50 protein-coding genes (1 of these 50 cut by a window edge) are annotated in these 55,939 nt (G+C 75.9%); 32 read left to right on the forward strand and 18 right to left on the reverse strand.

Annotation, left to right across the window (positions count from 1 at the left end; genetic code table 11):
• Positions 1-236: 236 nt before the first annotated feature.
• The 4 genes from ACIQUQ_RS19900 (at position 237) to ACIQUQ_RS19915 (ending at position 4,697) form a co-directional block, all read left to right on the forward strand.
• Positions 237-977: an HAD family hydrolase gene (locus ACIQUQ_RS19900; RefSeq protein WP_403977433.1), complete on the forward strand. Its 741-nt coding sequence runs from the start codon at positions 237-239 to the stop codon at positions 975-977.
• 111 nt (positions 978-1,088) lie between these two features.
• Positions 1,089-1,955 (forward strand): calcium-binding protein, encoded by an 867-nt coding sequence (locus ACIQUQ_RS19905; RefSeq protein WP_403977435.1) that lies wholly within the window; start codon positions 1,089-1,091, stop codon positions 1,953-1,955.
• Between the two features lie 229 nt (positions 1,956-2,184).
• Entirely contained in the window at positions 2,185-3,480 is a 1,296-nt protein-coding gene (locus ACIQUQ_RS19910; protein ID WP_403977437.1) for an MFS transporter, read from the forward strand.
• Positions 3,481-3,506: 26 nt separating this feature from the next.
• A complete protein-coding gene (locus ACIQUQ_RS19915; protein WP_403977439.1) occupies positions 3,507-4,697 on the forward strand; it encodes an anhydro-N-acetylmuramic acid kinase in 1,191 nt (396 codons plus the stop codon).
• Between the two features lie 21 nt (positions 4,698-4,718).
• Here ACIQUQ_RS19915 and ACIQUQ_RS19920 read toward each other — a convergent pair whose 3' ends face one another.
• Complete coding sequence (locus tag ACIQUQ_RS19920) at positions 4,719-5,489, reverse strand: SDR family NAD(P)-dependent oxidoreductase (RefSeq protein ID WP_403977441.1); 771 nt, start codon at positions 5,487-5,489, stop codon at positions 4,719-4,721.
• Between the two features lie 261 nt (positions 5,490-5,750).
• On the opposite strand from ACIQUQ_RS19920, the gene ACIQUQ_RS19925 reads away from it, so the two are divergent.
• From ACIQUQ_RS19925 to ACIQUQ_RS19955, 7 genes are all read left to right on the forward strand, one after another.
• A complete protein-coding gene (locus tag ACIQUQ_RS19925) occupies positions 5,751-6,416 on the forward strand; it encodes a class I SAM-dependent methyltransferase (protein ID WP_403977443.1) in 666 nt (221 codons plus the stop codon).
• Positions 6,417-6,495: 79 nt separating this feature from the next.
• Positions 6,496-7,089 carry a hypothetical protein gene (locus ACIQUQ_RS19930; RefSeq protein ID WP_403977445.1) on the forward strand — a complete coding sequence of 198 codons (594 nt, stop codon included), beginning with the start codon at positions 6,496-6,498 and terminating at the stop codon, positions 7,087-7,089.
• Positions 7,090-7,213: 124 nt separating this feature from the next.
• A complete protein-coding gene (locus ACIQUQ_RS19935) occupies positions 7,214-7,639 on the forward strand; it encodes an MmpS family transport accessory protein (RefSeq protein ID WP_403977447.1) in 426 nt (141 codons plus the stop codon).
• Between the two features lie 69 nt (positions 7,640-7,708).
• Positions 7,709-8,281 carry a GNAT family N-acetyltransferase gene (locus ACIQUQ_RS19940; protein WP_403977449.1) on the forward strand — a complete coding sequence of 191 codons (573 nt, stop codon included), beginning with the start codon at positions 7,709-7,711 and terminating at the stop codon, positions 8,279-8,281.
• Between the two features lie 60 nt (positions 8,282-8,341).
• Positions 8,342-8,590: a hypothetical protein gene (locus tag ACIQUQ_RS19945; protein WP_403977451.1), complete on the forward strand. Its 249-nt coding sequence runs from the start codon at positions 8,342-8,344 to the stop codon at positions 8,588-8,590.
• Between the two features lie 167 nt (positions 8,591-8,757).
• Positions 8,758-9,219 carry a GNAT family N-acetyltransferase gene (locus ACIQUQ_RS19950; RefSeq protein WP_403977842.1) on the forward strand — a complete coding sequence of 154 codons (462 nt, stop codon included), beginning with the start codon at positions 8,758-8,760 and terminating at the stop codon, positions 9,217-9,219.
• A gap of 196 nt (positions 9,220-9,415) precedes the next feature.
• Complete coding sequence (locus ACIQUQ_RS19955) at positions 9,416-9,826, forward strand: VOC family protein (protein WP_403977453.1); 411 nt, start codon at positions 9,416-9,418, stop codon at positions 9,824-9,826.
• Positions 9,827-9,881: 55 nt separating this feature from the next.
• Here ACIQUQ_RS19955 and ACIQUQ_RS19960 read toward each other — a convergent pair whose 3' ends face one another.
• Both ACIQUQ_RS19960 and ACIQUQ_RS19965 read right to left on the reverse strand, forming a co-directional pair.
• Positions 9,882-11,990 (reverse strand): SpoIIE family protein phosphatase, encoded by a 2,109-nt coding sequence (locus ACIQUQ_RS19960; protein WP_403977845.1) that lies wholly within the window; start codon positions 11,988-11,990, stop codon positions 9,882-9,884.
• A 354-nt stretch (positions 11,991-12,344) separates the two neighbouring features.
• Positions 12,345-12,953: a DinB family protein gene (locus ACIQUQ_RS19965; RefSeq protein ID WP_403977455.1), complete on the reverse strand. Its 609-nt coding sequence runs from the start codon at positions 12,951-12,953 to the stop codon at positions 12,345-12,347.
• Between the two features lie 122 nt (positions 12,954-13,075).
• Here ACIQUQ_RS19965 and ACIQUQ_RS19970 point away from each other — a divergent pair, with 122 nt between their 5' ends.
• Positions 13,076-13,945: an oxygenase MpaB family protein gene (locus ACIQUQ_RS19970; protein ID WP_403977847.1), complete on the forward strand. Its 870-nt coding sequence runs from the start codon at positions 13,076-13,078 to the stop codon at positions 13,943-13,945.
• Positions 13,946-13,958: 13 nt separating this feature from the next.
• Here the strand turns inward: ACIQUQ_RS19970 and ACIQUQ_RS19975 are convergent, their stop codons facing one another.
• The 3 genes from ACIQUQ_RS19975 to ACIQUQ_RS19985 form a co-directional block, all read right to left on the reverse strand.
• The gene (locus ACIQUQ_RS19975) at positions 13,959-14,828 is read right to left on the reverse strand and encodes a DUF1206 domain-containing protein (protein WP_403977457.1); all 870 of its coding nucleotides are present in this window, start codon (positions 14,826-14,828) and stop codon (positions 13,959-13,961) included.
• 246 nt (positions 14,829-15,074) lie between these two features.
• Positions 15,075-16,256 carry a tryptophan 2,3-dioxygenase family protein gene (locus tag ACIQUQ_RS19980; RefSeq protein WP_403977459.1) on the reverse strand — a complete coding sequence of 394 codons (1,182 nt, stop codon included), beginning with the start codon at positions 16,254-16,256 and terminating at the stop codon, positions 15,075-15,077.
• Positions 16,257-16,436: 180 nt separating this feature from the next.
• Positions 16,437-18,410: a GTP-binding protein gene (locus ACIQUQ_RS19985; RefSeq protein ID WP_403977461.1), complete on the reverse strand. Its 1,974-nt coding sequence runs from the start codon at positions 18,408-18,410 to the stop codon at positions 16,437-16,439.
• A 317-nt stretch (positions 18,411-18,727) separates the two neighbouring features.
• Here ACIQUQ_RS19985 and ACIQUQ_RS19990 point away from each other — a divergent pair, with 317 nt between their 5' ends.
• Positions 18,728-19,105, forward strand: coding sequence for a hypothetical protein (locus ACIQUQ_RS19990; protein ID WP_403977463.1), 378 nt, complete (start codon positions 18,728-18,730; stop codon positions 19,103-19,105).
• A 146-nt stretch (positions 19,106-19,251) separates the two neighbouring features.
• Here the strand turns inward: ACIQUQ_RS19990 and ACIQUQ_RS19995 are convergent, their stop codons facing one another.
• A complete protein-coding gene (locus ACIQUQ_RS19995) occupies positions 19,252-20,823 on the reverse strand; it encodes a S8 family peptidase (protein WP_403977465.1) in 1,572 nt (523 codons plus the stop codon).
• Positions 20,824-21,009: 186 nt separating this feature from the next.
• Positions 21,010-21,759, reverse strand: coding sequence for an ABC transporter ATP-binding protein (locus ACIQUQ_RS20000; RefSeq protein WP_403977467.1), 750 nt, complete (start codon positions 21,757-21,759; stop codon positions 21,010-21,012).
• A 226-nt stretch (positions 21,760-21,985) separates the two neighbouring features.
• Between ACIQUQ_RS20000 and ACIQUQ_RS20005 the strand changes: the two genes are divergently transcribed.
• From ACIQUQ_RS20005 to ACIQUQ_RS20020, 4 genes are all read left to right on the forward strand, one after another.
• A complete protein-coding gene (locus tag ACIQUQ_RS20005) occupies positions 21,986-25,507 on the forward strand; it encodes an FtsX-like permease family protein (protein WP_403977469.1) in 3,522 nt (1,173 codons plus the stop codon).
• Between the two features lies 1 nt (position 25,508).
• The gene (locus ACIQUQ_RS20010; RefSeq protein ID WP_403977471.1) at positions 25,509-28,652 is read left to right on the forward strand and encodes an FtsX-like permease family protein; all 3,144 of its coding nucleotides are present in this window, start codon (positions 25,509-25,511) and stop codon (positions 28,650-28,652) included.
• Positions 28,649-29,623 carry an ABC transporter ATP-binding protein gene (locus ACIQUQ_RS20015; protein WP_403977473.1) on the forward strand — a complete coding sequence of 325 codons (975 nt, stop codon included), beginning with the start codon at positions 28,649-28,651 and terminating at the stop codon, positions 29,621-29,623. Before ACIQUQ_RS20010 ends, ACIQUQ_RS20015 begins: the two co-directional genes overlap by 4 nt.
• A gap of 239 nt (positions 29,624-29,862) precedes the next feature.
• The gene (locus ACIQUQ_RS20020) at positions 29,863-31,083 is read left to right on the forward strand and encodes a monooxygenase (protein ID WP_403977475.1); all 1,221 of its coding nucleotides are present in this window, start codon (positions 29,863-29,865) and stop codon (positions 31,081-31,083) included.
• Positions 31,084-31,095: 12 nt separating this feature from the next.
• Here the strand turns inward: ACIQUQ_RS20020 and ACIQUQ_RS20025 are convergent, their stop codons facing one another.
• Positions 31,096-32,043, reverse strand: coding sequence for an AraC family transcriptional regulator (locus ACIQUQ_RS20025; protein WP_403977477.1), 948 nt, complete (start codon positions 32,041-32,043; stop codon positions 31,096-31,098).
• 95 nt (positions 32,044-32,138) lie between these two features.
• Between ACIQUQ_RS20025 and ACIQUQ_RS20030 the strand changes: the two genes are divergently transcribed.
• The 5 genes from ACIQUQ_RS20030 (at position 32,139) to ACIQUQ_RS20050 (ending at position 35,386) form a co-directional block, all read left to right on the forward strand.
• Positions 32,139-32,903 (forward strand): SDR family oxidoreductase, encoded by a 765-nt coding sequence (locus ACIQUQ_RS20030; RefSeq protein WP_403977479.1) that lies wholly within the window; start codon positions 32,139-32,141, stop codon positions 32,901-32,903.
• A gap of 166 nt (positions 32,904-33,069) precedes the next feature.
• Positions 33,070-33,285 carry a hypothetical protein gene (locus tag ACIQUQ_RS20035; protein ID WP_403977481.1) on the forward strand — a complete coding sequence of 72 codons (216 nt, stop codon included), beginning with the start codon at positions 33,070-33,072 and terminating at the stop codon, positions 33,283-33,285.
• Between the two features lie 49 nt (positions 33,286-33,334).
• On the forward strand, positions 33,335-33,622 hold the full coding sequence (locus tag ACIQUQ_RS20040; protein WP_403977483.1) for a WhiB family transcriptional regulator: 288 nt from the start codon (positions 33,335-33,337) through the stop codon (positions 33,620-33,622).
• Between the two features lie 167 nt (positions 33,623-33,789).
• Positions 33,790-34,209, forward strand: coding sequence for a hypothetical protein (locus ACIQUQ_RS20045; protein WP_403977485.1), 420 nt, complete (start codon positions 33,790-33,792; stop codon positions 34,207-34,209).
• A gap of 139 nt (positions 34,210-34,348) precedes the next feature.
• Entirely contained in the window at positions 34,349-35,386 is a 1,038-nt protein-coding gene (locus ACIQUQ_RS20050) for a PucR family transcriptional regulator (RefSeq protein ID WP_403977487.1), read from the forward strand.
• A gap of 151 nt (positions 35,387-35,537) precedes the next feature.
• Here the strand turns inward: ACIQUQ_RS20050 and ACIQUQ_RS20055 are convergent, their stop codons facing one another.
• Positions 35,538-36,281 (reverse strand): ricin-type beta-trefoil lectin domain protein, encoded by a 744-nt coding sequence (locus ACIQUQ_RS20055; protein WP_403977489.1) that lies wholly within the window; start codon positions 36,279-36,281, stop codon positions 35,538-35,540.
• Positions 36,282-36,466: 185 nt separating this feature from the next.
• On the opposite strand from ACIQUQ_RS20055, the gene ACIQUQ_RS20060 reads away from it, so the two are divergent.
• Positions 36,467-38,305: a hypothetical protein gene (locus tag ACIQUQ_RS20060; RefSeq protein ID WP_403977491.1), complete on the forward strand. Its 1,839-nt coding sequence runs from the start codon at positions 36,467-36,469 to the stop codon at positions 38,303-38,305.
• A gap of 142 nt (positions 38,306-38,447) precedes the next feature.
• Here ACIQUQ_RS20060 and ACIQUQ_RS20065 read toward each other — a convergent pair whose 3' ends face one another.
• Positions 38,448-39,317: an NAD(P)-dependent oxidoreductase gene (locus tag ACIQUQ_RS20065; RefSeq protein WP_403977493.1), complete on the reverse strand. Its 870-nt coding sequence runs from the start codon at positions 39,315-39,317 to the stop codon at positions 38,448-38,450.
• Positions 39,318-39,451: 134 nt separating this feature from the next.
• Positions 39,452-39,973: a hypothetical protein gene (locus ACIQUQ_RS20070; protein ID WP_403977495.1), complete on the reverse strand. Its 522-nt coding sequence runs from the start codon at positions 39,971-39,973 to the stop codon at positions 39,452-39,454.
• Between the two features lie 447 nt (positions 39,974-40,420).
• On the opposite strand from ACIQUQ_RS20070, the gene ACIQUQ_RS20075 reads away from it, so the two are divergent.
• Both ACIQUQ_RS20075 and ACIQUQ_RS20080 read left to right on the forward strand, forming a co-directional pair.
• Positions 40,421-41,785, forward strand: a complete 1,365-nt coding sequence (locus tag ACIQUQ_RS20075) for a flavin-dependent oxidoreductase (protein WP_403977497.1) — start codon at positions 40,421-40,423, stop codon at positions 41,783-41,785.
• Positions 41,758-42,765, forward strand: coding sequence for a hypothetical protein (locus ACIQUQ_RS20080; RefSeq protein ID WP_403977499.1), 1,008 nt, complete (start codon positions 41,758-41,760; stop codon positions 42,763-42,765). The genes ACIQUQ_RS20075 and ACIQUQ_RS20080 overlap by 28 nt, the downstream gene beginning before the upstream one ends.
• A gap of 25 nt (positions 42,766-42,790) precedes the next feature.
• On the opposite strand, the gene ACIQUQ_RS20085 is transcribed toward ACIQUQ_RS20080, so the two are convergent.
• On the reverse strand, positions 42,791-43,303 hold the full coding sequence (locus ACIQUQ_RS20085) for a hypothetical protein (RefSeq protein ID WP_403977501.1): 513 nt from the start codon (positions 43,301-43,303) through the stop codon (positions 42,791-42,793).
• Positions 43,304-43,536: 233 nt separating this feature from the next.
• On the opposite strand from ACIQUQ_RS20085, the gene ACIQUQ_RS20090 reads away from it, so the two are divergent.
• Positions 43,537-44,076, forward strand: a complete 540-nt coding sequence (locus tag ACIQUQ_RS20090; RefSeq protein WP_403977503.1) for a hypothetical protein — start codon at positions 43,537-43,539, stop codon at positions 44,074-44,076.
• Positions 44,077-44,121: 45 nt separating this feature from the next.
• Here the strand turns inward: ACIQUQ_RS20090 and ACIQUQ_RS20095 are convergent, their stop codons facing one another.
• Complete coding sequence (locus ACIQUQ_RS20095) at positions 44,122-44,514, reverse strand: SH3 domain-containing protein (RefSeq protein WP_403977505.1); 393 nt, start codon at positions 44,512-44,514, stop codon at positions 44,122-44,124.
• Between the two features lie 166 nt (positions 44,515-44,680).
• Complete coding sequence (locus tag ACIQUQ_RS20100; protein WP_403977507.1) at positions 44,681-45,640, reverse strand: GlxA family transcriptional regulator; 960 nt, start codon at positions 45,638-45,640, stop codon at positions 44,681-44,683.
• A 98-nt stretch (positions 45,641-45,738) separates the two neighbouring features.
• On the opposite strand from ACIQUQ_RS20100, the gene ACIQUQ_RS20105 reads away from it, so the two are divergent.
• Positions 45,739-46,257 carry a PaaI family thioesterase gene (locus ACIQUQ_RS20105; protein WP_403977509.1) on the forward strand — a complete coding sequence of 173 codons (519 nt, stop codon included), beginning with the start codon at positions 45,739-45,741 and terminating at the stop codon, positions 46,255-46,257.
• A gap of 105 nt (positions 46,258-46,362) precedes the next feature.
• Here ACIQUQ_RS20105 and ACIQUQ_RS20110 read toward each other — a convergent pair whose 3' ends face one another.
• The gene (locus tag ACIQUQ_RS20110) at positions 46,363-47,751 is read right to left on the reverse strand and encodes a PLP-dependent aminotransferase family protein (RefSeq protein WP_403977511.1); all 1,389 of its coding nucleotides are present in this window, start codon (positions 47,749-47,751) and stop codon (positions 46,363-46,365) included.
• Between the two features lie 209 nt (positions 47,752-47,960).
• Between ACIQUQ_RS20110 and ACIQUQ_RS20115 the strand changes: the two genes are divergently transcribed.
• On the forward strand, positions 47,961-49,262 hold the full coding sequence (locus tag ACIQUQ_RS20115) for an MFS transporter (RefSeq protein ID WP_403977513.1): 1,302 nt from the start codon (positions 47,961-47,963) through the stop codon (positions 49,260-49,262).
• 9 nt (positions 49,263-49,271) lie between these two features.
• On the opposite strand, the gene ACIQUQ_RS20120 is transcribed toward ACIQUQ_RS20115, so the two are convergent.
• Entirely contained in the window at positions 49,272-50,381 is a 1,110-nt protein-coding gene (locus tag ACIQUQ_RS20120; protein ID WP_403977515.1) for an alpha/beta hydrolase, read from the reverse strand.
• A gap of 237 nt (positions 50,382-50,618) precedes the next feature.
• Between ACIQUQ_RS20120 and ACIQUQ_RS20125 the strand changes: the two genes are divergently transcribed.
• The 3 genes from ACIQUQ_RS20125 to ACIQUQ_RS20135 all read left to right on the forward strand — a co-directional run bounded on the left by ACIQUQ_RS20125 (position 50,619) and on the right by ACIQUQ_RS20135 (position 53,941).
• Complete coding sequence (locus ACIQUQ_RS20125) at positions 50,619-51,866, forward strand: serine hydrolase domain-containing protein (RefSeq protein WP_403977517.1); 1,248 nt, start codon at positions 50,619-50,621, stop codon at positions 51,864-51,866.
• Positions 51,867-51,986: 120 nt separating this feature from the next.
• The gene (locus ACIQUQ_RS20130) at positions 51,987-53,210 is read left to right on the forward strand and encodes a serine hydrolase domain-containing protein (protein ID WP_403977519.1); all 1,224 of its coding nucleotides are present in this window, start codon (positions 51,987-51,989) and stop codon (positions 53,208-53,210) included.
• A gap of 152 nt (positions 53,211-53,362) precedes the next feature.
• A complete protein-coding gene (locus ACIQUQ_RS20135) occupies positions 53,363-53,941 on the forward strand; it encodes a sugar O-acetyltransferase (protein ID WP_403977521.1) in 579 nt (192 codons plus the stop codon).
• On the opposite strand, the gene ACIQUQ_RS20140 is transcribed toward ACIQUQ_RS20135, so the two are convergent.
• Positions 53,853-54,611, reverse strand: coding sequence for a DUF4386 domain-containing protein (locus tag ACIQUQ_RS20140; protein WP_403977523.1), 759 nt, complete (start codon positions 54,609-54,611; stop codon positions 53,853-53,855). The two genes, ACIQUQ_RS20135 and ACIQUQ_RS20140, sit on opposite strands and share 89 nt — an antisense overlap.
• A 146-nt stretch (positions 54,612-54,757) precedes the next feature.
• Here ACIQUQ_RS20140 and ACIQUQ_RS20145 point away from each other — a divergent pair, with 146 nt between their 5' ends.
• A protein-coding gene (locus ACIQUQ_RS20145) for an ATP-binding protein (protein ID WP_403977525.1) crosses the window boundary here: on the forward strand, positions 54,758-55,939 show its 5' portion. The gene runs 1,752 nt beyond the window's last position; the window shows 1,182 of its 2,934 coding nt (coding positions 1-1,182); its start codon is at positions 54,758-54,760; its stop codon lies off the right edge, out of view.

Below are 55,939 nucleotides of genomic sequence, written 5' to 3' on the forward strand. Positions count from 1 at the left end.
TGGCCTTCGGCCACCCCAGGCCCGGGCCTGCCTCCGGACCAGCCTGCCACGACGCCTCAAGCACCTCCCCCACACACCACACGACCCACCAGGGCAGCCAAGGGGGAGTTGCCTGGAGTGTTCGTTCGGGAGCAGGGGCATGCACTCGGCAGCGGCGGGCAGGCGCAGGGTGGGGGTCTGCGGGGCGGGTGTGTTGGCGTGCGCCGCGCCCATGTTCGCGAGCTGGAGTTGAGATCATGACCAGCACCACCGACCGTACGAGGAGTTCCGTGTCCGGTGCGCCGGGCAGACCGCGTGCCGCTCTGTTCGATCTGGACGGCACCCTCGTCGACACCAACTACCTGCACACCCTGACCTGGTGGCAGGCCTTGCACCAGCACGGCCACGAGGTTCCGATGGCCGAGATCCACCGGGCCGTCGGCATGGGGGGCGACAAGCTTCTCGACCATCTTCTCGGGGCTCGGCACGACCACCGGCAGGACCAGGCACTCGACGACGCGCACCATGCTCTTTACGCCACCTGGTTCGATGCGCTGCCCGTTCTCGAGGGGGCGTCCGACCTGCTGCGCGCCGTTGCCGCCCGGGGCATGCGGATCGTCCTCGCGAGTTCTGCGTCGGCGGACGAGGTGGCGGCCATCAGGAGGGCGCTCGGCGTCGACGACGTGGTGCACGCTGCCACTTCCGCCGACGACGTGGACGCCACCAAGCCCGCCCCTGATCTGGTGGAACGGGCGTTGGAGCTGGCCGGCGCGGCGCCGGAGGAGGCGGTGTTCGTCGGTGACACCGTCTGGGACGTGAAGGCCGCGGCCCGCGCCGGTGTGCGTTGCATCGGTCTGCTCACCGGCGGGGTGTCGGACGCGGAGCTGACGGCGGCAGGGCCGGTCACCGTGTACCGGGGGCCCGGGGAACTGCTGAGAGGGCTTGATTCGAGTCCGTTCGGCGTTGACCGGGCTGCGGGGTCGGCACAGGGCCAATAGGGGGCAAAAGGTGGATATGGGTGCGAATCTCGTTGAGTGGGGAGGCGGTGCGTTCTAGGGTCCACAGCGATCCCGGGGCCGACTGGCGGCCCGGCGAGACCGGAGGCTGCCATGAACCGCCGCACATCCCTGACGGTGGCGACGGCCGTCGTCCTGCTGGCCCTCGCCGTGCCCGGTTCGGCCTCCGGAGCAGAGGAGGACCTCTGCTTCGGACGGGCGGTCACGCTGACGGGCTCGGGGACGATCACCGGCACCGCGGGTGACGACGTGATCATCGGATCTGCCGGTGCGGACGTCGTTGACGGCGGCGCCGGGAACGACCTGATCTGCGGACTCGGTGGCGACGACACCCTCGCCGGCGGCCTCGGCAACGACCAGGTCGACGGCGGCGAGGGCGGCGACCTGGTACGCGGCGACCTGATCTCCACCCGGACCCCGGTGGAGGGCGGCGGGAACGACATCGTCTTCGGCGGGCCGGGCAACGACCGGGTCGGCGGCGACAGCATCGCGTTCGGTGCGAGTGCCTCCGGCGGTGGGAACGACATCGTGTACGGCGGCGACGGCGACGACCACATGGTCGGCGACAGCCGGGGCGGCATCGACGCCTCGGGTGGTGGCAACGACATCCTCGACGGCGGTGCCGGGGACGATCAGATGACCGGCGACTCCTCGGCCGAGTCCCGGGCCACGGGCAGCGGGAACGACGTGCTCGTGGGCGGTCCCGGCAAAGACGACCTCATTGGGGACAGCAATTCCGGGCACGTCGCGCACGGACGCAACGAGCCGGACACCGGCACCCCTGCCCCGCGCCCGCCGCGTCCTGCCCCGAGTGCGGCCACGCCCGTGGCGGCGGCCCCCGTGGCGGCCGAGGGCGGCAACGACGTGCTCGACGGCGGTGCCGACGCCGCCGACACCTGCGACGGCAAGGACGGCGGCGACATCGCCCTCGCCTGTGAGACGGCCGCGAACATCCCGTAAGGACCTCGGCGGTCGGTGTCGCCGGCGCCCCCGCGGGTAGGCGCGTCCACATGGACGTGCCGGTCCTCATCGGACGCATTCTGTTCGCGCTGCGTCGCCCACTCCGGCCACGAACTCGGCCTCACGCTCACCGGCCCGGCGACGACCCTCGGCTGAGCCCGGTGCGTCCCCCGGGTGGATCCGGACCGCCGGCGGATAGGTCTGGGGCCGGGGCGGGAAGCCAGCCTGGGTGACGACCTCCGCGCTGCCGCCCGCCCCGCCCGCCACCGGCCGGTCCGTGGGGCGGCGGGCGCTGGTCGCGGGGGGCGCGGGCAACTTCGTCGAGTGGTACGAGTTCGGCGTCTACGGATACTTCGCCCCCGTCCTGGCCGCCGCGTTCTTCCCGGCCGCGGGCGGGGGCGGCTCCGGCCCGTTGGTCGCCACGTACGCGGCCTTTGCGCTGGCCTTCTTCTTCCGTCCCCTCGGCGCGCTGCTCCTGGGCCGGCTGGGCGACCGCGCCGGGCGGCGGCCCGCGCTCGTCACCGCCGTCGCGCTGATGACGCTCGCCACCACCGCCATCGGCCTGCTGCCCACCCACGCGGCCGCGGGCGTCGCGGCGCCCGTCGCGCTCACCGCCCTGCGGGTGCTCCAGGGGATCTCCGCGGGCGGCGAGTTCGGCGGAGCGGTGTCCGTGCTGACGGAGTTCGCCCCGCCGCGCCGCCGCGGCCGGTACGGGTCCTGGCAGTCCTGCACGGTGGCCCTGGGACTGCTGGCCGGCGCGGGCACGGCGGCCGCGCTCGCCACCGCCCTGCCCGAGGCCGCCCTCTACGCGTGGGGGTGGCGCGTCGCCTTCCTGCTCGCCCTGCCCCTCGGGCTGGCCACCCTGGTGCTGCGGCTACGGCTCCCGGAGACCCCGGAGTTCCGCCCGGACCCGTGCGCGTCGCCGGACCGGCGGCTGCCGGCGCGCGACGTGCTGCTCGGTGCCGGGCGGATCGTCGGCTGGTCGGGGGCGGGGTACGCCTTCCTCGTCGTGCTCCCCTCCCACCTCCAGACCGCGCTCGGCGCCTCGTTCCGGGACGCGCTGCTCGCCACGGTCCTGGCCAACACCGCCTTCGCCGCCGCGATCGTGCCCGCCGGCGCCCTGAGCGACCGGCTCGGTCGGCGGGCCGTGCTGCTGACCGGGACCGTGCTGGTCATCGTGCTGGCCGTACCGCTGTTCGCCGTCCTCCGCGACCCCGGACAGTCCGCCGCCGCCAAGGCCGCGGCCGTGCTGCTGGCCGGCGCCCTCGTCGGGCTGCTGGCCGGCCCGGGCCCGGCCATGCTGGCCGAGATGTTCCCGGCCCGGGTGCGCTGCACCGGACTCGGTACGGCGTACGCGCTCGCCAACGCCCTGTTCGCCGGCTGCGCGGGACTGGTCATCACCAGGACCGCCGAGTGGACCGGCCGGACCGACGTGCCCGCCCTGTACGCGGCCGGAGCCTGTGCCCTCAGCCTGCCCGCCCTCTGCACGCTGGGCCGCGACGACCACCGGCGGCCGCTGCGATGAGTCCCCCTGCCACCCCGGGAGCCCCCGTGCGCGTGATCGGCATGATGTCCGGCACCTCCTGCGACGCGATCGACGCCGCCGCCGCGGAACTCGTCGCCGAGGACGGCGTCCTGCGCCTCACCCCGCTCGGGATGGTCAGCCGCCCGTACCCGCCCGGCCTCCAGGACCTCCTGCTCCGGGCACTCGCGCCCGACGGCGCCGTGACGATGGGCGAGGTGTGCCGACTGGACACGCTCATCGGCCGGGCCTTCGCCGAGACGGCCGTCCTCGCCGACCGCGAACTGTGCGCCGGCACCGCCGACCTCGTGGCCTCGCACGGCCAGACCGTGCACCACTGGGCGGAGGACGGCCGCGTGCACGGCACCCTCCAACTCGGTCAGCCCGCCTGGATCGCCGAGGCCACCGGCCGCCCGGTCGTCGCCGACTTCCGCCCCCGCGACATCGCGGCCGGCGGCCAGGGCGCGCCCCTGGTCAGCCTGGTGGACCTGCTGTGGCTCCGGGGGCGGCCGGGCGCACCCGTGGCGCTGAACGTCGGCGGCATCGCCAACCTCACGGCACTCCCGCCCGGTGCCCCGCCCGTGGCCTTCGACACCGGCCCCGGCAACACGCTGATCGACACGGCCGTACGTGAGCTGACCGGCGGGCGCCTCGGCCACGACGTGGACGGCCGGATCGCGGCGGCGGGGGAGTGCGACGAGCGGCTCCTCGACGTGCTGCTCGCCGAGCCGTACTACCGTCTGCCGCCGCCCAAGACGACGGGCCGGGAGCTGTTCCACGGCGGTCACCTGCGCGCCGCCTTGGCCGCGGCCGGGCTCCCGGGGCCGTCCCCGGACGTCGTCGCCACCCTCACCCTGCTCACCGCCAGGACCGTCGCCCGGGCGGTGCACCCGCTCGGCGCCACCGAGGTGATCCTCTCGGGCGGCGGGTCCCGCAACCCGGTGCTCACCGACCGGCTCCGCCGCGAACTGGGCGCCACCGCCCTCCGCACGTCCGACGAACTCGGCCTCCCCGCCCAGGCGAAGGAGGCCTACGCCTTCGCCGTACTCGGCTTCCTCACCCTCCAGGGGCTGCCGGGCAACGCACCGCCCTGCACGGGCGCGTCGGGCCCCCGGGTCCTGGGCTCCCTCACTCCGGGCCGCCACCCGCTCCGCCTGCCGCCCGCGGCACGGACGGAGCCCCGCGCCCTCGTCATCGCCCCGGGCGGCAGGGCCCCTTGAGGGCCCGGTCCGTTACCCGGCCTACTGGGCCAGGTACCCGCCGTCCACCGGCAGGACCGCCCCGGTGACGAACGACGCTGCGTCCGAGGCCAGGAAGGCGATGGCCCGGGCGACCTCGTCCGGCTCGCCGAGGCGTCCGGCCGGGTGCATGGCGACCACGTGCTCGAGGTACTCGGGGCCGCCTGGCTCGTCGTCCAGCCGCTGCACCCGCTCGGTGCGGATCGTGCCGGGCGCGACCGCGTTGACCCGGATGCCGCGCGCCGCCCACTCGACGGCCAGGTGCTTCGTCAGGCCCGTGGCGACGAACTTCGCGGGCCCGTAGGCGGCCTGCCGCGCCTGACCGGCCAGTCCGGACACGGACGACACGCAGACCACCGCGCCGCCCGAACCCTGCTCCGCCATCTGGGCGATGGCGTACTTGCAGGTGAGGAACATGCCCCGGCCGTCGACCGCCATGACCCGGTCCCAGTCCTCGGCGCTGGTCTCCAGGACGTCCGAGAGCGGGATGATCCCGGCGTTCGCCACCAGTACGTCCAGCCGCCCGTGCTCCCGTACCGCGGTGCCGACCATCCGCTCGGCGTCCGCGACGTCCGACACGTCCCCGACGACCACCACCGGCGCGTGGACCGCGCCCGCGGAGTCCCGCCGCAGCGACTCCAGGCCCTCGGCGTCCACGTCGGAGGCCGTGACCCGGGCCCCCATCCGCGCGAACAGCCCGGCCGTGGCCCGGCCGATGCCACTGGCCGCGCCGGTGACCAGACACGACGCACCGGCGAGACGGAACAGCTCCACCACACACCACCCTCCACACCCCCCGGACGCCCCTGCCGGCACGGCAACGACGGCCGGAGCGCCGGGGTTACCCCGGCCGCCGCGCGCTGACCGGCACGGGTGCCGGACGGCCTCCGTTGGGGTGGGCCGGCGGTGCGGCCCGGTTCGGACGGGCGCGGGGTGTGGTAGGTGCTGGGCCGTCAGATGGTGCAGCGGTGCAGCGGTGCAGCGGTGCAGCGGTGCAGCGGTGCAGCGGTGTCGCGAGAGTGCGGGGAGTGCGCGGTGGACGAGCAGGGTGCGATGTCGGCGGCCGAGGTGTTCGACGGGCTGGGCGGCGAGTACGAGCGGGCCTTCGCCCGGCTGCCCGGGCAGGACGCGGCACTGGACTGGCTGGTGGACCGGCTGCCGGCCGGGGCCGCCGTGCTGGACGTCGGTTCCGGCACCGGGCGGCCCGTCGCCGCCGTCCTCGCCGGGGCCGGCTGCCGCGTGACCGGCATCGACGTCTCACCGGCCATGGTGGGCCTCGCCCGCACCCAGGTGCCGGGCGCCACCTTCGAGCTGGCCGACGTCCGCACGTACCGGCCGGAACGGCGGTTCGACGCCGTCTGCGCCTTCTTCCCGCTGCTCGTCATGTCGTACGAGGACGTGACCTCCTCCCTCGAACGCATCGCCTCCTGGATCGAACCCGGCGGTTACCTGCTGTTCGCCACCGTCCCCGGCGACCTGCGCGACGCGCCGATCACCTGGATGGGCCGGCAGATGAACGTCAGCAGCCTCACCGCCGAGGACTACCTCGCCCGGATGGAGAGCCTCGGCCTGACCGTGCTGCACCAGCACACCGCCGTCTTCCAGCCCGACAGCCCGGTCGCCGGACCCGAGGAGCACCTGTTCGTCCACGCGCACCGCCCCGGCTCCGGCACCCCGCAGGACGCCGAGCGCCGTCCGTGACCGCGGTGTGCTGGGCCATTGGGGTGGTCGTCGCGGACCGCGCGTAACGCGCCCCGCTGCGCACGGCGTTGGGCTGATCATGCGAACCCTCATCACCGCGGCCCTGGCCGCCGCGAGCACAGCGCTGCTCCTCGCCCCGGCCGCCCCCACCCCCGCCCACGCGGCGGACCTCGACAGCGGCCTGTACGGGGAGTGCTGGGACGCGAAGGGCAGCTGGCCGTGCACCGTCCTGGTGGCCGTCGCCGGCAGCGAGCGGCGGTTCGGGCCGGCACACCAGGAGGGCGACGTCTACGTCAACTGCACCCGGCAGACGGTGGAACGCCAGCGCTCGCTGAGCGGTACGCGGCCCGGGCGCGCCGACTTCGCCGCGGGCAAGGCGGCCAACGGGACACGCAGGCCCACCCGCTTCACCTGGAGCGAGTACACGGACCGGTCCCTCAACGAGCAGGTCAGGCCGGGCGAGGCGTCCTGGGTCGAGGTGGAGCACGCGAGCGAGTCCGGCACGGCCACCTTCACCGTCACCGACGGCGACGGGCGCGCCCAGACCCTCACCGGGACCTTCGACGGCCCTGCCCGGGGCCTGCCGGACCGCGTCTACCAGCGCACCGGCCCGCTGACGGACGCCGAGCGCGCGCGGTGCCACGCCGGCCGGCCCACCGGGGCGGTCCGCTGACCGGCTTCGCCGCCATGAACGAGGCGCTCGCCGCCCGGGTGGCCTGCGGCAACCCGGCTTGACTTTACGGATCTTTTGCGATTGCGTACGCGTGTCGTCTTGATCGCTCCCTAAGGAACACCCCGTGCTCAGCTCCAGGTCCGCCCGTACCGCCCTCGCCGCCGTCGCCCTCCTGGCCGGCGTGACCGCCTGCTCCGCCTCCGAGGCCACCAGCCAGGTCGACAAGGCGATCGACAAGGCGGTCGACGAGACCTACGAGGTGACGTACGAGGTCACCGGCAAGGGCGTGGAGTACATCGAGTTCGCGGGCGGCGGCGGCACGGCCACCGCGCCGAAGATGGAGACCGTCAAGGGCGCCGCGCTCCCGTGGAAGAAGACGGTCACGCTGCGCGGCATCATGCCCGCCTCGGTCATGCCCGTCGCGGCCGACGTCACCGGTGCCCAGGTCGCGTGCAAGATCACCTACAAGGGCAAGGTGATCGCCGAGCAGACCGCGCAGGGCCTCGCGACCGCCGGCGCCTGCGTCGCGGTGTCTCCGATCGCAAACTGACCGTTCCCGCACAGGGGCGTCCGTCCACCCTGCCACCCGCCCCGGCGCGGGGCGTGGCAGGGTGGGCGCATGAGCATCGAAGTGCGCCCGGCGACGGTCTTCGAGGACGTCCGGACCCTGGTCGGGCCGAAGTCACCGGACGCCAACGTCTGCTGGTGCCTCAGCTACCGCATCCCCGCCAAGCTCAACAACGAGCTGCGGGGCCCGGCCCGCGGCGAGCACGTCGCCGGACTGTGCCGCGCCGACCCGCCTCCCGGCGTGATCGCCTACGACGGCGACGAGCCGGTCGGCTGGGCCGCCGTCGCCCCGCGCTCCGTCACCTCCTTCGACCGCAGCCGCAAGATCCCGCACGTCGACGACCTGCCCGTCTGGTCGCTCTGGTGCATCCGCGTCCGCCCCGGCCACCGCAAGCAGGGCATCTCGCACGCCCTCATCGCCGGCGCCGTCGCGTTCGCCCGCGACCACGGCGCCCCTGCCGTCGAGGCGTACCCCCTCGACAACGGCGAGGCGAAGGTCGACCTCACCATGGCCTACGCCGGACTGCGGCGGAACTTCGAGCGCGCCGGCTTCACCCACGCCGCCGACACCACCTCGGTCCTGGCCGGCCACCCCCGCGTCGTCATGCGCCTCGACCTCCGGTGACGCGGCGTGACGCCCGCCCCTCGGGGTGCGGGCCGGCCGGGTGGGCCCGACGCTGGTGCCATGAGTGCGAAGCAGCGTGTGGTGGTCTACCCGCCCGAGGAAGGCGGCGGGCGCCGGGTACGGGTCAACGGCGGGCTGCTCGGTCCGGTGTACGGGACCGAGGACCTCATCCTCCTCCTGGAGCGGTCGGGCCTGCACCGGGACGACATCTACCTGGAGGACCCGCTCCTCGTCGACTGGCGCGGGGGCGGCCCCGACGTGTGGGCCGCAGAGCCGCCCCCGGTACCTGGCCACGCCACGGGCTCGTGACCCGGCGAGGGCCCCGGCGCGGATGCACCGGGGCCCTCGCCCCCCACCGGACCCGTTCCGGCTCTCCCGGTCCCGGTGGCCCGGCCTAGACTCCGGCCGTGGACGACAGCACGAACGGCATACGGATCCGGCCCGGCGGCCCGGACGACGCCCCCGCCATCCTTGACATGCTCGACGGGGCGGTGGCCTGGATGAACGCCCGGGGCAACACCGAGCAGTGGGGCACCACCCCGTACTCCCAGAAGCCCGGCGGCCCGGCCAGGGTCCTGCGGTACACCACCGAGAACACCCCGTACGTCGCGGAACGGGACGGCACCCCGGTCGGCGCCCTCGTGCTGGACTCCGGCCCCAGCCCCCAGATGCCGATCCCGCCGGCCGGCGAACCCGAGCGGTACGTCCGGCTGTTGGTCACCGACCGCAGCCAGGCGGGCCGGGGCATCGGCACCGCCCTGCTGGCCCGTGCCGCCGAAGAGACCCGCCGGGCCGGGGTGGACCTGCTGCGCGTCGACTGCTGGGCGGGCGGCGGGGGCGAACTGGTCGCCTGGTACCGGCGCAACGGCTTCATCCCCACCGAGTCCTTCGACTCCGACGGCTGGCCGGGCCAGGTGCTGGCCCGGCGGGTGGGCTGAGGCGGGAGCCGGCCGGGCCGCACCGCGCTCGTCCGGCCCGGCTGAGGCTCACGGTCCGGCCGGCCCCACCGTGCGGTCCGGCCGGCCCCACCGCGCGGTCCGGCCGGACCGGAGCGCGGGCCACCGGAACGACACGCCCGCGCACCGGCCGGGGCGGAGGAGCGGGGCGCGGCCGGCCCCGCCTAGCCTGAGCCGCATGGACATCAGCATCAACACCACCTCCCTCCCGCACCTCGACCCGGACGCGTCCCTGGTCTTCTACCGCGACGTGCTCGGGTTCGAGGTCCGGGGCGACGTCGGCCAGGGCACGATGCGCTGGATCACGGTCGGCCCCGCCGACCAGCCTGGCGTCAGCATCCTGCTGACGCCGCCCGCCGCCGACCCCGGGATCACCGAGGTCGAGCGCCGCACCATCTCGGAGATGATGGCCAAGGGCACCTTCGGCTGGATCCTGCTGGCCACCCGCGACCTGGACGCCACCTTCGCGAAGGTCAAGGACGCCGACGCCGAGGTGGTCCAGGAGCCGACCGAGCAGCCGTACGGCGTGCGCGACTGCGCCTTCCGCGACCCGGCGGGCAACCTCATCCGCATCCAGGAAGTGCGCTGAGCCCTTCCGCGCCGACCGGCCCCGGGCACCCGGCGGTACGGAGGGCGGCCGGCGGTCAGTCCCCGCCCGTGGGGGTCGCCCGCATCAGCAACAGGGCGATGTCGTCGGTGTGGTGGCCGCCGGGACGGGCGTGCCCCAGGAGCATGTCGAGCAGCCCGTCGAGGTCCTCGCCGTCGTGCGCCGCGAGCATCCCGGCGAGCTCCGCGGTGACCCGGTCGAGGTCGGTCCCCGGGGACTCGACCAGCCCGTCCGTGTAGAAGGCGAGCGTGGTGCCCGGGGCGAGGTCCAGCACCGTGACCGGGTACGAGAAGCCCGGGGCGATCCCGAGCAGCGGGCCGGGGTCGAGGTCCACCACGGAGGCGGCCCGGCCCGGCCGGGTGAGCAGCGGCGGCGGGTGCCCCGCACCGGCCAGCCGCACCTCGTGGCGGGCCAGGTCGATGTGCCCGTACAAGCAGGACACCAGCAGGTCGGTCTCCAGGTCGGCCAGTACGCGGTCGACCCGGGCCAGCACCTCGTCCGGCGGGTCTCCCGCCGTGGCGTGGATCGCGGTGCGCACCTGCCCCATCAGCGCCGCGGCGGCCACGTTGTGCCCCTGTACGTCGCCGATGACCGCCGCCGCTGCGTCCGGCCCGAGCCGGATCAGGTCGTAGAAGTCGCCGCCCACGTCCATGCCGTGACTGGCGGGCAGGTAGCGCGCGGCGGCCGCCAGTCCCGGGAGGTCGGGCAGACTGCGCGGCAGCAGCGCCTGCTGGAGGCCGCGGGCCAGGTCGTGCGTGGCGTCGTACAGCCGGGCCCGGTCCAGGGCCTGGGCGACCAGACCGGCCAGTGAGGTGAGCGCGGCGCGTTCGTCGGCGCTGAAGGCGTGTGGCCGCTCGTACGAGAGGATGCAGGCGCCGACGGGCCGGCCCGAGACGATCAGCGGCAGGAAGGCCCACGCCTGCTTGCCGCTGAGCTGCGGGGCGGTCGGGTAACGGCGGGCCATCTCGCGCGCGTCGGTGAAGAACGACGGGGTGCCCGTGGCCAGTACGTGTCCCGCGGGGGTGAGGAGCGTGTCCAGGGGCAGGCCGTCGAGGCGGTCGATGGTCTCGCGGTCGTAGCCGTGGTGTCCGGTGATCTTCAGACGTCCGGCGTCGGCGGCCGACAGCACCAGTCCGTCCGCGCCGAACGCGGGCAGGACCTGGTCGGCGACCAGGTCCACCACGTCGCGGACGGCCAGTGCCTCGGTCAGGGCCGATGCCAGGTGCACCAGTTGGTACAGCCGGCCCGCCTGGGAGCCGCCGGGCGACGCGGGCGCCGGCCCCGCCGCCGTCCCCGCGCTTCCGGCGGGCGGGGGTGCGCCGGGCCGGGGCCCCGGTTCCGGTTCGTGGCCGCGGGTGATCCGTACGCTGATCCCGCTCGCGTCCGGGTAGAGCTGGAAGCGCAGCCAGGTCTCGGGCGGCCGGCGGGCGCTGAAGGCCACCGGGTCCCGGCTGATCACCGCGGTCCGGTAGTGGTCCTCGACGACCGCGTCGTCCAGCCACGGCAGGGAGTGCCAGGGCCGGGTGCCGAGCAGCCGGCCGGCGCCGCGGCCCAGCAGTTCTTCCGCCTGCCGGCTCAGGAAGGTGATCCGGCCCTCCAGGTCCAGGCCCAGGGCCCCTTCGGGCAGGCGCTCGGTGTAGTCGGCGGCGGCCTGCAGGGACTGGCCGCCGGCCGGTCGGAGCGCCGTACCGGCCGGCACCCGGCGGGGGGTCTCCGGCACTGCCGGTGGCGGCACCGCGCCGTCCAGGAACCTGGCCACCCGCCGCGCGGCCTGGGTGATGTGGCTCTGTTCGCGCCGGCTGGCCGTCGCCGGGTGGCTGGCCGGCCACAGCAGGAGCAGCGCACCCCAGCACCGGTTCCGGCCGGGCAGCGGGGCTGCGGCGAGCGCGAACCGGTACGGGAGACGGGCGGCGGCACGTGGATAGCCGCGGGCCATCTCGTCCTGGGAACCCACCCACACCAGCCGGTCCTCGCGCACCGCCTCGGCCACCGGGACCGGCGCGTCCACCGGCAGCCGGCGCCAGGGCCACGCCACCTCCGAGGGCACCCCGCACACCACCGCGAGCCCCAGCTCCCCGCCCGCCCCGTCCAGCAGGTACACCCCGCCCGCGGAGGCCCCCGTCCGGTGCACGGTGTCGGCGAGCAACTCGTCGAACGCCCCGTCCGCGACCGCCCCTCCGCGCGACGCCTCGTCGCCCGGCGTCCGGCCGGCCGGGGCACCCGGCTCCGGCGGGGGCGGGGCGGGGAGGGGCGAAGGCGGCCCGGGCTCGTCCGGCCGGTGCGGCGCAGGGACGTTCACCGTGCGCCTCCGGGGGTTCGGGGCCGGGGCCGGGCCCGGGTCCGGGTTCGGGGTGGCCCCGTCGTCGTACTGCGCGCCGCACGGCTCATCGCTCGCTCCCGGGCGCTCGGTAGCCCTGTTCCCCGTGCGCCTGCCCCGGGCCGCCCGGCCCATGCCGCCCCGGCTGCGATTCCCGGGCCGGACTCCTGCCGGGAACCGGCGTCACGCGCGCCCGTCGGCCTCCCGCGCCGCCCGCTCCAGACGGGCCCGGTACTCCTTCCACCAGGCCGCGTCGTCCGACGGGAGGCCGGTGTTCCCCTCGTTCATGCCGACCGCGCCGTCCGTCAGCTCGCGGATGACGTCCGCGTGACCGGCGTGCCGGTGGGTGTCGGCGATCACCCGCACCACGGCGTGGTGCAGCGTGACCTCGTCCCGCCCCTCCGGCCACCACGGCACCCGGCCGACCGTGTCCAGCGGCAGCGCCTCCAGCGTGGCGTCCGCGTGCGCCCATGCACGCCGGTACAGGCCCACGACGTCCTCGCGGGACTCCGCGGCCGTGGCCCACATGTCCGCGTTGGCCTCCGCGCCCTCCTCGACCCACGGCAGCGACTCGCCCGACGGCCGTCCGAACGTGTCGCCCAGGTACCCCAGTTCCACGCTGGCCGCGTGCTTCACCATGCCCAGCAGGTTGGTCCCGGTCGGCGTCATCGGCCGCCGGACCTCGTACTCGGACAGCCCTTCCAGTTTCCACAGCAGGGCGTCCCTGGCGGACTGGAGGTAGAAGTGCAGGTCGGCCTTGGGGCCCGGGGACTCCGGAGTCGTCGAGGTCATGGGCCCAGTCTTTCCCGCCCGGGGTCCCGGTTCCACCGGTTTCCCGGAGCGCCGCGGCCGCGCGGGGGCTTCCCGGCACCGGCCGCCCGCGCGACACTTGAACCGTGAACCGGTCGGCCGCACTGCACCGGCTGGCGCCGCCGCGGGCGCGGGACCGCCTGGGCGACGCCCTCTTCCGGCGTGTCGCCGGCCCCTCGGGACCGGAGAACCGGCAGCGCATCCACGGCACGCCCGGCCCGCGCTGGTTCGGACCCGACGAGCCGATCCGCCGCGTGCACGGCGACGCCTCCATGTTCGTGGGAGGTCTGAGCGCGCTGCTCCTGCAGTCGCTGCACCCCCTCGCGATGGCCGCGGTGGCGGCCCACTCCGGCTACCGCGGCGACCCCTGGGGCCGGCTGCAGCGCACCAGCACCTTCCTCGCCTACACCACCTACGGGACCGCCGAGGACGCACAGCGCGCGGTGGACGGCGTACGGGCGGTCCACGAGCGGGTCCGCGGCCGCACCCCGGACGGGGAACCGTACCGGGCCGGCGACCCCCACCTGCTGGAATGGGTGCACATCGCCGAGGTGGACAGCTTCCTGCGGGCTCACCGGCGGTACGGCGCCCGGCCCCTGGACCCGGCCGAGTGCGACGCGTACGTGGCGGCCGCCGGCCGGGTGGGGGAGGCGCTGGGCGTCGTACGCCCGCCCCGTACGACGGCCGAGCTGGCCCGCCGCCTCGACGCGTACCGGCCGGAGCTCCGCGGTACCGACGAGGCCCGTGCAGCGGCCCGCTTCATCCTGCTCAGGCCGCCGCTGCCGTGGCCGGTGCGCGTCCCGTACGGGATGCTCGCCGCGGCTGCGGTGGCCCTGCTCCCGCCGTGGGCCCGCGCGCCCCTCGGCCTGCCCCTGCTGCCGCGGGCCGAGCGGTGGTGCGTACGGCCGGCCGGCGCGGCGGTCACGGCCACCATCCGCTGGGCCATGAGCCCGCCGCCCCCGTCCGCCGGCTGACCGCCGGGGGAGCTCACACCCGCCGCCAGACGGCCATGGCCCAGGAGAACACGCCGAACAGCAGCAGTCCGGCGGCCACCGCGACCAGCAGCCAGGGCCCGGCCGGGGTCTCGGCGAAGGCGCGCAGGGTGTCGTCGACGCCCCTGGCCTTCGCCGGGTCGTAGTCGGCCGCCGCGTACACCAGGAAGCCGCCCGCGGCCGTGAAGACGGCACCGCGGGCGAGGCCGCCCACGACCCCGATCGTGTCCACGAGCGTGCGCGCCCACTGGGGAAGGGCCGCCGTGTCCATCTCCTTGCGGAACGTGCGCATCGCGGCCTGCACCGCGATCACGATGCCCCCGATCGCGATGCCGCAGCCGACCGCCCCGACGAGCCAGGGGCCCGCGGGAGCGTCCATCACCCGCGCCGTGAGGTCCCGGGACTGCTCGTCGCCGGAACGGTTCTCCTTGCGGCCGGCGGCGAAGGCGAGCACGGAATAGGCCAGCACCCCGTAGAACACCGCCCGCGCGGCCGACGCTGCCCGCTTGGTGGCCTTGCGCCCGTCCGGCCCGGTGGCCCCGAACACCGCCTCCGACAGCCGCCACAGGGCCATCGCGACCAGCCCGATCCCGATGGCCCACACCAGTACGGCGCCGTAGGAGCGGTCGGCCAGCGTGGCCAGCGCGCCCGACCGGTCGGCCTCCTCGCCGGTGTCCCCGAAGGCCACCTGCAGCGCCAGCAGGCCCACCAGGACGTACAGCACCCCGCGCGTGGCCAGCCCGGTGCGCGCGGCCACCACGATCGCCCGGCGCGTCTCGCGTCTGGCGCGCCCGCGGTGGCCGGGGCCTTCGGTGCCGGTCCGGCCGGAGTCGCGTCGGGTCGCCGGTTCGCCGTACGAGGACATGGGCCGAGCCCCTTCCCGGGCCCGTCCGTCCCGCCGCCCGGTGCGGCGGGGGTACGGGCACCTGCTCCTTGCGGCCGCCGGTGGCTGTCCGTGACCGCGCCGGCGGGCCGCTCAGGTCCGCGCCTTCCCCGCCCGCGCCGCCTGATGTGCGGCCGGCCGGATCCGGGTCGGTGCCGCGTGGCCCCGGCGAGGCCGGGCCCGGTGCGGGCGGCCCGGTCCGGCCGGGCCCGGTCCGACCCGGTCGGTTCAGGTGACGCGCCGGGCCGCGGGCCGTTCGGCGAGCTGCCGGAAGAGCCGGTTGCCCAGGCACTCGGTCAAGTACGGGACCCCGTCGGTGTAGCCCGAGCCGGGCGCGTCCCCGAGCATGCGGGCCGCGAGGCTCCGGTGGGTGGCCTTCCAGCGCTGGTGCCGGTCCTCCAGGCGGGCCAGGGCCGCGTGCAGGAGGTCCCGCTCCGCGTGTCCGACCGGGGTCCGGCGGCGCAGGTCCAGGTAGGCCCGTGCCACGGTGTCGTGACCGGCGTCCTCGGCCTCGGCCCGTACGGCCGGGACGCCCGCGAACGCGGCCGAGCACAGGCGCTCGCCGGACGGCAGCCCGCACAGCACCTCGAACCGCTTGTACTGCTCGGACTGGATGGCGCTGGCGCCCTGGGTGTACCGGCGGAACGCCGCGAAGTGGTCCGGCCGCATGGTGGCCACGAGCCGGAACAGGGCCGCCGCCCGGTCGACCGAGCCGGCCGCCCGGTCCACGTGCCCGGCCGCGGCCCCGGGCCGGTCGTCGCGGAGCGCGGCGATCGCCGCCCGGACGTCCGCCACGACCGCGGTGAAGAGCATCTCGTGGGCCTGGAGGGCGCGGATGAAGAAGAACTCGTCGTGCAGGACGTACACCGGCTGGACGGTCAGGTCGAACCAGCGGCCGGCGGCGGTGGCGGGGGGCCGGGGGAGGAGGTCGGCGACCTCGCCCGCGTCCCGGCCGCCGAGGTCGTCCGAGACGAACCGCAGGGCGTGGCGCAGCCGCTTGCGCGTGGTGTCGGGGCCGGGCGGATCGGGGTCCGCCCCGCCGCCCCCCGCGCGGCCGGAACCCGGGCCGCCGGGCTCACGTACCCGCGACTCGTACCGCACGACGTCGGCTATCAGCAGCGTCGCCATGTGGCTCGGGTCCAACGGCCCGTCCGGGTCGTCCAGGACCAGTTCCAGCAGGGGGAGCGAGAGGTAGGTCCGGTTCGCGTAGCGCCCTTCGTGCTTGTCGAGCAGGCAGTCGAGGAAGGTGCGCAGGTACGGCAGCCGGTCCGTGGCGTGGCCGGACCTGAGGGCGCCCAGGCTCCGGAGCACGGGCTCCGGCAGGAAGTGCTTCCCGGTCCGGCGCACCTCGTCCGTGACCCGGCGGGCCAGCAGGTATCCGTCCCGGCACGCGGGCAGCTCCATGGTCATCTCTCGTCGCCTCCTCGGCGTGGGCCTCACCGTCGGGGTGGGGCGGGGGACTCCCAGTAGGCGGGGCCGGGGCGGGACGCGTCACGTCGCGGACATTCGTGTCTTGACAGGCGGGGCGGCAGCGGCAAGCGCCGCCGCGGCCCCGCCCGCGTCCTTCCCGCCCCGTGTCCCCGACCCGCCTCAGATCCGCCGGTGGGCGTGGAGCAGGTACTCCTCGCGGTGCAGCGGGTTGCCGTCCGTGCGGGGGCGGCTGCGCGGGGCCGCGGCCGGGGCGTAGCGGTCGAAGGCCGACTCCAGGACGCCCTCGCCGCCCGTGAGCCCGGGCAGCTCCCGCTCCAGTCCGTGCACCCGGTCCGCCGGTACGCGGCCCTCCAGCACGTACGCGTCACCCTCCGCCGCCGGCGTGCCCGGAACGGCACCGGCCCGCGCGAGGGCGAGGGCCACCGCGGGGTAGGCGGCCTGCGGGAACTCCAGCCGGAAGCGGTGCACCGGCTCGTGGACCACCGTGCCGGCCCGGGCCAGGGCGGCCATCAGCACCAGCGGGGTCAGCGCACGGAACGCGCCCGCGGTGCTGCGGATGCTGCAGAAGCCCGAGTGCGTCATGGTGACCGTGCAGTCCGGCACCTGCCAGCCGTACAGGCCCTGGCCGAGCGTGGCGTGCACGGTCTCCTCGACCGCCCGCATGAAGGACAGCGGCAGCGAGCCGAGTTCGACTGCGCGGCGGAACACCACGCCGCCGCCCGGCGGCCCCGGCTCGACGCGCAGCCCGACGGTCGCCAGGAACGGGTTGCCGTCGTGATCGAGCACCTCGTGGGCGGCGCCCGTGCCGGTCACGCGCTCCACGCAGATCGGGGTCGTCTCCTCGAAGCGGACCGCCAGCCCGAACTCCTCGGCGAGGGTGGTCTGGAGCACCTCCTTCTGCACCTCGCCGTAGAGCGACACCGAGAGCCGGCCGCCCGCGGGGTCCTGGCGCAGGCCGATCAGCGGATCCTGCTCGGCGAGCCGGCCGAGTGCCAGGTGCAGCTCGCCCTCGGCGGAGGGTCCGGCGGGCACCACCACGGTCTCCAGGGAGGGCGGCGCGAAGACCCGCCCGTACGGCCGGTCCTGCGGCTCACGGCCCACGGGATCGCCGATCCGGACCCCGGGCAGGCCGCGCAGCACCGCGATCTCCCCGGCCCGGGCCGCGGCCCGGCGGTCGAGCGTGCCGCCGGCGAAGACGGCCAGTCCGGTGACCCGTCCCTCGCCGTCACCCACCCGCACCTGCTGCCGCACGGCGAGCGTGCCGGAGAACAGCCGGGCGTACGCGAGCTTCTCCCCGCGCTCGCCCCGCTCCACCTTGAACACCCGGCCCGACAGCGGCCCGTCGGCGTCGGGGCGCACGGCGGGCAGGAGTTCGCGCACCGCGTCGACCAGCTCCGGCACGCCGGCGCCGGTCACGGCCGAGCCGACGTACACCGGATGGACCCGGCCGGCCCGGGTCGCACCGGCCAGCGCGCGGCGCAGCCGCCCGGGCGTCACGGAACGCTCGTCGGTCAGGTAGGCGCCGAGCAGGTCGTCGTCGTGGGCGGTGAGCACGTCCAGCAGCCGCCGGGCGAAGCGCGGTTCGTCAGTGGCGAAGGCCGCGGTCCGCGCCTCCTTCGTGCCGAGGCCGTCGACGACCCGGCCCATGGGGACGACGGGCACGCCGAGCCGGCGCTCGATCTCGCCGACCACGCGGACGTCGTCCGCGCCGCGCCGGTCGGCCTTGTTGACGAAGACGAGGGTGGGAATGCCGAGGCGCTTGAGGGTCCGCATCAGGACGCGCGTCTGCGGCTGGACGCCCTCCACCGCGGAGACCACGAGGACGGCGCCGTCGAGGACGCCGAGCACCCGCTCGACCTCGGCGATGAAATCGGGGTGCCCGGGCGTGTCGACGAGGTTGACGGAGACCGCGTGGGCGCCGGAGCCCAGCCGGAAGTTCTCGACCGCCGACCGGATGGTGATGCCGCGGCGGCGTTCGAGTTCCAGACTGTCGGTGCGGGTACTGCCCGCGTCGACGCTGCCGATCTCGTCGATGACCCCGGCGGCGTACAGCAGCCGTTCGGTCAGGCTCGTCTTACCGGCGTCGACGTGCGCCAGGATCCCCAGGTTCAGCGTGCGTTGCGTTGACTGCACTGAGCGTCGTGTCCTTCGGGTTGATGACCGTTCCTTCCGTGGGGGACGTCGACGTTCCGCGCATCGCAGGCTGCTCCTTGCTCGTGGGTGTGGTGCCCGAGGAGGGTGGCAGGGCGACCGGGGGAGGGGCAACGCATTTATCCCGTCGCGCGCCGGTGCCGGGGGCGACGGTGGAACGCGGACGGTGGAGGAACCGGACACACCGGGCGAGCCCCGGGAACCCGGCGAACCCCCGGTCCCACCCGCCTGACGCGGCGGCGCGAGACGGGGTACGGCAGGGGATGGCCGTATCCGGCAGACGTTGCCACGATGGGCCGATGACGGATTCGGCTGCGGGCGCACGGCCCCGCCGACGGCGGCGCGGCCTCGTCGCGCTCGTCGTCCTGACGGTGCTGCTGCTGACGCCTCCCTGGGCGCTGCTGATGTTCTACCTCGTGTACGACGGCCTCGCCCAGCCGAGTCCCGCCGGCTGGACCTCCGACCCCGAGGCCACGGGGTCGTTGCTCATCGCAGCGGCCGTGGTTCTCGGACTGCCGACGGGCGGCGCCGCGACCGGCTGGGCCGTTGCCGGCCGCCTCCGCCGGGACCGGCACCTCGCGGCGGCCGCCGGCACCCTGACCGGCACGCTCCTCCTCTGGGCCGCCGCCGTCGTGTACCTCTGCTTCGCCCTGCGCAGCGCCTCGTGGTGGTTCTGAGCGCGCGCCGTGGACCGGACTTCCCGCGGGCGGCGCGGGGCGGCGCGGGCAACAGGGCACGGCCGGCGGCCACGCATGCCGGTGCCCCGGCCCCGCGGGAGGCGGGACCGGGGCACCGGGTGTGTCGTCGGCGGGTGGAGCCTCGGTCAGAAGCGGAGGGTCCAGCTGTTGATGTAGCCCGAGTTGCTCGACCACGGGTCGTGGGCCCGCAGCTTCCACTTGCCGTTGGCCGCCTCGGCCGAGGCGTTCACCGTCCAGATGCCGCCCACGTCCGGCATGTCCCACGTCGTGTCCGTGAGGCTGATCGGGTAGACCGTCCCGTCGGGGGCGATCAGGTCGACCGACAGGAACCCGTAGGCCGGGAACTTGACGGAGACCGCGACCTCCAGGTTGCTCGGCGCGTTGCCCGAGACCCCGGTGACCGTGACGGAGCTGGTCGCCGGCTGGTTGCCGGTGATGGTGTAGTTGTTGCTGTTGGTGAACCGCGGCCCCGCCGGCTTCAGCGGCGTCGAGCCCACGTACAGCAGGCGGTTGTACGAGCCCGTGCCCCGGTCCCAGATCTGCCCGGTGGTGGAGCTGTCCTTGAGGGCCCTCGAGACGGTGGCCGGGCTGGCGGTGCGGTGGGCCGAGAGGTACAGCGCCGCGGCGCCCGCGACGTGCGGGGTCGCCATCGACGTGCCCGAGAGGGTCGTCGAGGAGCTGTTGTCCCACCAGACGGCCGAGGTGATGTTCGTGCCCGGTGCGAACACGTCCACCAGCGGACCGTAGTTGGAGAAGTCCGAACGCCGGTCGTCGCTCTGCGTGGAGCCCACGGTGATCGCGGTGCCCACGCGGGCCGGCGAGTGCTGCGAGGCGTCCTCGTTGTCGTTGCCCGCCGCGACGGCGTACGTGATGCCCTTCGAGATCGAGTTCCGCACGGCCGTGTCGAGCGCGGAGTTCGGGCTGCCGCCCAGGCTCATGTTGGCCACGGCCGGCTTGACGGCCTTGCGCGTCACCCAGTCGATGCCCGCGACCACCTGCGAGACGGTCCCGCGGCCGTTGGCGTCGAGCACCCGGACGGAGACGATCTTGGCCTTCTTGGCGACGCCGAAGGTGGTGCCGGCCACGGTGCCGGCCACGTGCGTGCCGTGGCCCTGCTCGTCGTCGGCCGGCGTGCCGGGCTCGACGGCGTCGTACCCGGACCGGGCGCGTCCGCCGAAGTCCTGGTGGCCGAAGTTGACGCCGGTGTCGATGACGTACACCGTCACGCCCGTGCCCGCGCTGGTCGGGTACGTGTACTTCTGGTTCTGGCCCGGCTTGCGGCGGCGGTCGAGCCGGTCCAGCCCCCACGAGGGCGGCGTCGGTTGCGTGGTGTCGGCCTTCACCGCGGCGTCCTGGACGACCTCGGCCACGGCCGGGTCGGCGGCCAGCCGCCTGGCCTGCTGCTCGGTCATCTCCGCCGCGTAGCCGTTGAGCGCCGCGTCGTACGTGCGGCGGATCTTGCCGGAGTACCGCTCGACGACCGAACGCCCGGCGGGCGACTGTGACTTCGCCTTGGTCTGGTTGAGGATGACGATGTACTTGCCCGGGATGGTGCCCGGCGCTCCGGCGTTGGCCACCGTGCCCTCGGGCGGCGGCGCGGCCTCCGCGGATGCGGCGGTGACACCCCCGAGCAGCGTGGCCGCGGCGACCGCCAGTACGGTCAGCCGATGACGGCGTGTCTGATTTCTGGCATGCATGATTCACTCCCCCCTGGGACCCCCTGCCGGTCCCGTCCCGCAAGACTGTCTCGTCAGCCCCTTCCGGGCAAGGGCGCATCTCGCGTGTCGGGACATCAATTCGCGCCCCCCTGGCGGAAGTTGGCGTAACGCCACTGATTCGGCAGCACGTGCGCACGCCACCGGGGCGGGGCTTCGGCCGCGCCGCTACTGCGCCGCGATGCAGCCGTCGCGGAGTTCCAGGACGCGGTCCGCGAGGTCCAGGAGCTGGGGGTCGTGGGTGGCCACCAGAGCCGTCACGCCCTCGCTGCGGACCACCGAGCGCAGCAGTTCCATGATCGTCAGGCCGGTGGCCGCGTCCAGCTGGCCCGTGGGTTCGTCGGCGATGAGGAGGGAGGGGCGGTTCGCCAGGGCGCGGGCGATCGCGACCCGCTGCTGCTGGCCTCCGGAGAGTTCCGTGGGCCGCTGGTCGGCGTGGTCGGCCAGGCCCACCAGGGCCAGCAGCAGCGCCACCCGCTCGTCCCGCTCGCGCGGGTCCGTACGGCGCAGCCGCAGCGGCACCCCGACGTTCTCCGCCGCCGTGAGGATCGGGATCAGCCCGAAGTTCTGGAAGACGAAGCCGATCCGGTCGCGCCGCAGCTCCAGCAGCTCCTCCGCGCCCAGCCCGTCCAGTGCGGTCCCGTCGATGACGACCCGGCCCCGGTCCGGGCCGTCCAGCCCGCCCACCAGGTTGAGCAGCGTCGTCTTGCCGGCCCCGGAACGGCCCTTGAGGGCCACCAGCTCACCGCGCCGGACCTCGAACGTCGCGCCGGCCAGGGCGTGTACGGCCGCCGGGCCGCTGCCGTACGAGCGGTGCAGGTCCGTCACCGCCACCATGGGGTGGCCGGCCCCGGCGTCCTCGCCGTCCGTGCCCGCACCGTCCACGGCCACCTGTGTACCGCCGCTCCGCTCCGCCATCGGTCCGCCCCCGTGCATCCCCGTACGTGATCGTTCCGGCCCAGTATGGGCAGGTGGAACTTGTCCGGGCAATGACGGAGCGGGACGCAACTCCTGTCGAAGCGGGAGCGTTCGGCGCCCATTCCTGGGCCATTCCCGGACGATTCCCATTTGCTTCAACATCATTTTTTGATAGAAAACCGAACGAGCCGGCACCCAGGACCGTCGGCCGGGGGGCGGGTGTTCAGTGACGGCGTTCATCTTGCTGCGCGCACGCGCGCACCGGCTGCTGCTGGCCTGCGCCCTGCTCGCCGTCCTCCTCACCACCGCGGTCCTCGCCGCGCTCGCCGCCTTCTCCGCCTCCGTCGGGGACGCCGCCCTGCGCGGGACGCTGCGGGGGCCGGCCGCGGCCTCCGGGGCCCTCGTGGTGAGCGCGGACGTACCCCCCGAGCGCCGCGCCGCCGCTGACGCGGCCGTGCTGCGCGCGGCCCACCGCACCTTCGACGGGCTGCCGGTGACGGTGCGCAGGCTGACCGCCTCGGGTCCGTACGAACTCCCGCGCGCCCTCCAGCCGGCCACCGCCCGCTCCGGCAACCCGGACCTCACCCACTTCGCCGCCCTCGACCCGACCCGGATCCGGCTCACCGCCGGCACGCTCCCGGGCAAGGCCCCTGCCACGTCCGCGTCCCCGGCCGGCCCGGCCGCGTCCGCGTCCCCGGCCACCCCGGCCGCGTCCGCGGCCACCCCCGCCGAGGTCCCCGCCGCCCTGCCCCAGGCCGCCGCCCGGCGCCTCGGCATCGCCCCCGGCGCCCGGCTGCGCCTCGTCGACCGCCTGACCGGCACCCCGCTCACCGTCCGGATCACCGGCACCTACCAGGCCCGCGACACCGGGGACCCGTACTGGCAGCTCGATCCCCTGGCCGGACGCGCCGTCCGCACCGGGGTGTTCACCACGTACGGCCCCCTGCTCGCCGACCCCTCGCTGCTCGCCTCGGGCCGCACCTCCACCGGAACCTCCGGCTGGCTGGCCACCGCCGACCCCGGCACCCTCACCACCGGCCGGATCGACGCCCTCCGCGCCGCGGCGACCAGCGGACCGGAAGCCCTGCGCGCGGAGCCCGGGTTCACGGCCGGCGCCACCGTCCGCACCGCCCTGCCCGCCGTCCTGGCGCAGACCTCGCGGGCCCTGGTCGTCGCCCGTTCCACCCTGCTGATCGTCGCCCTGCAGCTCGTACTGCTCGCCGGGTACGCCCTGCTGCTCGTGGCCCGGCTGCTCAGCGCCCAGCGCTCCGGCGAGACCGGCCTGCTGCGCGCCCGAGGCGCCTCACGGGCGCGCGTCGCGGCCCTGGCCACCGCCGAGGCCCTGCTCCTCGCCGTGCCCGCCGCCCTGCTGGCCCCGCTGCTGGCCGGCCCGCTCACCCACCTGATCAGCGGGTACGCGGGGACCGGCGACGGCACCGGGTTCCGGACCGCACCGCCCGCCGGGGTGTGGGCGGTGGCCGCGGCGGTCGCGCTGTGCTGCGCGGCGGCCGTCGTCTCGCCCGCGCTGACCGCCGCCGCGGACGGCACCGTACGCCTCCGCCGCGGCCGGGAGGGCGCGCTGCCCGCACCCGTGCGGGCGGGCGCCGACCTCGGCCTCGTGCTGGTCGCGGGCGTGGCCTACTGGCAGCTGGACCGGCGCACCGGCGCCGCGGGCCCGTCCGCCGCCGCGGACTCCGGTCTCGGCGTCGACCCGCTGCTCGTCGCCGCACCCGCGCTCGCACTGCTCGCCGGCACCGTCCTGACCCTCCGTCTCCTCCCGCCCCTGGCCCGGCTGGCCGAACGCCGGGCCGCCAGGTCCCGCGGCCTCGGGCCCGCGCTGGCCGGCTGGCACCTGGCCCGCAGGCCGCTGCGCGGGGCCGGGCCGGTGCTGCTGCTGGTCCTCGCGACGGCCATGGGCACCCTCGCCGTCGGCCAGGGTGCCTCCTGGGACCGCTCGCAGCGCGACCAGGCCGACTACGCCACCGGTGCCTCCGTACGCGTCCTCGACGCCCGCCCCGGCGGCCCCGGCCAGGCCGGCCTCTACGCGCAGTGGCCCGGCGTACGGCAGGCCTCGCCCGCCCACCGCACCTCCGTGGACCTCTCGGGCGGCCGCACCGCCACGGTGCTCGCCCTCGGCCTCGGCGACGCCGCGGAACGGCTGCTGCTCCGCCGCGACCTCGCCGACGAGCCGGCCACGGCCCTGCTGCGCGCGCTCTCCCCGAACCGGCACGCCGGCGGAGGGCCCACCGCGGCCGGCGGCGAACCCGCGCCCGCCCCCGACCCGGGCATCCACCTCCCCGACGACGCCCGCGCCCTCACGCTCGACCTGCGCCTGACTGCCACCCGCAAGGGCCCGAACCGGCCCGGCACGGCCCACCCGACCCCACCGGAGGCACAGGTCCCGCCGCCGGTCCTCACCGTGCTGGCCGAAGACCGCTTCGGCCTGCCGTACGAGCTCACCGCGGGCCCGGTACCCACGGACGCGCGCGCCCGCCAGCTCACCGTCGACCTCGACCGCACCGGCTCCGGCGCCCACCACGCCCCCGCCGGCCCCCTCCGCCTGACCGGCCTCCAGCTGCGCGGCACCCCGCCGGCCACCGCGTCCGAGGCCCACCGCCTGGAGATCACCGCCCTGCACACCCGCGCCCCGGACGGCACCCGCAGCGCCCTCACCCCGCCCGCCGCGGTGCACTGGCAGGGCGTCATGACCGGCACCCGGGACGGCGACCAGCGCCCGGCCCAGCGGCTCGCGACCGCCACCGGCCTGCCGCTCGCCCTGGCGTACGACACGGGCACGGCGGCGGACTCGGACGACGCGTACGCGGTCCGCTACCGCACGGCCCGCTCCACCCCAGCCGGCTCCGCCGGCTCGGCCACGGCCGGCTCGGCCACGGCTGGGCCCTCCACGGCCGGCTCCGCCACGGGCACCCGGCCCGTCCCCGCCATCGCCACCGACGCCTTCCTCGACGCCGCGGCCGCGCGCCCTGGCGACAGCGTCGACGTCACCCTGGCCGGCGAGCGGCTGACCGTACGGCTGGTGCGGGCGGTACGCCAACTCCCCACCACCGGAGGCCCGGCCGGTGACACCGGAACCTCGGCCGCCACGGGCGGCGCCCTCCTGCTGGACCTGCGCACCGTCAACCGTGCGCTGACGGAACGGGGGAGCGGGACCCTCGCGCCCACCGAGTGGTGGCTGAGCACCCGCCCCGGCGAGGCGGCCGGCGTGGCCGCCGCCCTGCGCGCCCGCCCCGACGCCGGCTCCGCCGACGAGGTGCTGGTACGCGACGAACGCACCGCCGCCCTCCTCGACGACCCGCTCGGCCGGGGCCCCCGCGCCGCACTGCTCGCCGTCACCGTCGCGGCCGCCGCCCTCGCCGCCGTGGGCTTCGCGGTCAGCGCGGCCGGATCCCTCCGGGAACAGGCCGCCGAACTGGCCGTGCTCCGGGCCCTGGGCGCTTCCCGCCGCAGGCTCGCCGCCCTCTCCGCCGCCGAACACGGCCTGCTCGTCCTGGTGGGCGTACTGGCAGGGCTCGGCATCGGCGTCCTGCTCACCCGGGCCGCCGTACCGCTCCTCGTACTGACCGCGCGAGCCGAACGGCCCCTGCCGCCGGTCCTCGTCGAACTGCCCTGGACCCACCTGGGCCTGCTGCTCGCCGGTGTGGCCGCCGTACCGCTGCTCACCGCGGCCGCACTCGCACTCCGCCACGCCGGCCCCGCGCCCTCGCTGCGCGACCAGGGGGACAGCTGACATGACCCACCCCACCACCAACGGCCCCACCGGCAACGGTCCGGCCACCGATGGTCCGGCCATGCACGGCCCGGCTTCCGACGGCCCGGCGGCCGCCGGGCACACTTCCGCCGGCTCCACCGCGGACGGTGGGGTGGTCGGTGGCTGTGCTGCCACCAGCGCTGCCGCGGACGGTGGGGCGGTCGGCGGTTCTGCCTCCACTGCCCCCGCCGAAGGCGGCCCGGCTGCCACCGGTCCCACTGCCAGCGGCGCGGCCGCCGAAGGCCCCGACGCCATCGCGAGCGGTCCGGCTGCAAACGGGCCCGCCACCCGTCCCCGGCACGTCCGCACCCCCGCGCCCTGGGTGCGGACCCGGCTGCGGACCGCCCGGCCGGCCGCACTGGCCCTCGGGCTGCTCGTGCTCGTCACCGCCTTCCTGGCCGCGGCCCTCCCGCGTGCCGTGGACGCGTACGAGACCGGGGCCCTGCGGTACGCCGTCCGCCACGCCCCCGCCGCCGGGACCGTCCTCGAACTCTCCGCCCCCCAGCCCGGCCTCGGACTGCCGGAATCCGCCCGGGAGCAGGCCCTGCGCCCCGCTCCGCTGGCCGCCGTCCACTCGCGCGCCGCGGCCGCGTTGCCGGCCCCGCTCCGGGCGGACCCCGAGCAGTCCGCGTACGGCGTCCGCACCACGGATCCGCTGGTCGCCACCGATCCGTGGCTGCCGCGCCCCGACGCCGTCCCGCCCCGCTTCACGCTGGCCGCGCAGTCCGGCCTCGCCGCGCACGCCACCGTGCGCACCGGTCGCCTGCCGGCCGCCGCGGCTCCGGTGACGTCCGGCACCCGCCGGCTCGAGGCTGCGGTCACCACGGACACCGCCGCCGCCCTGCGCCTGCGCACCGGCTCCGTGGTGCACCTCATGGCCGGCTCCTCCGGCGACGACCTGGTCACGGTCACGGTCACCGGCACCGTCGAGCCGCGCACCCCCGAGGGCTCCTACTGGTCCGCCACCCCGCTCCTGCGCACCGCCGGCCTCGCCGCCGAGAAGAAGGGCGGCACCCCCGCGTACCACTGGCAGGCCGCCCTCCTCCTGCACCCGGACGCCGCGCCCGCACTGCTCGGCACCCAGGCCAAGCCCGAGCGGTACTGGCAGTTCGCGCCCGCCACGGACGGTCTCACCACCCGTGACACCCCGGCCGCCCTCCGCCGCATCGCCTCCCTCGAAGGCGGGCCCGACCTGCTGCGGCTGCGCACCGTCGCAGGGGACACCGCAGCGCTCGGCACCGGCCTGGAAACCGTGCTCGAAAGCCACCTCACCGCCCGCGAGGCCATCGCCGGCATCGTCGCCCTGGCCGCCGTCGGCACCGCGGCCGTCGCGGCGGTGGTCCTGGCCATGGCGGGCAGCCTGACGGCCGCCCGCCGCCGCGACGAACTGGCCCTGCTGCGCGCCCGCGGCGCGTCCCTCACCGGCATCGCGACCCGTTTGGCGGGGGAGGCCGCGGTGATCGCCGTACCCGCCGCCGCTGCCGGGCTGCTCGCGGCCCTGCTCCTCACCGACGGCTCAGGGTGGCTGCCCGCCGCCGTGGCCGCGGCCGCCGTGGCCCTGCTGGCCTGCGTCGCCCTGCCGCTGCCCGCGGTGTTCGCGCACCGCCGCCCCCGCGCCCACGGCGAGCGCGACGACCTCCTCACCGCCCGGCCCGGCCGCGCCCGCACCGTGGCGGAGCTGACCCTGCTGGTGCTGGCCGCCGCCTCGCTGCAGGCCCTGCGCGGCCGGGACCCCGCGGAGGCGGGCGGCCCGCTGGCCGCGGCCGCTCCGGTCCTCGTGGCCCTCACCGCCGCACTCGTCCTGGTCCGCCTCTACCCCCTGCCCCTGCGCTGGGCCGCCCGTCCCGCCCGCCGGCTGCGCGGCGCGGTCGGCTTCCTCGCGCTCGCCCGGGCCGGCCGCGCCCCCGCCGCCGGCGTGCTGCCGCTGCTCGCCCTGCTGGTGGCCCTGACCACCGCCGCGCTCGGCGGATCCGTACTGGCCGGGGTCACCGACGCCCGGGACCGCGCCGCGCTGCTGGCCACCGGCGCCGACGTACGCGTCGCGGCCCCCGGCGAGTCCCGCCCGCTGCCCGCCGGCACGGGGACGGCGGTCGGGCGCGTGCCGGGGGTGCGCGAGGTGACCGGCGTACGGATCGACCGCACGGCCTCCGCGACCGGCAGCCAGCACCCCGGCAGCCAGAGCACCGCCGGCCGGACCACAGGAAGCCAGGCCACCGGCAGCCAGACCGCGGACAGCCAGAGCACCGCCGGCCGGAACGCCGACGGCCCCCGCACCCTGACCCTGGTCGGCGTCGAACCGGCCGCCTACGCCCGGCTCGCCCGCAGCACCGGACTGGGCGCCTTCCCCGCAGCGGCCCTCGGCCGCTCCGCCGGCGTGCTCGACGCCGTCGCCTCCCCAGCGCTCGCGGCCCGCCTCGGCGACGGACCCCGCCGCGTCTCCACCGCCGGCGGCGAGGTGACCGTACGGGTCGTCGCCGTACGCCCCGTCACCCCGGCGGCCCCGCGCGGCGAGTTCCTCCTCGTGGACGTCGCGGGCCTGCCCGGCACCGGCGTCACGGCCCTGCTCGCCACCGGCGACCCCGACCCGGACGCCCTGCGCGCCGCCGCCGGCGGCCTGCCCGTCCGGCTGCGCGCCGCCGAACGCGCCGCGCTCACCGACACCCCGCTCCAGCGGGGCGCCGAAGGCGTCTACGCGACCGCCGTCGCGGCCGGCGCCGGGTACGCCGCCGTCGCCCTGCTGCTCTCCCTGCTGCGGTCCGCACCCGGCCGGGCCGCGCTCCTGCTGCGGCTGCGCACCCTGGGCCTCGGCGCCCGCCAGGGCCGGGCCCTGGTGCTGCTGGAGGCCCTGCCGCAGACGCTGCTGGCCGCGGGCGGCGGCGTACTCACCGCCTGGGCGACCGTACGGCTGGTCGCCCCCGGCATCGACCTGTCCCGGCTGGCCCTCACCGCAGCGCCCGCCCTCACCCCGCCCCCGGCCCTCCCGCTGCGCGCCGACGCCTGGTCGCTGGTGCTGCCCGCGGCCGGTGTCGTGGCGCTGGCGGCCGTGGTGGCCGCGGCCCAGTCGTGGCGGCCGGGCCGCCGCCGAACCCCCTCGACGACGCACGGACCGGGAGACACGCGATGACGGACACGAAGACCGGGGCCGGTGCGGCGGACGCCCGGCCCACCCTGGCGGAACTGGAGCGCCGCGCCGCCGCGCACCGGGACCGGCCCTCGTACGGCCACGACGCCCTGATCGCCTGCGACCGGCTGGTCCGCGTCTTCACGACGGACGGCGTCGAGGTCCAGGCCCTCCAGGGGCTCGACCTGCTCGTCCGCGAGGGGGAGCTGATGGCGCTGGTGGGCGCCTCGGGCAGCGGCAAGTCCACCCTGATGAACATCCTCGCGGGCCTGGACGTGCCCACCGCGGGCGCGGCCCGGGTGGCCGGCCGGGACCTGCTCGCCATGGACGCCGCGGGCCGGCTCGACTACCGCAGGAACGTGGTCGGCTTCGTCTGGCAGCAGACCTCCCGCAACCTCCTCCCGTACCTGACGGCCGCTCAGAACGTGGCGCTGCCGATGCGGTTGCGCGGCCGCGGCCGCCGGCGCGAGCAGGCGGCGCGGGCCCACGAGCTGCTGTCGATGCTCGGGGTGGCCGAGTACGCCGACCACCGCCCCCGGCAGCTCTCCGGCGGCCAGCAGCAGCGCGTCGCCATCGCCGTGGCCCTGGCCAACTCCCCCTCGGTGCTGCTGGCCGACGAGCCCACCGGCGAGCTGGACTCCGCCACCGCCGAGCAGGTCTTCGCCGCCTTCCGGCGCGCCAACGACGAGCTGGGCACCACCATCGTGATCGTCACCCACGACCAGGCCGTGGCCTCGGAGGTCCGCCGCACCGTCGCCATCAGGGACGGGCGGACCGCCTCCGAGGTGCTGCGCCGCACGGAGGTGGACGCCCACGGCCGGGAGTCCCTGGTCTCGCGCGAGTACGCCACCCTCGACCGGGCCGGCCGCCTCCAGCTGCCGGGCGAGTACACGGCGGCCCTCGGCATGGCGGACCGCGTCCTCCTCGAACTCGAACCCGACCACATCGCGGTCCGCCCCGACACGCCGGAGTGACGCCCGGGCCCTGTGCCGTCCGGCGCCTGCCGGCGGCCCTGAGGGCCTTGGCCGCCTGAGACCCCCTCCGCCACCCAACAGGGCCTTACCGCACCCCGGTTGCGCCGCCGAACGGGTGGTTTCCGGCCCGATGCGCCCGTCCCGTGCGCCAGACTCGGCCGCCCGGGGGTCGGCGTACGGCTGCCCGGACAGACCTGGTCCTGAGGCACGGACCGGGGCACGGGACGGAGGGAGCGGTGGTGCGCGGCGGACAGGTGGCGGTGGTCGGGGGCAGCATCGCGGGCTGCGCCTTCGCTTCGGCGGCGGCCCGCGGGGGTGCCGACGGGGTCGTGGTGCTGGAACGGACCCGCGGGCGGCTCGCGGACCGCGGCGTGGGGCTGTGCGTCCACGACGAACGCGCCGCCGAACTCCGGGCCGCGGGCGTCCTGCCGCCCGGCATCGCCGCCCACCCGCTGGCCCGCCGCTCCTGGGTCGCCGCGGACGGGACGCCGACGGGGCGGGTCTTCTGGGAACAGCCCTTCCCCTTCCACTCGTACCACTGGGGCCTGCTCTGGCGGGGCCTGCGGGAGGCGGTGCCGGACACGGTGGACTTCCGGCAGGGCGTGGCCGTCACCGGGCTGACGCTCCCGCCGCCCGGCGGGCCGGGCCGGCCCGTGGTGCATGAGGCCGGTGGCTCCGGCACGGCGTACGACCTGGTCGTCGGCGCCGACGGCTACCGCTCCACGGTCCGTGGTGCCCTCTGCCCGGACTCCCGCCCCCACTACGCCGGTTACGTCTGCTGGCGCGGCAACTTCGACGCCCGGCTGCTGGCCGGCCCCGGCGAGGGGCCCTGGCCCTCCGACACCGTCGCGACGGTCTGCTTCCCCGGCGGCAGCTGCGTGATCTACCGCATCCCGGGCCCCGACGGCCCCCGCGTGAACTGGGTCCTGTACGCGGTGCCCCCGCCCGGTACGGGGCTCCGGCTGGACGACCCGACGAGCTTCCCGCCCGGCCGGCTCACCGAGGCCCTCTCGGGCGCCCTGGCCGGGCTCCTGGAACGCCGCTTCCCGCCCTACTGGGCCCGGGTCCTCGCCCTCACCCCGGCGCAGGACACCCTCGTCCAGCCCATCTACGACCTGGAGACCGCCCGCGTCGCCGGGGACGGCGTGCTGCTGGCGGGCGACGCGGCCAGCGTGGTGCGCCCGCACAACACCAGCGGGGCCGCCAAGGCGCTCCAGGACGCCGGCGCCTTCGAAGCGGCCTGGGGGACGGCCGCCACCTGGACCGAGCTCCAGGCCCGCTACGACGCCGCCCGCGGCCCGGCCGGGCGGGAACTCGTCGCCCTGGCCCGCCGGCTCGGCCGCGCCCAGGTGGAACGCACGCCCGTCTGGACCGGCCTGACCGCAGCGGACACCGCCGCCTGGTGGCAGCACCAGCTGGGCGGCGCGCCGGGCATCGGAGGCGGAGCCCTGCGCACGTAGTGCTCCGCACCCTCAGACGTGTCCGCCCGGTTCGCCGCCGGCCGTCCCCGCCTGCCTGCGGTAGGTCCCCGGCGGCGATCCGAAGTGCCGTTTGAAGGCCTTGGCGAAGGCGAACTCGGAGGTGTAACCCGTCTGTTGCGCGATCGTGCTCAGCGGGGCCGGCGATCGGTGCAGCAGCCGCGCCGCGGTGGCCATCCGCCAGTTGGTCAGGTAGGTCAGCGGCGGCTCGCCGACCACCGACGCGAAGCGGCGGGCGAAAGCCGCCCGGGACAGCCCGGCGCGGGTGCCCAGGGACTCCACGGTCCAGGGATGGCCGGGGTCGTCGTGGATCGCCTTCAGGGCCGGGGCGACCGCCGGGTCGGTCAGCGCGGCCGCCCACCCGCGGTTCCGGTCCTCCGGCAGGTCGGCGTACCAGGACCGGAGGATGTACAGCAGCAGCAGGTCGACGAGCGCCGTGACGACCGCGTCCGAGCCCGGCTGCGGCGCGTGGAACTCGGCGCACAGCTGGTCCACCGCCGAGCGCAGCACCGGGTGGCGGCCGGGTACCGCGGGGAGGTGAATGACCTCCGGCAGGTCGCCGAACAGCGGATGCGGGCGGTCGACGTCGATCGCGTACGCGCCGCACACCAGCACCGTGTGCGGCCCCGGCCCCTCCACGGTGACCTGCCCGACCGGCGAGGAACGGTCCACCCGGTCCGGCACGAAGTCCACCGGATCGCGGCCCGGTGCGTCGCACAGGGTGTGGCCGCTGCCGCGCCGCAGGAACACGATGTCGCCGGGCCCCAGCGCGACCGGTTCGCCGTCCGGCGGCAGCAGGTGGCAGCGCCCTTCCACGACCACGTGGAAGCCGGCTCCCGAGAGGGGCTGGAACCTCAGGGCCCACGGGGCGCGAGCGTCGGTGCGCGTCACCATCGGGCGTCCTGTGCGCAGGACTTCGAGGGTGTCGCTCAGGATGTCCATGACGCCACCCTAGTGCCCGTTCGGCGAGACGATATGACAGGGAATCGAGATCTTCAGTTATTCATCGTCTCGACGGGGAGCCGTACGTTCGTGCCATGGCGGTGGCCGAGTTCCGGCACCGCATCGACGAAGGAACGGATCCCATGTCTCTGACCGGCAAGAAGATCGTGATCATCGGCGGCACCTCCGGCATCGGCTTCGCGGTCGCCAGGCAGGCCCTGGCGGCCGGCGCGGACGTCGTGGTCGCTTCCAGCAGCCAGGAGCGCGTGGACGCGGCGGCGGGGCGGTTGGGCGGGCGGGCCGAAGGCCGCCGTCTGGACGTCGCCGACGACGACGCCATCGCCGCGTTCTTCGGGCGGGTAGGGGAGTTCGACCACCTCGTCTACACCGCGGGAGAATCCCTGCTGATCAAGCCGTTGGCCGACACCACCCCGCAGGAGGCCAGGGGGGTATTCGAGCGCCGGTTCTGGGGCGCGTTCCTCTCCGCCAAGCACGCTGCGCCGCGCCTGCGCGACGGAGGTTCGATCACCTTCAGCTCCGGCGTCCTGGCGGTCCGCCCCCTCTCGGGAACCGCGCTCGCGGCGGGCATCACCGGCGGCGTCGAGGCCCTGTCCCGGGCGCTCGCCGTCGAACTCGCCCCGCTGCGCGTCAACGTGATCCGGCCCGGTGTGATCAGCACCGAGCTGTGGGACGGCAGCGTCCCGGACCCGGAGGGTTTCCTCGAGGGCGCCGGGTCCGCGCTGCTCACGCGGCGCGTCGGCACCGCCGAGGAGGCCGCGGCGGCCTATCTCTTCGCCCTGTCCAACGGCTACGTCACCGGCACCACGGTCGCGGTGGACGGCGGCGCGGCACTGGTGTGACCCGGGCGGCCCGCACCCGCGCCCTGCAGGGGGCCGGGCCGCAGGTGTTTGGGGCGGGACTTGCGGGTCATACGCGCCGAGTCAGGCTGCCCGGGCCGGGAACGGCCCGGGCGCCGGAGCGGGGGGCCGCCCCCGCACGACGCGATCCGACGAGGAGGCTACGCACATGGCCGGCATTGGCGGCTGCATCGCCCTGATCGTGGTGGGGGCCGTCCTCACCTTCGCGAGCGACTGGCAGATGGAGAGCGTGAACCTCGACGTGGTCGGGCTGATCATGATGGGCGCCGGCCTGCTGGGGCTCGGTGTGTACGGGAGCGTCCTGCGCCGGCGGCGCGTGCCGGCCGCCCTCCCGGTGGTCGACGAGACCCGCGACCGCAGCTGACCCCACCCGCCCCACCCCACCCCGAGCGAAGACCAGGAGGCAAACGGAGATGACGAACGTGTCGCGGCTGCCGGGCCCCGCCGAGTACCTGTGGCAGTGGCAGACGGAAGCGGCGTGCCGCGGGCTGGAGCCGGAACGGTTCTTCCACCCCGAGGGCGAGCGCGGAGACGACCGCGCCGCCCGCGACCGCGCGGCGAAGCGCGTGTGCGAGCGGTGCCCGGTGCGCACCCAGTGCCTGCGGCACGCCCTGCGCGTCCAGGAGCCCTACGGCGTGTGGGGCGGCCTGACCGAGGAAGAGCGCCGCTCCCTGGCCTCGCCGCTGCGCGCCACCGCCTGAGGGTGCTTTAACAGGGCCATTCCAGCACGTCAAGCCACGTATTGCAGTGGCGTGACCGGGATTCCCATTCGGGGTTTATTTGAAGCACGCCCCCACCGGGGGAAACGAATCCCCGGAAATCCGGGGAGCGGTTGCCGAATTACCTTTGTTTCGAATGGAGAATTCCGATGTACCAGCGTTTCCTGACCCGTCGCATCGTTCTGGCCGGCTCTTCCCTCGCCCTGGTGGGCGGCGGCATCGCCCTCCCGGCGACCGCGATGGCCGCGCCCGCTCCGCAGGCGGTGGTGACCCTGGCCCCGGCGGACAGCGCCGACGGCATCGGTACCGGCGGCGACGCCAACGCCGAGAACACCACGGTCGGCGGCACCGCCACCGGCGGCAACGCCAACTCCGGCGTCGGCGAGTGCAAGGGCAAGTGCACGATCACGACGGGCAACGCCACCGGCGGCAACGCCAGTGCGGATGCCGTGAACACCGGCGACGCCACCGCGGTCGGCGGCGACGGCACCGGCACCGGCGGGACCGTGACCAAGAAGGACATCAAGAAGGAGATCAAGGAGCAGGTGAAGAAGAAGCTCGGCAAGTGATCCCGGGCGAACACCCCGCGGACCCCGCGGACCCCGCGGACCCCGCGGATGCCGGAGAGGCCGTCGGCCCCTCCGGCATCCGCATGCGGGCGCCGTCCGGCGGGCCGCAGGCCCGGCCGGGGCGCCTATCCTCGGGGCCATGGAGGCACTGGCCGAACGTCTGTCGCACCTGGACTCCCAAGCCGAGGGCGTGATCCGCGTCGTCATGTTCTACGACACGCTGATGCGCCGCCGGGTCGACCTCCCGGCCCTCGCCCGGGCCTCGGCGGGCCTCGCCGAGTGCGTGACCGGGTTACGGCTGTACGGCGCCGGCCGGGTCGTCCGCACCTCACCCGACGGCGGCGAGCCGCCCGCGACGCCGCCCGGGGCCGCCTCCACCACCGTGCCGGTCACCCTCGACGATGAGGAGATCGGCGCGGTCTGGCTGGAGCGCCCGGGGCCGCCCGGGCCCCTCGACGAGCTGCTGCTGGAACGGCTGGCGATCGCCGTCGCCGCCGTGGTCGAGCGGTACGGCCCGGCCAGCACCACCATGGCCGACCCCGCCCTCGTCGAGCTGGTGGTCAGCGCCGGCTGCGACGACGCGGCCCGCGCCCGCGCCCTGCGCCTGCTCGGCTTCGCCGTCGGAGCCCCGGTCCACGTGGTCGCCGTGCGCTCCGACCTGCCGCTGGACCGGATCGGCGGCCTCGTCTGCCCCGCCCGCCCCGTGAAGGCCGCCCCGCTCTCCGACGTGGGCGTCATCCTGGCCGGCGCCCTCGACCCGGACCGGTTCCCGGCCGGGGTGCTCGCCGGCATCGGCGCCGCCGGCCGGCCGGACCTGGCGTGGCGGCAGGCCCGTACGGCCCTCCGCTTCACCACCGCGCGCCGGCCGGTCGTCCGGTACGACGGCCTGGGCGCGATGGCCCTGCTGGCCGAGGTGCCCGAGGAGGCCGTCCGGGACAACGCCGACGTGGCCGCGATCGCCCGCATCGCCGGCCGGCCGGAGGAGTTGGAGACCCTGGACGCCTACTGCGCCACCGGCTCTCTGCGCCGCGCCGCCGACCGGCTCCACCTCCACCACAGCACCGTCGCCCGCCGCCTCGAACAGCTCGGCAGGCTGCTCGGCATCGAACTCACCGAACCGGCCGGCCTGGTGCGGGCCGGGATCGCCCTCACCGTGTGGCGGCTCCTCGACGGCTGACGCGAAGGCTCCCGGAGGCTCCCGGACCGACGCGGCGGCACCGGACGGACACGGCGGCACCCGGACCGCATGCCGGCCCGGGTGCCCCCGTACGGGACGCAGCGGTCACCGCACCGGGAGGGGTGGCCGGGCGGGGGCCCGGCCACCGGCGTCAGGTGCCCAGCGGGGCACCGCGCCACTGCTGGTTGGTGTGCGTCGGGGTGCAGTCCCAGATGCCCAGGCGCGCCCCGTTGCCCGTGGCCCAGCCCAGCGCGTCGAGGCAGCGGCCGGAGTGCAGGCTGCGCAGCAGACCGCCCGGGAGCACCTCCCACTTCTGGTTCAGGCCCTGGTGGCAGGAGTTGAGGCCGAGCAGCGAGCCGTTCTCGGTCTTCGCGTACTGGACGTCCATGCACCGGCCGAGCGCGCGGAGCGTGCCGTCGGCCTCCAGCCGCCACATCTGCGCGTCGGTGCCGTTGCAGTCGTAGAGCTGGATCGGGGCGCCGTCCTTGAGGCTGGCCCCCTTCACGTCGACGCACTTGCCGGAGTGGACCCCGACGATCTGGCCGGAGCCGGGCGGCGGCGGCACGGTGCAGTAGATCTCCAGGAGCACCTGGTAGTAGTCGCCGCTGCCGATCTGCTGGGCACGGGGGCCGGCCGACCGGCTGCAGCGGTTGGTGTCGTAGCCCTCGTTCACGGCCTGCGCGTAGGCCGAGTTCCAGGCCGCCTCGACGGCGATGTTGTACGGGCCGTAGCCCGTGCCCAGGAAGTACTTCGGGGCGGTCGGCGCCAGGGCCGCCGTGGCGGAGGCGCTCGACGCGGTGTCCGCCGTGCCGGACGCCGACGCCGTTCCGGCGAAGAGCGCCGTGGCGGCGAGGAAGGCCATGGCCGTGGTCGGCAGCCATCGAACCAGCTTCACACCAGGCTCCTTTCAAGGGTGTGGTGGCCGTGCAGGTGGATGTGTGCCGCCGGGGCCCCGCGGACGGCTCGACCCTAAGCCGCGGCATGCGGACCGGGAGTCTCACGTGAGTATCAACTCCGGCCAGAGACTGGCCGGTTGTGTGCTGACCTGTGGGGACGGCGGGTGGGTATCGTCCCGGATCCGTGAAGATCACCCATGGCCTCGACGCCCTGCTCGCCGCAGTGGCCGCGCACCCCGTCGTCAACCTGTGCGGCGGGCTCGGCACGGGCAAGAGCACCCTGGCGCGCCGGCTGCCGGTGGCGTCGGCCGTCGACCTGTCCGGCCTGCCGGCGGACATGGCGCGGGAGCGGACCGCGGAGCTCGCGGCAGTGCCCGGCGACGGGCTGCTGCTGGTCGACGGCGTGGACGGCCCGGGGCACGCGGAGGCCGTCGCCGAGGCGCTGGACGCGCGCGCCCGGCCGGTCCTGCTGGCCAGCCGGCGCCCGCTGCGCGTCGCCCCCGGCTGGGACCGGCACGACCCCGCGACCGTGCCGCTCGGCCCCCGCTCCGCAGCGGCCGTCGAGGAGCAGGTACGGGCCGCGGGCCTGACCGACCCCGAGGCGGTGGCCCTCGCGGTCCGCCTCGCCGGCGGACTGCCCCTGCTGGCCGAACTGGCCTGCCGGGAACTGCTGTCGGGCACGCCGGCCGACGCGCCCGGGGCGGTCGCCGACGCCCTGGCCGAGGAGGTCGTGCGCCGGCTCGACCGGGAGCACGCCAGGCCAGGCGGCCGCCACCGGCACGCGCTGCGCCTGCTGGCGACCGTACGGGCCGGGGACGAGCGGCTGCTGGCCGGCGGCCCGGACCTGTTCTCCGCCCTGGCCGGGCTGACCGTGGTGCGGCGCGAGCCGCTCGGGCTGGCGGTCCGCGAGCCGTACCGGAGCCTGCTGGAACTGGCCTACGCCTGGCGGCGCCCGGGGGCCCACGAAGGCGTGCGCAAGCGCGCCGCGGACTACCGCAGGGCGCTGCTCACCGAGCGCGCGGAGCCCCGGGAGCAGGCCCGGCTGGTGGAGCAGGGGCTGTTCCTCTCCGGCGACCCGGTCCTCCGCGACGCGCTGTTCCCGCCGGTCGACGACGCGGCGCTGGTCGGCTCCGCACGGCCGGGGGAAGCCGATGCGATCGGGCGGCTCATGCACAGCTGGGCGCTGCGCAGCGGCTTCGACACCCGGCGCGCGGAACGCGTCACGGAGCGCTGGCTGGAGGACGGAACGTCGTCGTTCCACCTGGCCAGGGACCGGGACGGCGCGCCGGTGGCGCTGGCGGCGCTGCTGCCGGTCGGGTCGGAGACGGCGGACGGGATCGAGCCGCTCCTGCAGCAGCACGCGGAGGGCACGGTGCCCGCGGGCGGCTTGTTCCTGGGCGCGGCCTTCGGCACCGACGCGGGCGCGCACGCGCAGATCCTGCGGCACGTCCTCGTCCGGTCCGTCCTCGCGGGGCACCTCGTGGTCTCCACCGCGAGCCCGGACTACCAACTCCTGCTGCGCACCCTGAGCTTCCGCCCGCACGGCGCGGTCCGGGACGACGTCTACCGCTGCGGGCGGCCCCCGGAGGTGTACAGCCACGACTTCGCCGCCGCCGGCCTGCCGGGGTGGATGCGCCGGCTGGCGCCCGGCGCGGGACCCGGTCCGGCAGCGGACCTGCCCGCGCTGGTCGGCCGGGCGCTGGCCCTCGTACGGGAGCCGGACCGGCTGGCGGGCAGCCCGCTGCTGGCCCGGCCGGGGCTGTCCACCCCGGGTTCGCTGTGCGACTGGCTGCACGGGGCGGTGCGCGCCCTCGCCGCCTCGGGGGACGCCGCCGACGCGGAGGCGGGCGCCATCCTCGCCGCGTACTACCTCGGGCGCCCCCGTACGCACCACCAGGTCGCCCGGAGCCTCCACCTGAGCCGGGCGACCTACTTCCGCAGGCTCCGCCGGGGCCTGGCGCTGCTGGCCGGCCGGCTGCCGGACGCCGTACCCGTGCGGGGGCTCACGACGCACGGGCGCTGAGCGGGGCGGGCGCGGCGCCCCGACGCGGCGCGCCCGGCGCGGGACGCCGGTCCGGCCGGGGCAGCTCAGCGCGGTACGCCGGGCCCCTGCGTGTCGCTCCCGCTCAGCGCGGTACGCCGGTCTCCGGTGCGTCGCCCCCCGCTCAGCGCGGTACGCCGACGGCCGGCCGGCTGGCGAAGTACCCGGCCGCCATGTCCTTCTCGCCGTGCCCGGCCTCCGCCGCGCGCCGGAACCGGGCGCCCGCCGCCTCCGCCATGTCGACGAAGACGCCCGCGCCCGCCGCGGCCTCGGAGATCAGCCGGGTGTTCTCCGCCGCGTGCCGCACGGTGAAGCTCGGCTGGTAGTCGCCCTCCAGCACGGCCTTCGACTTGGTCTGCACGTACACGTTGTCCATCGGCCCGCCGGTGACGGCGGCGAGGAACAGCGAGGGCTCCACCCCCAGCCCCTCGGTCAGGGCCAGGGCCTCGCCGAGCGCGGCGGTGAGGTTGAGGGCGAAGCCGACGGTCGCCAGCTTCAGCCGGGTCGCGGCGCCCGCCCGGTCGCCCACCCGCACGGTCCGGCTGCCCACGGCGTCGAAGACGGGGTCGAGCCGCGGGTCGGCGGGTCCGGCGGCCAGCACCACCAGGGTGCCCGCCTCGGCCGGCGCCCGGGTGCCCTGCACCGGGGCGTCCACGAACACCAGCCCGTGGTCCCGGGCGAAGGCGGCCAGCTCGTCGAGCGTCCCGACGCCCACCGTGCCCATCTGCGCCCACACCTGACCGTCCGTCAGTGCGCCGGCGGCGGACTCCATCACCTCGCGGACGGCGCTCCCGTCGCCGAGCATCGTGATCAGTACGTCCGCCCCCGCGACGGTCTCGGCGGGCGTCGCGCAGACGACGGCGCCGTGTTCGGCGAGCGGGAGCGCCTTGTCCTGCGTCCTGTTCCACACCCGGACGGTGAGGCCTGCGGACAGCAGGTTGCGCCCCATGCCCGCGCCCATGATCCCGGTACCCAGCAGTGCGATGGTGGTCATGCGGACCAGCGTAGGGGCGGCCGCGGCGGCGCCCCCCGCACCGCGCGGGCCCCCGGCGTGTTGGCGGCACGACCGCGCCGCCCGGCTCCGGGCGGCGCGATCGAGGGGGAGGCGTGGGGAGGTGCAGGGGCGGCTCAGTGGGCGGGCGTGACGTGCCGCGGCGTGGTGAGCACGACGGACGGGACGTGCTCGGCGGGCCGGTTGGCCATCAGCCGGGCGTACGCCAGCCGGAGCTCCGCACCGCGTACGGGCCGCCGGGCTGCCAGGGCCGACAGGTCGCCCGGGCACTGGAGCTCCCACCGGGGGAAGCGGCGGCGGTCGCCGGCCACCCGCGCGTTGGGCGCGAAGTAGAACATCGTGGTGTTCTCGTGCGGGTTGTGGGCGGAGCCCTCGAAGAGGAACTGGCCGGCCGACTCCAGTCCGTCGATCAGTCCGCCGATCACGTCTTCGTCGGGGGTCTCCAGGAACAGCCCCACGTGGTTCTCGAAACCGTGGGCGCGTTCCTGCGCGCCCACCTCGTCCCGGTAGCCGGGGCTGGTGGCGGGGAAGAGGAAGACCTCGACCTCGGGGCCGGGCGCGGGCGTGACCCGGAGCCGGGTCACCCACACCTCGACGTCGTCCGGAAGTCCGTGGCGCTCCACCAGGCGCCGTTTCACGAGGACGCTCGGTATTATCGCCGAAGCGGACCATCCCTTTTCCTCGAAGTGGTCGAGCGCGGAATCCGCGGTCTGCGGGAAGAGCAGCGTCGCGCAATGCGAGACAATGCAGCGGAAGCGTATTTCCCGTTTCAGTCCGCCCGGTATCCAGGGTGGCAGGAGATTGTCCAGGGAACTCTCGGACGCGTGGTGCGCGTAATCGACAGCATGCTGGAGGCGTTGGATGTCGCGCGCGTCGAATGCCACGTGTTGCATGTCGCAGCCTTTCTGTTGCCGACACCCGATTAAAGGCATGTCACCCGAGAGGAGGCGCGCAGTTGTAGGCTGGTCGGGTGAACGCGTCGGGGCTGTGCTGGGCCGATGCCGGGGCCGCGGTCGGCCCCGCTTGTGGCATCCGGCCGAGTGACGCATTTTCGGGAAGGGGTCCTTTCCCGGAAGGTGCGGAATATGCCGCCGTACAGCGGAAGAAATACCCCGAGGATTCTGGTCGCCGGAGCCGGAATAGGCGGTCTCACGGTGGCCCTCAGCCTCCATGCCGCGGGCTTCGACGACGTCCTCCTCGTGGAGGCCTGTCCCCGGCTCCGGCCCGTCGGCGCGGGCATCAACCTCCAGCCGGCCGCCGTACGGGAACTCACCGAACTCGGCCTGGGGGAAGCCCTCGACGCGGCGGCGGTGGCGACCTCCCGGCTCCAGTACCACCACCGCTACGGCGGCCTCATATGGTCGGAGCCGCGCGGCCGCGCCGCCGGCTACCACTGGCCGCAGTACTCGATCCACCGGGCACGGCTCCAGGAACTGCTGCTGGCCGCGGTGCACGAGCGGCTCGGCCCCGGCGCCGTCGTCACCGGCCGCCGCCTCACCGGGTACCGGCAGACCCGTACCGGGGGAGCGCCGGCCGTCCGGGCCCTCGCCGCCGGGGAGTCCACCCCGTACACCGGTGACCTGCTGATCGCGGCGGACGGCGTCAACTCGGCGGTGCGCGCCACCATGTACCCCGGAGAGGGCCCGCCGGTGTCCAACGGCATCTGCATGTGGCGGGGCGTCACCGAGGGACCGGCCTACCTCGACGCGCGGACGATGACGATCTTCGGCTGCAACTCCCGCGTGAAGGCCGTGGTCTACCCCGTCACCCGGCCCGACGCGGCCGGGCGCTGCCTGCTCAACTGGGTGGTCGAGACCCGCGGGGACAGCGGACCGCAGGACGGTGACCTGCCGGGCGGCGGTCCGTCGGGAGGCGCCCCGCCCCCGGCCGACTGGGACTCCGCCACCTCCCCGGACCTGGTCCTGGCCCATCTGGACGGCTGGCGGACCGGGTTCCTCGACCTGCACGGCGTCGTCGGCGCAGCGCCACGCATCCTCCGCTACCCGATGATCGACCGGGACCCGCTGCCCAGCTGGGTCGACGGCAGGGTGGTGCTGCTCGGCGACGCCGCCCACCCGATGTACCCGACCGGGTCCAACGGCGCCTCGCAGGCCATCGTGGACGCCCGGGTACTCGCGTACGAACTGGCCCACCACGACGTCGACGAGGCCCTCGCCCGCTACGACGCTGCCCGCCGCCCCGAGACCTCCCGGCTGCTGGCCGCGCACCGCCGTCTGGAGCCGGACCCGCTGCTCCATCAGGTGGAGGTCCTCGCCCCGAACGGCTTCTCCGACATTCGGGAAGTCCTACCAGCGCACAGACTGGCCGACATCAGGTCCTGCACGCGCCAGGTGACGGGCGTGGACGCGGCAGGGCTCAACGCACGTCCCTCGTGGAACGTCCCGGCACGAACGGCTCCGCTATGCGCCTGGTCCACGCCGCAGGGCTGACCTCCGCGGCCCTGCTGGCCGCCCTGCTCCCCGCGGCGGCGGCGTTCCCGACACCGTCCGCCTCCCGGTCGCCGTCCGCCGCGGCGGTCCCGGAGGAGTGCGGGCCGGAGCCGTCCGGGACCTGCGTCCGCTGGGGTCCGGAGCAGCGGCTCGGCGACGGGCGGGTGCGCGTCTACACGGAGTACGCGCACGACCGGCCCCGCGCCGTCGGCGTCGAGCTCTCCGCCGGCGCCCTCGACCGGCTGCCGTCCACCCCCACGGACGGCGAACACTGCCACGACGCGGACGGCGACGGGGTCCGCGACCCCGCCCACGAGTGCGTCGGCGGCCACGGCCGCGAGCTGGCGCTGCCCGCCACCCCCCCCGACCGGCCCGCGCTGCCCTTCGACTGGGTGCTGTTCAACTGGAACCCGCACGGGCACACCCCGCACGGCCGCTACGACGTCCCGCACTTCGACGTGCACTTCTACCTGGTGCCCCCGGAGGAGCGCGGGGCCATCCTGGTCGGCGGCTGCGCGCTGATGATCGACTGCGGCCAGCTGGCCACCGCCTCCCGGCCGGTGCCCGCCGCCCACCTGCCCGCCGGGTACCCCGCGTCCAGTCCGCAGACCGCGGAGGGCGCGATGGGCTCCCACCTGGACAGCCGGCCGCCGAGCACGGGGACCCTGGCCGGCCAGACGCTGATCTACGGGGCCTACGGCGGCCGGCTGATCTTCATCGAGCCCATGCTCACGAAGGTGTTCCTGGAGCGGCAGCGGACCGTGCCCGGACACCGGACCTGCGAGCCGGTGCCCCAGCCGGCCGTCTGGGCGACCCCCGGCTGGTACCCGACGCGCTACTGCACCGCGTACCGGCCCGAGACCGGCGCCCACACCGTCTCGCTCACGGACTTCGTCCGCAGCCCCCCGGACTCCGCGGCGGGCGGCGGCTGGTCGGCGCCGTACGGGGCCTGGCCGGCGGCACGCGCGCGGACGCGGTAGCCGCCGCCGGGGCCGCGCCTGCCCGTCAGGGCGCCGTGACCTCCAGGTGGTACGTGGTGTCCACCCAGAAGCCGTTGGTGGCCTCGGCCCGGATCTCCAGGACGTACTCGCCCGGGGTCAGCGGCGTGATGCCGCACCAGATCCCCCACGCGAACCGGCGCGTCAGGCCCGTCCGGAAGGGGGCCGCGAACTCCTGGAGGGCCAGGGGTATCCCGTTGAGCGTGGCCGAGGCCTCGGCCACCCCCATGGACTGCGGAACCTTGGAGTACTCCCGGGTGTGCTGCATGTTGAGCACCGGGAAGAACAGCGGCCGGTCGGACGGCACCGAGCAGCGGCGCACCACCTTGCCGCCGTACGTCCCCGCGAGGAACCACAGGTCCCTGGGCTGCTTCCAGTCGGCGAACTCGCCGGTCTCGTCCCGGACCGGGCTGACGTCGTCCGGCGCGGACAGCGCCCACTTCCACCAGCGGCCCGCGAGGCCCCCGCCCTCCTTGGCGCTCAGCGCCCACGTGCTGTCGGTCGATCCGGTGCCGCTCATGGCTCCCCTCCCTCACACGGCCCCGGGCGAACGGGGCACGTTTTGAACAGAGGGACCCTATCCGGCCGTGACCGGTCCTCCGGACGCGCATCCGCCCCGCACCCTCCGCGCACCCGCCGCGCCCCGCGGAACGGCGTACTCCGCCCGCCGCGGCGGTGCGGAACGGCCTACTCCCGCCCGCTGCCCCGCGCGTCGCGCGTCCGCGTCCGCGCCGCCCCTCCTACGGTTCCGGTATGTCAGACCTTCCGGCCGACCGGCCTGCGGCCGGGGTCCGCGACCCCTCGCCCGAGATGCTCGAAGCCCTGCGCGAACGGCTCAAGGAACGCATCTACGCGGCCATCACGATGCTGGCCGTCGTCGTCGGACTGGCCCAGAACCCGCACACCCGGCACGCCACGGCCGCGCTGTACGTGACGTGCACCGCCGTCGGACTGTGGCTGGCGACGCTGGTCGCCGACGCGCAGGCGCACCGCGTCGTCCACCAGCGCCTGCCCGACCGGCGGGAGGCGCAGCACTTCCTGTTCGTCAGCAGCCCCCTGCTCGGCAGCGCCGTGGGCCCGCTGGTCATGGTGGGCCTGTCGGCCGCCGGTGTGCTCGGGCTGGAAACGGCGCTGTGGGTGGCGGTCGGCGTGGACGTCGCCTCGCTCGCGGCCTGGGGGTACACCGGAGGCCGCCGCATGGGCGGCGGCCTCCTCGTGTCGGCCCTGGCGGGTCTGGTCGACGCGGCCATCGGCCTCGGGGTGGTGACGGTCAAGCTGGTCGCGGGTCACTGAGGGGCGGGCGCGGGCCGGAGTGACCGCGCTGCTCCCGACGCCGGGTCAGCAGGCGCGTACGGGCTTCAGGTTGTGCACGTAGCGGGCCGAGACCCAGCCGTTGACGTTCTGCAGCCGGTACCAGACCGGGTTGCCCTGCACCCAGCCTCCGCGCTTCTGGCAGTTGAGCAGGACCTTCTGGTGGGGCTTCAGCGTCTTGACCGTCTTCGAGTAGACGGTGGGCTTGCTGCGCACGTTCAGGCCGCTCTTGGAGAGGACCACGCCCTCGGGGTACCCGGCCTTGGCGGCGACGTGCCCGGAGTGCGGGGCACCGGCCGCCCGGCCGGACGGGGCCGCCTGGTCGGACGGGACCGACTGGTTGCCGGCCGCCCACCCCGCAGCCCCGAGCACGAGTCCGGCCGCCACCACGGGTGCCAATGCTGCCGTCTTCATCGTCATCGCTCCACTCCAGCCTCGTGTGCCCGGCCGGTGCACCGGCCGGGTCCGCCTGCCCGACTATCCGGTCCCGCCCCGCGCGCGCGGTGAGGACACGCGCGGGTAGGCCCGTACGGGGGAGCGCGGCCACCCGCGGCGGGCGGGGGGTGGCGCCGGCCGCCGGCGTGACTCAGTTCCGGAGGCTGCGCGCGCCGCGGCCCAGCCGGTCGCGCAGGAGTGCGCGCAGCGGGCCCGGGCTCTCGTAACCCACCCGGCGGGCCACGGCCGCCAGCGGCAGCGACGTCGTGCGCAGCAGGTGCTCGGCCTGCTCCACCCGGAGGTTCTGCACGAGGCGGATGGGGGAGCAGCCGAGGGTCCGGGTGACCGTGCGCTGGAGGGTGCGCTCGCTGACCCCGAGCGCCCGGGCGGCCTCGGCGATCGACAGCGGCCCGCCCATCCGCTCCCGCACCCACCGCTCGAACGCCGAGACCAGCGGGTCGTGTTCGGCGAGCGCGCTCGGGATCGCGTACGCGGCCTGGGCGGCCCGGTCGTCGACGACGAGGTAGCGCCGCACCAGGTCGGCGAGGGCGGGACTGCGCGTCCCGACGATCGCCAGCGCCAGGTCGAGGTGGCTGAACGCGGCGCCGGCGGTGGTGATCCCGTCGCTGGTCGTCACCATCCGGCTCTCGTCCACCTGCACCCGGCCGTACCGCTCCCGGAACACCGGCGCCAGCCACCAGCTCGTGGTGGCCCGCTGCCCGTCCAGCACCCCGGACTCGGCCAGCAGGAACGTTCCGGTACAGGCGGTGGCGAGCGGGGTGCGCCGCTCCCGGGCCCGTACCAGCGCCTGCCGCGCCTTCCGGTGACCGGCCGAGCCCACCAGCTCGACCAGGTCCTCCGGCCGGCGCTCCATCAGCGCGGGCACCACCAGAACGCCGGCGTCCTCGGCGGCCGCGAGGTCCTCGGTGTCGATCCGGTGGCCGAGGCCGGTGCGGACACGTCGCCGCACGCCGACCGTGCGGATGTCGAAGGGCGGGGGCGCGGCTCCGGCCAGCCGGCCGCGCAGGGCGTTGGCGGTGTGCAGGACGTCGAGAACCCCGGTCACCCCGGAGTCGAACGCCCCCTCCAGGACGAGTACGGCTGCCTTCACCCCGCCCACCCTAGCGGTCGTCCGGATGTCGGAATCCAGTCGCAAGGTGCCGGTTCCGACACTCCCGCGGCCGGGCCGGTGCTCCGTACGGTCGGGCCATGACCACGTACCAGACGATCACCACCGGCCCGGCGCGCACCCGTACCCACAGCTGGCAGCCGCGCCCCGAGGCCACGCCCGGACTCCTCGCCATGAGCGGCCTGGAGATCCTCCAGGCCGCGCTGAAGGGCGAGCTGCCCGCGGCCTCGATCATGAGCACGCTGGGGTTCCGGCTGACGGAGGTGGGCGAGGGCCGGGCGGTCTTCGAGGGCGACCCCGGTGACCACCTGCTCAACCCGATGGGCACGGTGCACGGTGGCTTCCTCGCCACGCTGCTGGACTCCGCGCTCGGCTCGGCCGTGATGACGCGCCTGCCCGCCGGCACCGCGTACACGACCGTCCAGCTGGGCGTGCACATGATCCGCCCCGTCCTGGCCGGCACCCCGTCCCTCCGCTGCGAGGGCGTGGCCCTCCACGTCGGCCGCACCACCGCCACCGCCGAGGCCCGCGTCACCGGCACCCACGACGGCAAGCTGTACGCCCACGGCACCACCACCTGCGCCGTCCTCCGCCTCTGACCCCGGGCCCCGCCCCGCCGCCGGGAACGCCCCCGCCGCCGCGCTGAGCGGGATCCGCTCCCCGGCCGCCGTCACCGGAGCCGGAGCGGCAGCGGCCCCGAGCGGCTAGCCGAGGGGCTCCGGTGGGGGTGTGGTGGTGGTCAGGCGGCGCAGGGTGGTCAGGGACGCGCGGAGGGTTTCGTCGTCCACGCCCGCGTTGAGGGCCACGCGGACGCCGAAGGCCGAGCGGGTGCGGCTCGGGGTGTATTCGTCGCCCGGCGACACGAGGACGCCGGCCTCCCGGGCGGCGGCGGCGAACTGGCCGGCCGACCACGGTTCCGGCAGCGGCAGCCACAGGTGGGGCGCCGAGGGGTCGGGGTCGACGCCGAGTCCCCCGAGGAGTTCGCGGGCCAGGGTGTTGCGCCGGCGGGTCGCCTCCGCCCGGGCCGCGGTGAGGACGCCGGCCGTGCCGCTCCGTACCCAGCGGGCCAGGATGTCGCCGAGCAGCGGCGGTGCCAGCCAGGTGGTGGCCCGGACGGCCGAGGCGAGCTCGGCGTGCGCCTCGCGGGGGGCGGCCAGGACGCCGATGCGCAGGCCCGGCGTGAGGACCTTCGCCGTGCTGGCGACGTGGCAGGTGCGGCCGGGCAGCAGCGCCGCCAGCGGTGCCGGGCGGGTGTCGGCCAGCGGACCCAGGGGGTCGTCCTCCAGGACCCAGACACCCGCCCGTTCGCACACCGCGGCGAGCGCCTCGCGCCGGTCGGCCGGCATGGTGCGGCCGGTCGGGTTGGCGAGGGTGGGCTGGAGGTGGACGAGGGCGACCGGTCCTGCCGTACAGGCCCGCGCGAGGGCGTCGGGCAGCATGCCGTGCCCGTCGCTCTCGACGGCGACCAGCGGTACGGAGAGCCGCCGGGCCGCGGCGATCAGGCCGGGGTTGGTGAGCGGGGTGGTCGCCACCGTGCCGCCCGCCCCGGCGAGGGCGAGCAGGGTGACGGTCAGGGCGTGCTGGGCCCCGGAGGTCAGCAGGACGCGCCCGGGTTCCGGTTGCCAGCCGGCGTGGGAGACCCAGGCCGCGGCGGCCTCGGTGTGGGCGGGCGAGTCGTGGCTCCGCTCGGTCGTCGCGACGGCGAGCAACGCGACCGGGTCGTCGGCCAGTCCGGCCAGCGCGGCGCCGAGCAGGGCGGCGGGCTCGACGCCGGGGGAGACCGGCGGGTGCAGGGAGGCCAGGTCCACCGCGCCGTGCTCGGCGCCGGCCAGGCCGAAGCCCGTGCGTACGAACGTCCCGCGCCCCACCTCCGAGGAGATGAGCCCGCGGCTCTCGGCCTCGGTGTACGCCCGCGCGATGGTGCCGACGGTCACCCCGAGGGCGCGGGCCAGCGCCCGCTGCGTGGGCAGCCGGTCGCCCGCGCGCAGCCGTCCGGCTGCGATGTCGCGGGCCAGGGCGTCGGCGAGGGCGCGGTAGGCGGGGCGGCCAGGGGCCGGCTCGCCGGGCAGCCAGGAGACCTCCGGGTGGGACATCGGGCCCTTCCTCTCGCGGCGGTGCCGCCGTCTGCGGCCGCTCGGACGGGCGGATTGCCCGGGATCGACACCCCTGGGCGGCCGGATTGACACCCAAGATTAGCGGCAGGATCGGTGCTCGCTCAGGCACAATCTGCGCCGGAAGGGCGATTGAACCCCTTCGAATGCACAATTGACACCCTTCATTGAGTCTCTCTAGGGTGTCAATCGTGAAACCCCACCCCATATGGCGCAGCCGCGGTTTCCGCGGCCTGTGGGCCTCGGTCGGCGTCAGCCTGGCCGGCACCCACGTCTCCGTGATCGCCCTGCCCCTCACCGCCCTCGGCGCGCTCGACGCCACCGCCGGCCAGGTCGCCCTGCTCGCCGCCGCGGCCACGGCGCCGTTCCTGATCCTCGGGCTCCCGGCCGGCGCCTGGGTCGACCGCCTGCCCCTGCGCCCGCTGATGATCCGCTGCGACGTGGTGCGCTTCCTGCTGCTGCTCAGCGTGCCGGTGGCGTACGCCCTGGACGTGCTCGGCCTCGCCCAGCTCTACGTCGTCGCCTTCGCCACGGGAGCCGCGGGCGTCCTCTTCGACGTCGCGGCCCTCTCCGTGCTGCCTTCGGTGGTGCAACGCGAGCACCTCGCCGTGGCCAACGGCCGCCTCGAAGCGGTCCGTGCCACCGCCCAGACCTCCGGCCCGGCGCTCGGCGGCTCGCTCGTCCAACTGCTCACCGCACCCGTCGCCGTGCTCGCGGACGCCCTCAGCTACCTCCTCTCGGCCGTCCTCCTGCGCGGGCTGCCCCCGCTGCCGCCACCGCCGGGCGCCGACCGGTCCGAGGGGCTGCTGCGCCAGGTCGGGGCCGGCCTGCGCTACTGCCTGACGCACCGCCACATCCGCCCGCTCGCCCTGTCAGCGGCCTGGGCGAACCTCTGCACGGAAGCCCTGCTGGCCGTGTTCGTCACCCACGCCGTGCGCGACCTGCACCTCGCGGCCGTCACCGTCGGCCTCGTCCTCGCCCTCTCCAACCTGGGCTACCTGGCCGGCTCGCTGGTCACCCCCTGGCTCAACGACCGCCTCGGCGTCGGCCGGACCATCGTCCTCAGCGCGCTCCTCCACGGCGGCTTCGTGCTGGTGGCCCTCGCCCCGGAGACGGCGACCTGGGCCTGGCTCACCGCCGGCCTCGCCCTCACCGCCGCGGGCGGCGGCATCTGGAACGTCGACGCGGTCACCCTCCGCCAGGCGGGCACGCCGCCGGAGATGCTGGCCCGGATGAACGCGACCAACCGGTTCCTCATCTGGGGCACGATGCCGCTCGGCGCGGCGGCCGGGGCGCTGCTGGCCGAGGTGTGGGACCTGCGCACGGCCGTCACCGTCGCCGCCCTGGCCCTGCCCTGCTGCGCCCTCCCGGTGCTCTTCTCGGCGGTGCGCCGGCTGAAGACGATGCCCCTCCGGCCCGATCCCGAGCCCGGTCCGGGTCCTGCTCCCTCTCCCGGCGGTGAGCCCGCCCCGGCCGCCGTGCGCCCCGCCTGATCCCGGGGCTCAGGGACTCCCGGACGCCCCGGCGCCGGGCGGCCCGAGGAGACGGCGCAGCCAGCGCGTGCGGGCGTCCCGGGCGTCACGCGTCAGGGCCGCGCGGGGGGCCAGGCCGTCGAAACCGTGGAACGCGCCCGGCCACACGTGCAGTTCGGCCCGGCCGCCGGCCCGCCAGAGCGCGTTCGCGTAGGCCACGCCCTCGTCGCGGAACATCTCGGCCGACCCGACCTCGACGTAGGCGGGCGGCAGCCCGGAGAGGTCCGTGGCGCGGGCGGGCGCCGCATACGGGGGCGGGTCCCCGGCATCGTGGAGGTCGCCCAGCAGCGCCCGCCAGACGGTCGTGTGGGAGGTCAGGTCCCACACGTCGCGGCCCGACAACTGCCGGGCGGAGTAGGTGGTGCCGCGGTCGTCCAGCATGGGGGAGAGCAGCAGCTGCCCCAGGGGTACGGGCCCGCCGCGGTCCCGGGTCAGCAGGGCCAGCGCCGCCGCGAGCCCCCCGCCGGCGCTCTTCCCGCCCAGAACGATCCGGTCCGCGTCGGCACCCAGCCCGGCCGCGTGCCCGGCGGCCCAGACGAGGCCGGCGTAACAGTCCTCCAGCGCCCCCGGGTACCGCGTGCGCGGCGCAAGCCGGTACTCGACGGAGACGACGGCCATTCCCAGCGGCAGGGCCCACTCCCGGAGCACCCGCGGCAGCACCGACCAGGCGTTGCCCATGACCATCGCTCCGCCGTGCAGGTAGTACAGCAGCGGCAGCGGGCCCGTGACCCCGGCCGGCCGCGCGCTGACGAGGGTCACCTCGGGCGCGCCCTGCGGCCCCGGCACGCGCAGCTCGGCCACCTCGAAGCGTCCGTCCGACCGCAGCTCCGCGGCCGTCGGCCGGGGCCGGCTCGCCGCGTCACGCTCCTGCCGGTCCCGAAGGTTGTCCGGCGTCACCGGCTCACGCGGCCCGCCCCGCCGCAAATGCGCCAGTACGGCGGCCAGTTCGGGGTCGAACGGCGGTACGGGCAGCTCCGCGGCCCCCTCCGTCCCGGCGCCCCGCCCCGTCGCCGCGGCCTCCCCTCCTTTTGCACCCGCCCCGCGTCCGTACTCCCCCCGCGGCGTACGACGGTCACCCATGCCCACCTCCGGCAGTACGGCCACGCCGGGGAGCCGGCACCGCGCGCTCCGGCCGCCGCACCGCCGTGGCTCCGGGCCCCCAGGCCCCCACACCCGTACGGCCCAGCCAACCACAGCGCGCGGCCCGCAGGGAGGTGACCGCCCGGGCCCGGCCCTCCCGACGCCCGACGGGTGATGTTCGTGCGGGTCGCCGTCCGCCGGGCCGGTCGTCGGGGGCACCCTGCCGATACTGCGGGGATGAGAGCCACCCGCCCGTCCTCCCTGCCGCGCCTCGCCGCGGCCACCGCGGTGACCGCGGTCAGCGCACTGCTCGCCCTCACCGTCCCGGCCACGGCCGCCGGCGGTGCGGGCGGCGGCGACGGAGGCGGCCACCGCCGTCCCTGCGCCGCCTCCCGGATCCCCGACCGCGGCCCCGCCCGCGACATCCTGCGGATCGCCGAGCAGGCCAAGGCCGAGATGGGCCTCAAGTCCGTGATCCTCAAGGTCACCGTGGACGGCCGCGAGGTGGTCACCTCCGCCATCGGCGAGTCGATGACGGGCGTCCCGGCCGACCCCGCCATGCACTTCCGCAACGGCAACATCGCCATCAGCTACATGGGCACGGCGCTCCTGCGCCTCGTCGACCAGGGCAAGGCCCGCCTCGACGACCCCGTCTCGCGCTGGCTGCCCGACGTACCGGACGCCGAGCGGATCACCCTGCGCATGCTGGCCGCCTCCACCACCGGGTTCGTCGACTACGTCCCGCTCCCCGAGTTCCAGCAGGCCGTCTACGGGAACCCGTTCCGCCAGTGGACGGCGCAGGAGCTGGTGGCCCTCTCGACGAGCAAGGACCGCTGGTACGACCCGGGCACCAACTGGAGCTACTCGCACGCCAACTTCGTCCTCCTCGGCGCCGCCCTGGAGAAGATCACCGGGACGCGGCTGGACATCCTGCTCAAGCGCCAGATCCTGGGCCCGCTCGGACTGCGCGAGACCCGCAACAGCTTCACGCCCGACATCCCGGCCCCCGTCCTGCACGCCTTCAACGACGACCGCGGGACGTACGAGGAGTCCACCTTCTGGAACCCCTCGTGGACCACCGCCCCCGGCGCCGTCGAGACCACCGACATCTGCGACCTGGCCCGCTCGGCCTCCGGCATCGGCGCCGGCGAGCTGCTCTCCCCGGCCTCGTACCAGCAGCTGCTGAACCCCGGGACGGTCGGCCTCGGCCACGCCACCGAGAAGTGCCCGGCCACGGTCTGCATCGCGCAGACCGAGAAGACCCACTACGGCATGGGCGTGCTCGTCCTCGGCGACTGGATCTCCCAGCACCCGCTGTTCTTCGGCTACTCCGCCTCCATGGCCTACCTGCCGTCCGAGCGGCTGTCCATCGCGGTGTCGACCACGCAGGGCCCCACGGCCGTGGACGGCCACAGCGCCCACACGATCGCCCAGCGCATCGCGGCGGACCTGGTACCCGAGCACCCCATCCCCGACTTCGGCTGACCGCCGCCCGTGCGGCGCACGGCGCGCGGCCGGGGGTGTCCCCGCCCGGCCCGCCCCGGCACGGCCCCCGCCCGCCCGGCCCTTCCCGCTTCGCCTCCACCCCCTCCGGGAGACACACCCGTGCCCACCCCTCCCCGTCCCGCTCCCGCGCCGCCTTCCGCCGGCGGCCGCCGCCTGCGCGCAGGGCTGTCCGCCACGGCCCTCGCCGCCGTCGCGCTCGGTACGCTGCTCCAGCCCGCCCAGGCGGCCGGCGGCGGACCCGACCCCGCGGGCGGCAAGCCGTACGACGACGCCCGCCTCCAGCGCCAGCTCGAGCAGCTCGTCGCCCAGGACGACGGACCTCCCGGCGTGATCGCCGCCCTCACCAAGGGCGGCCGCACGAAGACGTACACGGCCGGCGTGGGCGACATCGCCACCGGCCGCCCGCCGCGGCTCGACGACCACATGCGCGTCGCCAGCGTCGCCAAGGCGTACAGCGGGGCCGTCGCCCTCCGGCTCGTCGACCGGGGTGAGCTCTCCCTCGACGACACCATCGGCGAGGTGCTGCCCGACCAGCCCGCCGCCTGGCACGCCGTGACGCTGCGCCAGCTGCTCCAGCACACCAGCGGGCTGCCGGACTTCTCGGCGTCGCCGGAGTTCCGGGCGATCCTGATCGCCGACCCCCACCACGTCTTCGACTCGCGCAGGCTGCTCGACTTCGTGGCCGGCCGGCCGCTGCTCTTCGAGCCGGGCGCGCTGTACGAGTACTCCAACTCCGACAACATCGCCGTCGCCCTCATGGCCGAGGCCGTCACCGGCCGCCGCTACGAGGACCTGCTCAAGGAGCTCGTGTACCGCCCGCTGGGCCTGCGCCGGACCAGCCTCCCTGAGGGCTTCCGGCTCCCGCAGCCGTACATCCACGGCTACGACACCACCGTCGAGCCGCCGGAGGACGTCAGCGAGCTGTTCGGCACCTCCGGTTCCTGGGCGTCGGGCGGCATCGTCTCCACGCCCCGGGAGCTCGGCATCTTCATCCGCGCGTACGGCGGGCCCGCCCTGCTGTCGGAGAAGACCCGCAAGGAGCAGCTCACCTTCCGCCCCGGCGACTCCTCGGAACCGGCGGGCCCCGGCACCAACGCCGCAGGCCTGGCGATCTTCCAGTACACGACCCGCTGCGGCGTGCTGTACGGCCATACCGGCAACACCGCGGGCTACACGCAGCTCGCCGCCACCACGCCCGACGGCACCCGGTCGCTGACCTTCTCCATCAACACCCAGACCAGCAAGAGCAACAAGCCCGCCCTGCTGGCCCGGCTCCGCACGGTCCAGGAGAACTTCGCCTGCGCCCTGCTGAAGGGGCGCTGACCGTCAGGCTCCACCTCCGTCGCGACGCACCGGGGGCCGGTCCCGCCGGGCCCCGGCCGCACGGCGGTGCGTCTTGACGGAGCAGGGGGGTTCGGCGAGCGTGACAGGAGGCCGCGCCCGCCCGCCGGGCGCACCGGACCGGAGGTTCCCCCGTGGGCGAGAACAAACGCCGGATGCTGGCCGGTGACTGGTACCTGCCGGACGACCCCGAACTCGCCGCCGAGGCCCGCCGCGCCGCCGAGCTGTGCGCCGCGTACAACGCGCCGGGTCCACCGCCGCCCGAGCGGCGCGACGCCCTCCTGCGGGAGCTGCTCGGCTCGGTCGGCGAAGGCGTCCGCATCCGGCCGCCGTTCCACTGCGACTTCGGCCGGCTGATCCGGATCGGCGCCGGTACGTTCGTCAACTTCGGCGCCGTCTTCCTCGACACCGCTCCGATCACCCTCGGCGAAGACGTCCAGCTCGGCCCGTACGTCCAGCTCCTCACCCCCGCCCACCCGCTGGAGGCCGGGCGCAGGCGGGCCGGCTGGGAACGCGGCCTGCCCGTCACCCTGGGCGACAACGTCTGGCTGGGCGGCGGAGTGGTCGTCTGCCCCGGTGTCACGATCGGCGAGAACACCGTGGTCGGCGCCGGGTCCGTCGTCGTCAGGGACCTTCCGCCGGGAGTGCTGGCCGTGGGGAATCCGGCGCGGGTCGTCCGGACGCTCGATCCCGACGAGGAGAAAAGCCCCTGACGAGCAGCCACAGGGCGAGCGCCATCTCGTTCACCGCCAGCGGCACGACGAGCACGGCGTGCAGGGGAGAGGTGAGCCCGAGCGCGCCGAACAGGACGAGAACGGCGTCGGCCAGGTACGGCACCACGGCGACCAGGGCCCACACGGGCAGGGCCCGGGGCACGAGGGACGACCGCAGCAGGCCGCGGTTGAGCAGGACCACGCTCAGGCAGAAGAAGAAGGAACTCGCCGGGTACCCCCACACCCCGTACGTACCCGTCCACGCGGACACCGCGCGGAGTCCCTCGTCCGCGCCACCCGCCGTGGCGGTCTCCACGGTCCCGGCTGCCTCCGCGGCCGCCCGGCCGGCGGCCACGAGAGCCAACGGCCCGACCGCCCCCGGCAGTACGAGGACGACCTCGACCGTCCTGGCGACGACGTAGCCCAGTGCCGTGGCCTCGCCGCCGTCCTCCTTCAGCACGGGGAACAGCAGCGGCGGGATCATGGCGATGGCACCGGCCATCACCAGCACCAGCAGCGCGCCGGCCGTCGTGGCCGGGGCCCCGCCCACCACCTGCTCCCGGGCCGGATCCGTGCCGGGTTCCCCCAGGAACGCCAGGCCGGCCGCGCCCGCGACGGTGGCGATGACGAAAAGGGCCCCGACGGCTCGTGCCGTTGTCCGCCTCTGCATACCCTGGCTCCTGTCGGTCCACGGCCCGCCGGCCGCCTGTCCCCCCACCGTCCACCGGGCCGGTGTGCTGAGGGCGTGCGGGCGGTGTGCGGGTGGGCTGCGGGTGGTCTGCGGGCGGTGTCGGGCGGGGCGGGGGCGGTCCTGTGGTGCGGATCCGGTTGCTGGGCGGCGTCGGTGCCGAGACCGACGACGGCCGTCCGCTCGACGTCGGAACGGCCAGGACCCGGACCCTGCTGGCCGCCCTCGCGCTGTCGGCCGGCACACCCGTACCGGTCACCCGGCTCATCGACCTGGTCTGGGCCGACGACCCGCCGGGCACCGGAGCGAAGGCGCTCCAGTGGCACGTCGCCCGGCTGCGCGCGGGGCTGGGCGCCGACGCCGTCGTCCGTACCGGTGCCGCGTACCGCCTCGACGTGCCGCCCGAGGCGGTCGACGTCGCCCGCTTCCGGCGGCACCTGCGCGCGGGCGACCCGGCCGCCGCCCTGGCCGAGTGGACGGGAGTGCCGCTGGCGGGCCTCGACGCGCCCGGCCTGGCCGCGGCCGTGGACGGCCTGACGGAGCAGTGGCTCGGCGCGGTCGAGGCCGACCTGGTACGCCGGGTGGACGCCGACCCGTACGAGGCGGTGGCCGCGCTGACGGAGCTGGCCGGCCGGTACCCGCTGCGCGAGGGGCTCTGGGCGCTGCTGATGACCGCACTGGCCCGCACCGGACGGCGGGCCGACGCCCTCGCCGCGTACCGGGGCGCCCGGCGGCACCTCGTCGGAGAAGTCGGCATCGAACCGGGCCCGCGACTGCGCGAGCTGGAGGCCCGGATCCTGAAGGAGGAGGAACCTCCGGAGGGGCCGCCCCCCGAGGCGCCCGCGGCCCCGCCAACTCCCCTCCCCCCTGAGCCGGTCGTGGGCGGAGTGGGCACGACGGGCAACCTGCCGCGCGCCCTCGGACCCCTCGTGGGCCGGGACGTGTGCCTCCGCGCCGTCGGCGAAGCCCTGGCCGACGCTCCCGTGGTCACGCTGGTGGGCCCCGGCGGCATCGGCAAGACCCGGCTGGCCCTGGCAGCCGCGCGCCGGGCGGCCGGCGCCGACTGCGCCGGACCCGCGTGGTACGTCGAGCTGGCCGAGGTCGCCTCGCCCGACGACGTGCCGCGCGCCGTGGCCGACGCGCTCGGTGCCGCGCAGCACGCCGGGCGGAACCTCACCGACGCGGTCGTCGCGGCCCTCGGGTCCGGCCCTGGGCTCCTCCTCGTGGACAACTGCGAGCACGTGCTCGACGGCGCGGCCCGGCTCGTCAGGACCGTCGCGGAGCGCTGCGCCGGGGTACGGGTGCTGGCG

The sequence above is a fragment of the Streptomyces sp. NPDC101118 genome, assembly GCF_044759445.1.
Lineage (GTDB): Bacteria > Actinomycetota > Actinomycetes > Streptomycetales > Streptomycetaceae > Streptomyces.

What these genes read in the sequence shown, in the direction of transcription:
- ACIQUQ_RS20050 (WP_403977487.1), top strand. Translation starts at nt 34,349, where the DNA reads ATGGAGGCACTGGCCGAACGTCTGTCGCACCTGGACTCCCAAGCCGAG.
- ACIQUQ_RS19980 (WP_403977459.1), bottom strand. Translation starts at nt 16,256, where the DNA reads ATGACCATGGAGCTGCCCGCGTGCCGGGACGGATACCTGCTGGCCCGC.
- ACIQUQ_RS20125 (WP_403977517.1), top strand. Translation starts at nt 50,619, where the DNA reads ATGAGAGCCACCCGCCCGTCCTCCCTGCCGCGCCTCGCCGCGGCCACC.
- ACIQUQ_RS19945 (WP_403977451.1), top strand. Translation starts at nt 8,342, where the DNA reads ATGAGTGCGAAGCAGCGTGTGGTGGTCTACCCGCCCGAGGAAGGCGGC.
- ACIQUQ_RS20025 (WP_403977477.1), bottom strand. Translation starts at nt 32,043, where the DNA reads ATGGACATCCTGAGCGACACCCTCGAAGTCCTGCGCACAGGACGCCCG.
- ACIQUQ_RS20040 (WP_403977483.1), top strand. Translation starts at nt 33,335, where the DNA reads ATGACGAACGTGTCGCGGCTGCCGGGCCCCGCCGAGTACCTGTGGCAG.
- ACIQUQ_RS20065 (WP_403977493.1), bottom strand. Translation starts at nt 39,317, where the DNA reads ATGACCACCATCGCACTGCTGGGTACCGGGATCATGGGCGCGGGCATG.
- ACIQUQ_RS20035 (WP_403977481.1), top strand. Translation starts at nt 33,070, where the DNA reads ATGGCCGGCATTGGCGGCTGCATCGCCCTGATCGTGGTGGGGGCCGTC.
- ACIQUQ_RS20110 (WP_403977511.1), bottom strand. Translation starts at nt 47,751, where the DNA reads ATGTCCCACCCGGAGGTCTCCTGGCTGCCCGGCGAGCCGGCCCCTGGC.
- ACIQUQ_RS19950 (WP_403977842.1), top strand. Translation starts at nt 8,758, where the DNA reads ATGCTCGACGGGGCGGTGGCCTGGATGAACGCCCGGGGCAACACCGAG.
- ACIQUQ_RS20015 (WP_403977473.1), top strand. Translation starts at nt 28,649, where the DNA reads ATGACGGACACGAAGACCGGGGCCGGTGCGGCGGACGCCCGGCCCACC.
- ACIQUQ_RS19995 (WP_403977465.1), bottom strand. Translation starts at nt 20,823, where the DNA reads ATGCATGCCAGAAATCAGACACGCCGTCATCGGCTGACCGTACTGGCG.
- ACIQUQ_RS20080 (WP_403977499.1), top strand. Translation starts at nt 41,758, where the DNA reads ATGCGCCTGGTCCACGCCGCAGGGCTGACCTCCGCGGCCCTGCTGGCC.
- ACIQUQ_RS19990 (WP_403977463.1), top strand. Translation starts at nt 18,728, where the DNA reads ATGACGGATTCGGCTGCGGGCGCACGGCCCCGCCGACGGCGGCGCGGC.
- ACIQUQ_RS20120 (WP_403977515.1), bottom strand. Translation starts at nt 50,381, where the DNA reads ATGGGTGACCGTCGTACGCCGCGGGGGGAGTACGGACGCGGGGCGGGT.
- ACIQUQ_RS19900 (WP_403977433.1), top strand. Translation starts at nt 237, where the DNA reads ATGACCAGCACCACCGACCGTACGAGGAGTTCCGTGTCCGGTGCGCCG.
- ACIQUQ_RS20000 (WP_403977467.1), bottom strand. Translation starts at nt 21,759, where the DNA reads ATGGCGGAGCGGAGCGGCGGTACACAGGTGGCCGTGGACGGTGCGGGC.
- ACIQUQ_RS19975 (WP_403977457.1), bottom strand. Translation starts at nt 14,828, where the DNA reads ATGTCCTCGTACGGCGAACCGGCGACCCGACGCGACTCCGGCCGGACC.
- ACIQUQ_RS20105 (WP_403977509.1), top strand. Translation starts at nt 45,739, where the DNA reads ATGACCACGTACCAGACGATCACCACCGGCCCGGCGCGCACCCGTACC.
- ACIQUQ_RS19905 (WP_403977435.1), top strand. Translation starts at nt 1,089, where the DNA reads ATGAACCGCCGCACATCCCTGACGGTGGCGACGGCCGTCGTCCTGCTG.
- ACIQUQ_RS19965 (WP_403977455.1), bottom strand. Translation starts at nt 12,953, where the DNA reads ATGACCTCGACGACTCCGGAGTCCCCGGGCCCCAAGGCCGACCTGCAC.
- ACIQUQ_RS20075 (WP_403977497.1), top strand. Translation starts at nt 40,421, where the DNA reads ATGCCGCCGTACAGCGGAAGAAATACCCCGAGGATTCTGGTCGCCGGA.
- ACIQUQ_RS20090 (WP_403977503.1), top strand. Translation starts at nt 43,537, where the DNA reads ATGTCAGACCTTCCGGCCGACCGGCCTGCGGCCGGGGTCCGCGACCCC.
- ACIQUQ_RS20010 (WP_403977471.1), top strand. Translation starts at nt 25,509, where the DNA reads ATGACCCACCCCACCACCAACGGCCCCACCGGCAACGGTCCGGCCACC.
- ACIQUQ_RS20045 (WP_403977485.1), top strand. Translation starts at nt 33,790, where the DNA reads ATGTACCAGCGTTTCCTGACCCGTCGCATCGTTCTGGCCGGCTCTTCC.
- ACIQUQ_RS19940 (WP_403977449.1), top strand. Translation starts at nt 7,709, where the DNA reads ATGAGCATCGAAGTGCGCCCGGCGACGGTCTTCGAGGACGTCCGGACC.
- ACIQUQ_RS19955 (WP_403977453.1), top strand. Translation starts at nt 9,416, where the DNA reads ATGGACATCAGCATCAACACCACCTCCCTCCCGCACCTCGACCCGGAC.
- ACIQUQ_RS20030 (WP_403977479.1), top strand. Translation starts at nt 32,139, where the DNA reads ATGGCGGTGGCCGAGTTCCGGCACCGCATCGACGAAGGAACGGATCCC.
- ACIQUQ_RS19930 (WP_403977445.1), top strand. Translation starts at nt 6,496, where the DNA reads ATGCGAACCCTCATCACCGCGGCCCTGGCCGCCGCGAGCACAGCGCTG.
- ACIQUQ_RS20085 (WP_403977501.1), bottom strand. Translation starts at nt 43,303, where the DNA reads ATGAGCGGCACCGGATCGACCGACAGCACGTGGGCGCTGAGCGCCAAG.
- ACIQUQ_RS20140 (WP_403977523.1), bottom strand. Translation starts at nt 54,611, where the DNA reads ATGCAGAGGCGGACAACGGCACGAGCCGTCGGGGCCCTTTTCGTCATC.
- ACIQUQ_RS20095 (WP_403977505.1), bottom strand. Translation starts at nt 44,514, where the DNA reads ATGACGATGAAGACGGCAGCATTGGCACCCGTGGTGGCGGCCGGACTC.